The organism is Pseudomonas capeferrum (assembly GCF_013523055.1).
GTDB lineage: Bacteria > Pseudomonadota > Gammaproteobacteria > Pseudomonadales > Pseudomonadaceae > Aquipseudomonas > Aquipseudomonas capeferrum_A.
The window spans coordinates 1-55,930 of record NZ_JAAMQM010000001.1 but is presented as its reverse complement, the minus strand read 5'-3'; the positions used below and the strand labels follow the sequence as shown (position 1 = coordinate 55,930).

The following is a 55,930-nucleotide window of genomic DNA, read 5'->3' as shown; positions in this document are numbered from 1 at the left end:
ACTGCTGAATTTGCCCACAGCGGCGTCAACGCGAATACCTTGAACGCCAGTACCCAGGTGAGTAGCGGTTGACCCACCAACTTGATCGTGACCAGAGGCCAAGGATTGGCTTTCGTGTCCTTGGCGGCACTCGTCTTCCGGCCGAGGAAAAGACCGAGTGACACCAGAGCGCAAGGGGTTGTCGCCGCCGCGAGCATGTCCAGGAAATGTACGACAGGATCGGCGAGCCCACGGCCTGTAACGGCCCAGACTGCCCCCGCTATGGGAGCGATGACGAGCGGGTTTTTTGAGAGTGCTGTCACGACCACGGCAAAGGCTTTGCCCAGATGCTTTTCCGTCTGAAGTCCGATTTCGATAAAGACAACTGCAATGGCAAAAAGCAGACATACCACGATTAGCGTCGAAATGAGCGCGGGTTGCAGACCCTGGTGCCCAAAAATGATCGCGCACAGCGGGATGCCTATGTAGCCAGTATTCGCATAGCCTGCGCTCAGACCGTCAATGCTTGATGTCACCAGGCTGTGACCCGTGACAAGCCGCCAAACGACGGTGGCGGCGAAGATGAAAAGGGTGCCGGCGCCAAACGAGATGATAAATCCCGGTTGCCAGAGTTCAGCCCACGTCGCCGTAGCCGTCACTTTGAAGAGCAAAGCCGGAAGACAGAGCCATACCACCATCTTGTTGATTTCGGACGCAGCTTTCTCTCCGAGTCGATCGGTTTTCCGACAGATGTAGCCCACCAGAATCAAGGCAAATATAGGTAGAACAATAGCGAGTACGGTGTACATGGGTTCCACGTCAAGGAAGGGAATCAGGCGCCACCAGCTTAGTGTTGACTATCTATTCAGTCCAATGATTAATAAGTGCCGAATTGATGCGTTTGGTGAATTGATGATCGAGCTACGCCACCTCCGTCACTTCCTGACCTTGGCCGATCACCTGCACTACGGGCACGCTGCAGCGGCGGTCAATGTCACCCAGTTCCTTGAGTAGGCAAATCGCTGAAGTCAGCCTGCTGATGAACCAGCAAGGCGACCTGCCGATCCACGCCGGTGTCTATTACACCGCACCGAATACAAGCTGGACGGCAATTCGGAAGTGGCGGACAACACCAAGCTCAAGCGCGACGAGTATGGTTTCAAGGTAGGTCTGGCGTTCTGACCTGAGGTATTCGGCGGCAAGGCAGCTTCGACTCGGCCCCCTTGCAGAGCCGGATGACGAAGCGGTCGCTGTATCAGCCGGTCGTCAGGCTCAGGCGCTCATCGCCCGCGCCGACGCGAAACGCGTGCCTCGATATTCTTGCGTCCGATGAGCAGTGGTGGCTTCTCCACCACGGGCTCGTCGGCCAGCCATTTGTACATCACCAGGCAATCCACCAGGCCCAGTCGGGCGTGTCGATAGGCCTTTGGCAGTCGACCGACAATCTCGAAGCCCAGTTTCTGCCAGAGCGCCACGGCGGCTTCGTTACTGGCCACCACCGCGTTGAACTGCATGGCCAGGAAACCTTCCTGGCGCGCCAGCTTCTGCGAATGTTCGCACATGGCCCTGGCCACGCCTCGGCCGCGCGCAGCCTCGCAGACCATGTAGCCGCAATTGCTCACGTGTTTTCCCGGGCCGGCCGCATTGGCCTTGAGATAGTAGGCACCGAGCAGCTCGCCTCGGTCTTCCGCCACCAAACTGTGCAGTGGCAGTTCAAGCCAGAGCTGACGCCCCTGCTCGTAGGTCAGCGCAGGGTCGAGCGCATAGGTTTCGCGCGCCCCGACCACGGCGTGGAAGGTGGGCCAGAAGCGCTCGAAGTCTTCGACGGTCATGGAGCGAATAGTGATCATGAGCGGTTCTAGATATAGATGAAGACGAGCACCAGCGCGGCGACCACGGCCCATTTTTCCAAGTAGTAGCGAGTGCGGTTGCGCTTTTTCAGCGCCTTGCCGCGTTCGCGTACCTTGTAGATGCGCGTGAACAAGCGGTTGATGCCGCCGGTCTTGTCCTTGGCATCGTTCGGCGCGGCCGCCGCCGCCATGACGTGGCGGCTGAACCAGCGATTGAACGCGCTCGCCCAGCGGTACTTGAGCGGGCGCTCGACGTCGCAGAACAGGATGATCCGGTTGTGTTGCGTGGTATTGGCGGCGTAGTGGATATAGGTTTCATCGAAAATCACCGCCTCGCCATCGCGCCAGGAATATTTTTCGCCGTCGACATCGATGTAGCAGCCGTCATCGTTCGGTGTGTCCAGGCCCAGGTGGTAGCGATAGGAGCCCGCGTACGGATCGCGATGTCGGACCAGCTTCGCGCCAGGCGGCAAGGTGGCGAACATCGCTGCCTTGACCGAGCCGATTCCCTGCAGCAGTTCGGTGGTACGCGGGCACAGCGTCATCGCGGACGGATGGCTCTCGCCGTACCACTTCAGGTAGAAGCGCTTCCAGCCGGTCTTGAAGAACGAATTGAAACCCACATCGTCGTAATTGTCCGAGCGTTTGATTTCGCCGGCATGGAGCAGTTGCTGGGCTTCGGCGCGGATCTCCTGCCAATGCTCCTTGAGCGGCTGCAGGTCCGGGAATGCCTCGACCGGCAGGTACGGCTTGGACGGATGCCGAGAGAACAGGTAGAGGAAGGTGTTGATGGGGGCCAGGAAGCTGGAATGATCGCCCAACTGGCGACTCAGCTTGTGGCGCACCCGACCGCGCAGATGGACGTAGGCGATCGAGAAGACGAAAAGCAGGAGTAATGCGATTTTCATGGGCGAGATACTAGTCGATATGGCTATGCGCCAGGCACAAGCTTGCCAGCATAAACAATTGCGGCATGACTTTGTAGGGATTGTTGAAAGAGCAGGCTAGACCTTGGTTGCAACGTTCAAGTGCAGGCGAGGCGATAGGCCCAGGGTGAACTGCCCAGTTTTCATTCAACCTCAACGGACGGTCGTTGTCTGATAACGTTACCGAAAGCGCCTGTCTGGTTGCGCCAAGGCGCCTGACAATGACGATCGAACGAAGCAGGAGATGGCATGGTGAATGGCAGTCGAGCCGATAACGAGCCCTTCAAGCGGTTGTTCCTGGCACTCGAGTGCTCGGCGGCGCAGCGCCAGGCAATCGTGCAGTGGCGGCGTGCGCTGGGTCTGCGCAGTGGCAAGGCAGTGCCTGGCGAGAACCTGCACCTGACTCTGCTGTTTCTGGGGGACGTCAGCAGTGCCCAGGTGCCTTCCCTCTGCGCCGCCATCGACACCTTGCAGCGGCCTCGCGCGCCGGTGCGTCTGTGTCTCGATCGCCTGCAGGTGTGGCCTCGCAGCCGTGTACTGGTCCTCGAGCCGGAGCAATGTCCGCAGGTACTCAGTCGTCTCGTCTACGCTTTGCAACAGGCCTTGCTGCCGCTGGGCCTTGGCGAGCAGGCCCGTGAATACCGGCCTCACCTGACGCTCTCGCGTGATTTCAATGCCCAGGTGCCGGAAGCCTCTGTCGCACCGGAGTTCATCCTCGCTGCGCGGCACTTCACGTTGTTCGAGTCGCGCAAGGGGCGCTATTGGCCCCTGGCGCAGTGGCCATTGGTGGATCGAGAGGTCGACGAAAACAACTCGCCAGGGTCAACCGGCGGTCAGGCACTCTGGTAGGAGAGTTCTTCACCCGGGCTGCGGGCGAACGCTCGCTTGTACTCTCGACTGAATTGGGACGTGCTCTGATAGCCCACTCGGTGCGCTGCCTGGGCCACTCCCAGGCCCTCGCCGATCAACATCTGCTGGGCCTTGAGCAGGCGTAGCCGCTTGAGATACTGCATGGGCGCCAGGTCGGTGCAGCGTTTGAAATGCTCATGAAACGTCGACACGCTCATGTTCGCGCGGCTGGCCAGGTCGTCCACCGCCAAAGGCTCGGTATAGTGTTGACGCAAGTGGGCGAGGGCGGCGGCGATGCGCGCGAAGTGGCCCTGCTGCTCGACCAATGCGCGCAATACGCCTGCCTGTGGCCCGCGTAGCGCGGTGTAGAGGACTTCGCGCACTCGCGCCGGGCCAAGTACCCTGGCATCCAGCGGGTCCCGCAAGCAGCGAAGCAGACGCTCGACGCTCTCGCGCATGGCCGCGTCGAGCGCCGCCGAGGTCATCGACTGGGGTGTCTGGGCCTGTACCGCGGGGTCGGGCGGCAGGTTCATCTCCTTGACCAGCTCACCCAGCACGCCACGGTCGATGGCCACCGCCACGCCCAGCAACGGCGCCGCGGCCGTGGCGAAGGTCTCGCACATGAAGGGTACCGACAACGCTTGCACCAGGTAATGCCCGGCGCCGTATTCGAGGGTGCGTGGCCCCAGGCGGGCCAGCTTGCTGCCCTGGGCGAGGATCATCAGGCTCGGCTCGTAGATCTGCGGGCTGCTGGCGACATAATGGTCCCAGGTCAGCACCTCGACCTGCGGCAGATGGGTGGGCACGAAGCCCGGACGGCTGGCCAGGGACTTGATCAGCGCGCACAGGCTGGCATTGGCGTCGACGTGTTGGGTAATTTGCATAGTGGGCCAGGACGGAGAATCAGACACTGTCATCTTCGCAGATTACGGTCCGGATACCAGCAGAGCGGATGAATTCCAGAGAATCAGGCATGACTGCCGGAGGATTCCCGGTGGGCCCGGGAAGGGCGGTCGCACACACTGTGCGCCGTCAATCGTTTCACCCTTCATGAGGTCTTCAATGTATACCGCTATCGGCTACGCCGCCCAGACACCCACCAGCCCGTTGGCGCCAATGACCTTCGAGCGTCGCACTCCGCGCCCGGACGACGTGGCCATCGAGATTCTCTACTGCGGCGTCTGTCACTCCGATATCCACCAGGCGCGCAACGAATGGGGCATCGCCGTCTACCCCTTGATGCCGGGCCATGAAATCGTCGGTCGCGTCACGGCGGTAGGCGAGAAGGTGAGCCTGCACAAGGTGGGGGACCTGGTCGGCGTGGGCTGCATGGTCGACTCCTGCCGACACTGCGAGGCGTGCAGCGCCGACCTGGAGCAATATTGCCTGGAAGGTCCGACCCTGACCTATGCGACCCCGGATCGCGTCGATGGCAGCAACACCATGGGCGGCTATTCGAGCAGCATCGTCGTCAGCGAACACTTCGTCGTGCGCATTCCGCAGAGCCTTGATCCAGCGACCGCCGCACCGATCCTCTGTGCCGGTATCACGACCTATTCACCGCTCAAGCATCACGGTATCGGCCCTGGTCACAAGGTCGGCATCCTGGGCATGGGCGGCCTGGGCCACATGGGTATCAAGATCGCCAAGGCCCTTGGCGCCGAAGTGACTCTGTTCACCCGCTCCCAAGCCAAGGCCGACGAGGCACGTCGGCAGGGCGCCGATCATGTGATCGTCTCCACCGACGAGGCACAGATGCAGGCCGCGCTCGGTCGCTTCGATTTCCTGCTCGACACCATTCCGGTGCAGCACGATCTCAACCCGTACCTGGAAACCCTGAAGTTCGACGGCGTGCACATTCTCGTCGGCCTCATCGAGCCCGTGGCGCCACCAGTGCATGCCGCCAACCTGGTCACGAAGCGCCGCGTGCTCGCCGGCTCGCTGATCGGTGGCATCGCAGAAACCCAGGAGGTTCTTGATTTCTGCGCCGAGCACCGGATCAGCTGCGATATCGAGATGCTGGATATTCGCAACATCAACCAGGCCTACGAGCGGATGATCGCCGGCGACGTCAAGTACCGTTTCGTCATCGACATGGCCACGCTGCAGGCATGATGGAGGTGCCGCACGTCCAGCAAGCTGTTCAGCACCGGGCGGCGCGATCCGCCTGAACCTGCTGGATGTGCACCGTACGACCGCCCTCTACCAGGCCAGGGGGTGGTCGATGCCTTTCCAGAACAGCCAGCGTCGGTACTCGTGGTGCGCGCCGGTGCCGATCTGCCACTGCGGACGCTCGCTGTCCAACGTGATCAAGGAGATGAACCCGGCGTGGCTGGCGACCACCAGGGTCCGGCCATCCAGGCTGATGTCCATGGCCGTGATGGTCGAACCCAGGTAATGCTGCCAGTGCTCGGCCCCGTCTTCGCCGAAGGCCCGCAGGTAGCCGTGAGCGTCACCGACGATGTATTCGCCCTCCCGGGAAACCCCTGCGTAGATCCGTGCGCCATCCTGCAGTTGGGGTGTACGGCGGTCTTCGCTGTAGAAGTCGGTCTCCAAACCGGGCAGGTCCGCCACGCGCACGCCGAGGGTCGCGCCATGGTAGAAGTGGCAGGCGTTGAAGATCAGTTGATCGCCGCGGCGATTGAACAGGGCAAAGTGCGGGTACTCGCTCGCGGGGCCGATCTCGGCCAGGGTCCGCAGATGCTCGTCGAGCACCATGTGGTTGCTGCACTGCTCGCCGAGGGCGATCAGGCGACCGTCCGGGGACAGGGCCGCATGCTCCATGGTCAGGCCAAGGTTGATGTCGTCCGGATCGATGCCTTCGGCCAGCTCTTCGAGGATATCCGCCTCCCGGCGCAGCAGCCGGGTGGCGCCGTCCGGAGCAAGGACGAAGATGCCTTCGCCACTGACCAGCAGGGCTCGTCGACCATCGGGAAAGGGAATCAGCGCCGTGGGCGTGGGTGGCAGGTCGAACGGCTCGAACGGATAGCCGGGCGGCAGGCCTTCCAGCCCTTTGGGCCAGGCCAGGCGGGCGACCTGTGGCCCGCCCCAGCCATCGGTCAGGCGAACGCCTTCAGCGTTGGCCAGCGCAAAGTAGCGGCGCTGGGGACAACGGCCAAAATGCTCGACGCCAATCACCGGCGTCACGCTGTAATCGTCGATCTGGACCACCTGGCCCTTTTCGTGAGGCGTGCCGATGCGCGCCAGCAGACTGCCGTCCTCGAGCAACAGCACCTGCGCGATACCTTGGGCATGCTCGTCCAGGAGCGGCAGCAGGGGATGATGCGCTGGCGGCCAGGCCGCGCGAAAATCCTGCCGAGCCGCTTCGCTGGTGGTGGCCTGGTTGATTTCCCGCAGGGCAGCCTGCCAGGCCGGCAGCAGGTGTTCGGTCGGGTCGGGCGTGGGCTCTTCGAGGTGATCCCAGCCTTCCTCACGCCCTCGATCGACGTAGTGGTTGATGGCGTTTGCGTAAGCGATCACCGCCTGCTGCCACTGTTGCTGGGCGTGCTGTCTATCCATGAGCGGATCGGGCTCCTTGTTCCGCGGTGTATGGGGCTTCGGCTTCCATGGTACTCCTGTCCCGTGCCCGGTTGTGAGGCCCGGCCTTGGCGCGTACCATGCCACCATCCTTCCAATAATCAATCGCGCACCTGGGCGGCCTGTTCTAGAACATGGTCAATGTGTGCCCATTCCCTGTTTCCGGAGTCCATGATTTCCCCCATGAACAATTCCACCCCCGCAGCCACCGGCAGCTGGCTGAGCGTCATAGCCCTGGCCCTGGCGGCCTTCATTTTCAATACCACCGAGTTCGTGCCGGTGGCCCTGCTCAGCGACATCGGCCGCAGCTTCGACATGACCCCGGCCCAGGTCGGCCTGATGCTGACCATCTATGCCTGGGTCGTGGCCCTGGCCTCGCTACCGATGATGCTGCTGACTCGCAACATCGAGCGCCGCCGCCTGCTGCTGGTGGTGTTCCTGGTGTTCATTGTCAGCCACCTGCTGTCATGGGTGGCGCAGAGTTTCGCCATGCTGCTGGTCAGCCGGATCGGCATCGCTCTGGCCCACGCGGTGTTCTGGGCCATCACCGCGTCACTCGCCGTGCGCGTGGCGCCGCCGGGCCAGCAGGCCAAGGCATTGGGGCTGCTGGCCACCGGCACCACCCTGGCGATGGTCCTGGGGATTCCGTTGGGACGGGTGGTCGGCGAGGCATTGGGCTGGCGCGTCACCTTCCTGAGCATTTCCGGCGTGGCCCTGGTCACCTTACTGTGCCTGATGAAGTCGCTGCCGCTGCTGCCCAGCCAGAACTCCGGCTCGCTGCGCAGCCTGCCCATCCTGTTCAAGCGCCCGGCGCTGATGGTCGTCTACGTGCTGGTGACCCTGGTGATCACGGCGCAGTTCACCGCCTACAGCTACATCGAGCCGTTCGCCCTGCACGTGGCGCGGATCAGCGGCGAACAGACCACGCTGTTGCTGTTGCTGTTCGGCGGCGCTGGCGTGGTCGGATCGGTGCTGTTCAGCCGCTACAGCGAGCGCTTCCCGCAAGGGTTCCTGGTCGGCTCCATCGCCTTGCTGGCCACCTGCCTGTTGCTGCTCCTGCCGCTGTCCGGCCATTTCCCGGTCTTCGCCGCGCTGAGCATGCTCTGGGGCATCGCCATCCTCAGCTTCAGCCTGTCGCTGCAGTCCAAGACGCTCAAGCTGGCATCGGACGCCACCGACGTCGCCATGGCGCTGTTCTCCGGTATCTACAACATCGGCATCGGCGGTGGCGCCTTGCTGGGCAGTATCGTCAGCAGCCAGTCCGGGGTGGCGAACATCGGCCTGGTGGGCGGTAGCGTGGCCCTGGTGGGCCTGGTGCTGAGCGTTGTCGGCATCAGGCGTTTTGCCGACGCCGAAGCGACAGCGCCGGCGCTCAAGTAGAGCGCGATCGAGCCACGTCCCGACCGATGTCGGGGCATGGCTCGAAGTCGGTGAAGAGGGCCGCAGGGTAATGCTGGCCAGTCAAGGAAAGTCATCAAATTTCGTTGGCTGGCGTTCTTGGCTAGCTTCCGAATTCTCCAGTGACGCTGCTGGCCTATCGCGGGACAAGCCCGCTCGCCACGGAGGACACTTCACACCGGTGGCGAGCGGGCTTGTCCCGCGATAGGCCAGCAGCGTCACTGGAATTCCAGAAGCCGAAGGCAGAGCGTCAGCATGTGAACCGATGGCCGTCCCTCCCTATTGCGTGGACAGCTGCGCCGAGCGCCCCAGTGGCTCGGGCTCGTCGTCGTGCGCCTGCGATAGCGGCCGCGCCACGTGCTCCAGGGATTTGCGCTCCGAAGCCACGCCCCAGAGCGCCTGGACCAACCCGGCAATGATCATCAGCCCTGCGCCGATCAGATAGCCATACAGCACGTTGGTCCGGCTTCCCGTCTCGATCAGCGCGCCGAACAAGGTCGGACCTATCATCCCACCCAGCCCGGTACCGAAGGCATAGAACACGGCGATGGCCAATGCGCGGATTTCCAGCGGGAAGGTTTCGGCAACGGTCAGGTAGGCCGAGCTGGCGGCGGCCGAGGCAAAGAAGAAGATCACCATCCAGGCGATGGTCTGCTGGGTGACATCGATCAGTTCCTGCTGGAACAGGTAGCCGCTCAGGGTCAGCAGCACGCCCGAGATGAAATAGGTGGCGCTGATCATGATCTTGCGACCGACCACGTCGAACAACCGACCCAGCAACAGTGGACCGCAGAAATTGCCCAGCGCGAACGGCAGGATGTACCAGCCGATATGTTGCGAAGGCACGTCATAGAAGTCCGTCAGGACCAGCGCATAGGTGAAGAAGATCGCGTTGTAGAAAAACGCCTGCGCGGTCAACAACGTCATGCCGACCACCGCGCGGCGGCGATGAACGACGAACAGGCTGTGGAACACCTCCTTCAGAGGTGTGTGATCGCGGGCGTGCAGACGCAGGGGCTTGCCCTCGATAGGCGGCAGCGCGATACCTCGTTCGTGATAATGACGTTCGATATCGGCCACGATACGTTCGGCTTCCTCGGGCTGGTTGTGGATCATCAGCCAGCGCGGGCTCTCCGGCAGCCACAGGCGCATCAGCATGATCACCAGGCCCAGCGCCGCGCCGATGCCGAAGCACAGGCGCCACCCCAGCTCGCTACCCACCCATGCCGGGTCCAGCAGCACGATGGAGCCCACCGCCCCGAGGGCCGCGCCGATCCAGAAGGTCCCGTTGATGGTCAGATCGACCCAGCCGCGAAAACGCGCCGGGGTGAACTCCTGAATGGTCGAATTGATTGCCGTGTATTCACCGCCAATGCCGGCCCCGGTCAGGAAGCGGAACAACAGGAAGCTCCCGAGATTCCATGAGAACGCCGTCGCCGCCGTCGCTCCGATGTAGAGGAACAAGGTGATGAAGAACAGCTTGCGCCGGCCCAGACGGTCAGTCAGCCAGCCGAAGAACAGCGCACCGAGCACGGCACCGGCGATGTACACCGCTCCGGCCAGGCCGATGTCGGTATTGCTCATGTGCAACGCGGGACTGTCCTTCAAGGCGCCGGACACCGAGCCTGCGAGCGTCACCTCCAGGCCATCGAGCAGCCAGGTGATGCCTAGCGCGAACACCAGCAAGGTATGAAAGCGACTCCATGGCAGACGATCGAGGCGGGCGGGAATGTCTGTCTGGTAAAGACGCTCATTCGCGGATGAGGCGGCGGGTTCGCCGAGGGCTTTGGTCGTCATAGCAACTCCTGTTCGCTGACGGGATCGGTTAGGCGATGGAGCGATCGGAGGCGGCACTAGTTCAAAATTGCACTTTTAGGCATCGGCCGCGGTCAGTTTCGCTGGTAGCTTCGGAGGACAAAGAATGCACAACGGCGGGTCATGGATGAAAGCGGGCAGCGTGGCGGCAGCGATGACGTTGTCGGTGGGTGCCCAGGCACTTGAGTTTTCGGGTTATGGGCGTATCGGCATTGGCGAGAGCCTGGGAGGCGACGGCCGCCAGTCCTGTTTTCAGTTACCGGGGGCGCCGGCCAAGTACCGCTTGGGCAATGAGTGCGAGACGTACTGGGAGCTGGAACTGAAACAGGAAGTCTATCGCGGCGATGACGGCACAAAGGTGACCCTCAACGGGATGGCCAGCCTGGTGGAGCAGTACAACCACTTTCCCGATTTCGGCGGCGACACCGGCAGCATTCGAATGCCTCAAGTCTGGGCGGGGGTACAGTCGCCGGTGTTCAACGACGCCACCCTCTGGGTAGGTCGACGCTACTACAAGCGACACGATATCCACATCAACGACTTCTATTACTGGAACCCGAGCGGCACCGGCGCGGGCATCGACAACTACAAGTTGGGCCGCTACCTGGTGAGCTACGCCTTTACCCGCGAGGACACCATCGAGCAGAAGCACAAGGCCAATCGTCACGACTTCAACCTGGGCGGCATTCGCCCCAACCCCAATGGGGACCTGGAACTGGGCTTGAGCATCATCCAGAAGCCCGGCCATGTCGAAGGCGCCCACAGCGGCTGGTCCATGACGGCCGAACACGATCAGGATGGATTCCTGGGCGGCGAGAACCGTTTCGTCGTGCAATATGGCGAAGGCCCGGGCATCGGCCTGGGCCAGACCGGAGACCTCACCGCAGGGCGTCAGACGCGCAGCTGGCGGATCCTCGAATCCCCGCAGTGGCAAGTAACGCCCGAATTTGGCGGGGCCTTGCTGGCGCTGATACAGAAGACCAAGGCGCCGGATGACCAAGGCTATACCTGGTATTCCTTCGGGGTGCGTCCGAGCTATGCCTTCAGTGAGCATTTCAAGCTGGTGCTGGAAGTAGGCCACGACCAGATCGAGCCGGACAGAGGCGGCACGCGCAAGCTCGACAAGATCACCCTGGCGCCGACCCTCAGCATGGGCAAGGCCTTCATGGCGCGCCCGGAGCTGCGCTTCTACGTCACCTATGCGCGTTGGAACCGCGCCGCCCAGCAAGCCGCCGACAGCGGGACGGCGCTGGCGGCCGACGGACCTTATGGCGCCCAGCTGCATGGCGTCAACGCGGGTATCCAGATGGAGACCTGGTGGTGACGGCCGCGTGCCGCTTGCGACAGGCGAGCGGACCCTGCGATCACCATGGCGTCGAAGAAGTCGACCTGAGCGCCCGTGAAACTACCTCGAGCACCTGGTCCACTTCCACCTCCGTGGTATAGCGGCCCAGGCTCACGCGCACGCTGCTGCGCGCCTGCGCCTCATTCAGCCCGAGTGCCAGAAGCACATGCGAAGGGGCATTGGCGGCGGAGTTGCAGGCTGACGTGGAGGACAAGGCGATTTCACCCGCCACGGTCGCACTGTTGAACCCGAAACTGTCGATACGCAGGTTCAGCGTGTGCGGAACACGTTCGACCTTGCAGCCATTGAGGCTCACGCCGGGAAAACTCAACAGGCCATCGAGCAGGCGTTCGGACAGGCGCTCGATGCGTTGATGCTCGGCGTCACCGGGCTGGCCGGCGAGGGCGAAGGCACTGCCCATCCCGACGATCTGATGGGTGGCCAGCGTGCCTGAGCGCAGACCGCCCTCATGACCGCCGCCATGCATCTGCGCGCGCAACCCTGGGCGCGCCCGCGCGCCGACATAGAGCGCGCCGATGCCCTTGGGGCCGTAGACCTTGTGCGCCGAAAACGACATCAGGTCGATGGCCATCCGTTGCAGATCGATCGTCACCTTGCCGATCGCCTGGGCCGCGTCCACATGGAACAGCGCGCCGTGTTCACGCACCAGCGCGCCGATACTGGCGACATTGGTGAGCGTGCCCAGCTCGTTGTTCACGGCCATCAGTGAAACCAGCACGGTGTCCGGGCGCAGTGCCGCCCGGACCGCGTGTGGCTGGATCAACCCGCGCGCATCGGGTTTGAGATACGTGACCGAATGGCCCTGGCATTCGAGTTCGGCGACAGTGTCGAGGACAGCCTTGTGCTCCAGGGCACTGGTGATGATATGACGGAGCCCACCAGCGCCCTGGAGAATGCCCTTGATCGCCAGGTTGTTCGACTCCGTCGCGCCGGAGGTCCAGACGATGTCATCCGCCTCGGCGCCCACGCAGTGCGCGACCTGCGCTCGAGCCTGCTCCACCAGCGTGCGCGCGGCCTGGCCATGGGCATGGCCACTGGAGGCGGGGTTGCCGAAATGAGCGTGGCGGCCCAGGCAGGCGAGCATGGCTTCGATGACCCGCTTGTCGACGGGGGTGGTGGCGGCGTAGTCGAAGTAGAGTGGCATGGCGTGCATGGAGAGGGCGTCCGTCCGGGAAATATGATCAGGACACAAGGGTACTCAACCAAAGGCAGGGTTTTTTTATGTTATGGCGTGAGATTTAACGGTTCTGCAAGAAATTAATTCTAATTTCTTTAATTTTCATGGAAAAAAATTCCTGAGGGTTATGTCGGGGTCTGACGGCGTCACTGCGGATGTTCCGGTATTCCGGCACGTCGTAGTGTCGTTGAGGAAAGGGATGCGGTTGCAAGGAGAGATTTGCTGTGTAGCCGAAGGTCCTGTCGCGGGGCAAGCCCGCTCGCCACCGGTTCCAGGCAAGTCTTGAGGGTTGATGCGACTCCGCTGCCAGGTCCATGCTGGCACGCTGGCTTGAGCAGGCCCGGTGGCGAGCGGGCTTGCCCCGCGACAGGGCCTTCGGCTACGTCACAAATCTCAAACCCCAAGAACCAGAATCGCTCAATCGACGCACACTGCGTCATACCGGAATGCTCAACCGCCCCCATGAGACTTGTAAACGCTACACCACTTGCGCCTGACGCTCCTCCTGCGCCACCACCCCCTGGCACAACTCGATGATCTGCTCGCGCATCCAGCGATTGGCCGGATCCTGATCCGTGCTTTCATGCCAGTAGAGGTGCGTCTCGAGTTCGGGCACCTGCACCGGCAGCTCGAGATAGCGCAACTGATGCCGCCGAGCGAAGCGTTCCGGGACCGTCATGACCATGTCCGTCTGCTGCAGGACCTGGGACGCCATCAGGTAATGCTGCGAGCGCAGCGCGATCTTGCGTTGCATCCCCATCTTGCCGAGCGCCAGGTCGACATAGCCCAGGCCATTGCGACGGCTCGAGATATGGATGTGGGTCAGGGCCAGATAACCGTCCAGCGTCAACTTGCCCTGTGCCAGCGGATGCCCCTGGCGCAACGCGCAGACGTAGCGGTCCTGCATGAGCTTGACGTGGCGCACTTGCGGGTCGGTATTGAGCGGCGCATCGACCGCGAAATCCAGGCGACCCGCGGCAAGCTCCTTGGTGGTCTCGCGACGCTTGCACAGGAAACTGTCGATCACCAGCGCCGGGGCGAGGCGGCGCAAGCGCTGGAACAAAGGCGGCAGGATCACCGCCTCGGTGAGGTCGGTCATGCTGATGCGGAACGTCTTGTTGGCTTGCAACGGGTTGAAGATGCGGCTTTCCTGAACCGAGGTACGCAGCAGCGCCAGAGCATTGCGCACGGGACCGATGATGTTCTGGGCCATGGGCGTCGGCACCATGCCCTGGGCCGTGCGCACGAACAGCGGATCGTTGAAGGTCTCGCGCAGCCGGGCCAAGGCATTGGACACCGCCGGCTGCGTGATGCCGACGATCTGACCCGCCCGGGTCAGGTTGGCCTCGGTGTAGATGGCATCGAAGACGATGAACAGATTAAGGTCGACCTTGCTCAGGTTCATGGGCGCTGCTCTTGTAGGAATTATGGGGCAGATCTTATATCGGTTATGAATGCCAATACACGATGAAAATGGATTAGGTGGATAACGGTGCGCTGCTCTAGGCTCAATCCATGTTCTTGCCCTTGAGGTAACGTCTGATGGATTTCGCCTATTCACCCAAGGTCCAGGCGCTGCGTGAGCGCGTGACAGCGTTCATGGATGCGCATGTCTATCCTGCCGAACCGGTATTCGAACGCCAGGTTGCCGAGGGCGACCGCTGGCAGCCTACCGCGATCATGGAAGAGCTCAAGGTCAAGGCCCGCGCCGAGGGACTGTGGAACCTGTTCCTGCCCGATTCGGAGCATGGCGCCGGGCTGAACAATCTCGACTACGCGCCCCTGGCCGAGATCATGGGCCGCTCCCTGCTGGGACCGGAGCCGTTCAACTGCTCGGCACCCGATACCGGCAACATGGAAGTACTGGTGCGCTACGCCAGCGAAGAACAGAAGCGCCAGTGGCTGGAGCCGCTGTTGCGCGGCGAGATTCGTTCCGCCTTCGCCATGACCGAACCGGACGTGGCTTCCTCGGATGCCACCAACATGGCCGCCACCGCTATGCGGGATGGCGGCCATTGGCTCATCAATGGACGCAAGTGGTGGACGTCCGGCGCCTGCGATCCGCGCTGCAAGGTGTTGATTTTCATGGGCCTGAGCAACCCTGAAGGCCCACGTCATCAGCAGCACTCGATGATCCTCGTGCCGACGGATACGCCCGGGGTGAAGATCATCCGCCCGTTGCCGGTGTTCGGCTACGACGACGCCCCCCATGGCCACGCCGAAGTGCTGTTCGAGAACGTACGGGTGCCTTACGAGAACGTGCTGCTCGGCGAGGGCCGTGGCTTCGAGATCGCCCAGGGCCGTCTCGGTCCAGGCCGCATCCACCATTGCATGCGCTCGATCGGCATGGCCGAGCGCGCCCTCGAGCTGATGTGCAGGCGCGCCGTCGAGCGCACCGCCTTTGGCAAGCCCCTGGCGCGCCTGGGCGGCAATGTCGACAAGATCGCCGATTCGCGGATGGAGATCGACATGGCCCGCCTGCTGACCTTGAAAGCCGCCTACATGATGGACACCGTCGGCAACAAGGTCGCGCGCAGCGAAATCGCCCAGATCAAGGTCGTCGCGCCGAACGTGGCCCTGCGGGTCATCGACCGGGCCATCCAGATGCATGGCGGCGCCGGCGTCAGTGGCGACTTCCCGCTGGCGTACATGTATGCGATGCAACGCACGCTGCGTCTGGCCGACGGTCCTGACGAAGTGCACCGGGCGGCGGTCGGGAAGTATGAGATCGGCAAGTATGTGCCAAGGGAAATGCTGCGTAGCGGGGGTTAGGATTCCAGCGGCTGAAGTGAGAGAAGGCTGGGGCTCTAATGCCAGTCAGTTAAAGGAAGTCAAATTTTGATGCAGTAACTGAGGTTCGGCTTCCGAATTTCATTGATGCTGCGGGCCCCATCGCGGGACAAGCCCGCTCGCCACCGGATGCGTGGTCTTCCTACATCGCGCACCTGTGGCGAGCGGGCTTGTCCCGCGATGGGGCCCGCAGCGTCGCTGAAGATTCTAGAAGCCGAAGGCTAGGCATCAGCATTTGAACCGACTGCTTTCTTTAATTGACCGGCATTAGGGCAGGGGCCCAGGTTGACGACCTTGTCTCAAGCTTTTGGCGCCGCTCCCCGATAGCTTCTACACGGGGCCGTGCAAGCCCATTTAATGCAGAACCGAATCGAATAGGTTCGTGCAAGCCGAAAGGCCAGACTTGCCATCCGACATCAAACGGTTTTCCTTGTCTGACTGTCATTGGATTCGACCCTTTCGGAAGATGATCCGCCAGCCTGGGCAGTGTTCTCACCGCCATGCAGGGAAGGTACAGCCTCCGCTGTCCCTGATGTTGTCCCCGGCGCTGTCTCCCTCGAACTTTCACCCCGGGTTCTGAACAACGACACCACTACCCCACCTACCAACAGCCCCATCGTCACAAAGGAAGTCAAATTTTGATGCAGTAACTGAGGTTCGGCTTCCGAATTTCATTGATGCTGCGGGCCCCATCGCGGGACAAGCCCGCTCGCCACCGGATGCGTGGTCTTCCTACATCGCGCACCTGTGGCGAGCGGGCTTGTCCCGCGATGGGGCCCGCAGCGTCGCTGAAGATTCTAGAAGCCGAAGGCTAGGCATCAGCATTTGAACCGACTGCTTTCTTTAATTGACCGGCATTAGGGCAGGGGCCCAGGTTGACGACCTTGTCTCAAGCTTTTGGCGCCGCTCCCCGATAGCTTCTACACGGGGCCGTGCAAGCCCATTTAATGCAGAACCGAATCGAATAGGTTCGTGCAAGCCGAAAGGCCAGACTTGCCATCCGACATCAAACGGTTTTCCTTGTCTGACTGTCATTGGATTCGACCCTTTCGGAAGATGATCCGCCAGCCTGGGCAGTGTTCTCACCGCCATGCAGGGAAGGTACAGCCTCCGCTGTCCCTGATGTTGTCCCCGGCGCTGTCTCCCTCGAACTTTCACCCCGGGTTCTGAACAACGACACCACCACCCCACCTACCAACAGCCCCATCGTCACCCCCAGCGACAGCAGCGCGGGAACCTTGCCGATCAAGCCGTGATAGAAGATCTTGCAGCCGATGAAGATCAAGACCAGCGCCAAGGCGTACTTGAGGTAAACGAAGCGGTGCATCAGCGCGGCCAGGGCGAAGTACAGCGAGCGCAGGCCAAGGATGGCGAAGATGTTCGAGGTGTAGACGATGAAAGGGTCCTGGGTGATGGCGAAGATCGCCGGCACGCTGTCGACCGCGAACACCAGGTCGGCCAGTTCGATCAGTACCAGGGCGAGGAACAGCGGCGTCGCATAGCGCAGGGTCCGAGACTGGCCTGGCGGAGCGAGACGCACGAAGAAACGCGCGCCGTGCAGGCCGTCCGTGACGCGCAGGTGCCGGCACACGAAACGCAGCGCGGGGTTGCTGGCCAGGTCCGGATGGCTGTCTTCCCTGGACAGGGCCATCTTGACGCCGGTAAACAGCAGAAAAGCGCCGAACACGTAGAGGACCCACTCGAAATTCTGCACCAGCGCTGCGCCGACGCCGATCATGATCGCCCGCAGGACCACCACGCCGAGGATGCCCCAGAACAGCACGCGGTGCTGGTAGCGGCGGGGAATGGCGAAGAAGCCGAAGATCATCGCCATGACGAAGACATTGTCCATCGACAATGACTGTTCGACCAGAAACCCTGTGTAGAACTCCATGGCCGACTGTGCGCCCAGTTCATGCCAGACCCACACGCCGAACAGCACGCCGACGCTGAAATAGCCGGAATAGAGCAACAGGCTTTCACGCATCTCGATCTCGCGGTCCTGGCGGTGCAAAACGCCCAGGTCGAGGACCAGCAAGGCAATGACGATGGTGATGAATACCAGCCACAGCCAAGCGCTGGTCCCGAGAAACGGCGTGGTGAGAAACGTCTGTAGAGCTGTCATGAGCCCCTCCTTGATTGTCGATGTTGCGTTGGCAACAGTGATTCCGACATGGCGACTTGGCGGTCGTCAGAGGGGCCCGGCATCACTAGGCTTGAGCCTAGACCGACATGCGCGAGGTGCCGAACGGAGGCTTGTTACATTTCTTTGCCTGGTGGTGAGGCATGGCGGTGACTTCAGTAGACCCACACCTCGACTCGGCGATTGCGCAGGCGACCTTGCTCCAGGTCGTTGCCCGCGACCGGCATCTGGTCGCCCAGACCGATCAGGTCCTTCGGTTCGATGCCACCGCGTGCCAGCTCGCGGCGCACCGCCTGGGTTCGCAGGCGCGAGAGCAGGGCGGCGCGGCCGGGTGTCTGCTTGGGGTCGCCGAAGCCGACCAGCACGACCTGGTCGCGCAGCTTGCCGGTCCTGCGCAGGTAGTCGGTAACCCGTTGGACGTCACGCAAGGCCTTGTTGTCCAGGCTGGCGCTACCTTCCTGGAAACGAAAGTTCACCGACAGGCGCTTGGCGCCCTCCGCCAGCGCTCGGTAACGCGGCGGCATGCCCGCGCGGGCGGCCATGGGCGACGCCTCGACCTGCTGGGAGATGAACCCCTGCTCGGCAACGATGGCTTGCCCGGCCGAGCTTTGCGCGAAGTCGGCCAGGGCCCTGGCCAGTGGGTGTGCCGTGTTTTCGGGCAGGTAGAAAAACAACCGTCGCGACAAGGGATAGTCCTCGCTCGCCACCCGCGCCGGACTCGGCAGCAGGGCGGGAGCCTGACCTTCGGCGATCGCCAGTACCTTGGCCTCGTGCACGGCGGCCAGGCTACTGAAACCGATGGCCTGGCGGTCGGTGTTGACCCGATCGGCCAGCGTGTCGCTGGATTCGAAGCGCTGCGCCAGGGCACTCAACGTGGTCCGATGCGGATCGAGGACCAGCCCCTTGAACGTCTCGAAGGTCCCGGAACGGTCGTCGCGTGCATACAGGCGGATCGCTCCACCTGCGATGCCCAGTTGTTCCCAGCGCTGGATCTCGCCGGAGAAGACCTGCGCCAGTTGTCGCGTGGTCAGTTGCGACAGGGGATTTTCCGGGTGGACGATAATGGCCACGCCATCCAGGCCGATGATCTGCTCCGAGCGCGCGCTGCGCAGATCGCCCAGTGCCTGCAACCGGCTGGCCTCTTTCTCGCCGATCGGCCGTGAGGAAGCAGCCAGGTCGGCATCGCCGCTGCCCAGGGCGGCGAAACCCGTACTCGACCCATGGGCGGCGATATCGATACGGATGGGCTCTGCGGCGGCGCTGTATGCCGACAAGGTCTGTTCGTTGGCCACGGGCCCTGGACGTTGCCGTATATCACGGGCGCCCTCGGCCAGGAGCAGGCCGCGCACCAGCGCCGGGGCGAGCGTGGCGCCTATCGTGTTGGACCCCTGGATGCGCAAGTGCACAGGATCGGCCCACGCCAGGGAGGACAACAGGCAGAGCATGAAGCACAACGGACGCGGCATGCCGACGAACCTCTGGCACGGAGTTGGCGCGCAGATTACGACAGTTGCATGAACACTATGTGACGCTAACTCCTCACTACGCCGTTGGATGGACCTCCCATAAGCGGCATTTGCCTATGGCCGCGGTCGCCGAATCGGCCATTTCCTCGCTGGCAAACTGCACCAACCGAGATTCGCAGACCCCTGGCGGTAACAGTCTGCGACAGTTGGTGGGGCGACCGCGAAAGGTTCGGCGTTTACATGTTGAGGGGGCAGCGGACGATTGCGCTCAATGACAGCCGCCAGACCTTGTAGATACTTGAACAGGCATTGCCGATCAGCGTGACGCAAGTGATCCGCTATCTGCTCCTAGTCCGGGCGCTTGAGTGATACCCGGAAGCAATAGGGGCGTTGTTGCGCTTGCGTTCGACGGCTCTGCGGACCGGCTCCTGGCATTGCCGTAGCTGTTATTCAGTGAGACTGTCTCCAACTGACCGCGGTGATCCCATAGCGCTCTGCCAGCGGCTTGCTGACTTTCTTGATCTTCTCTCGCCCATAGCGCCCGATGCGTCCGATTCCGGCATCGCAGCTCGCCCAATGCCAGGCCTCGGCGTTGTCCATATGCGCGGCGCGAATGATGAAGGACTTGGGCTGTCCATGCAGGGCGTAGTCGATTATGTAGAGGTTGTCATCGCTCATCAGCTGTCCCATATCCCTTTCTATACAAGTGCGGCTGGACCTCGAGCCAGAAATGCCCGGATCTCAAGGTCAGAGCTTGCCGACGTGGAAAAGTTTGATCCGCGCGCTCGAGGTCAAGATGATGGCCAGCGGCAACCGCCTGTCGCTTGGCGGCGACATCTGATCGAACGCACGGAGCGGGCAAGGTTCATCCGCTAAGGTGCAAAGGGGTCGAGGGATGACGTTCATTGACCCAAACAATCGCCCCGGGATGGTGGTCATGCGCAATTTCAATTGGCACCTTCGCCCCGCCAGGCGTAATTCCAACACTTCATTCTCGGGAAGCGAGGTCGCCCCCATGTCCATGCCAGGCGTTTCATTGTTGGAAATGCGTCAGCTGATCGAGCAGGCGTGCTTGCCCGATCGCTGCGAGGTCAGCTGTCCGGACGGTATCAGTCTGAATATCCGTCTGGGTCGTGGGGAAAGCCTCGAGCAGTGCCTGATCCTGAACGGGATCCCACTGGCCAGCATCAATCACTCTCGCGACTTGCTCGCCTTGGTCAACCAGTTACGTACCCAGCAGCGCCCAGGGAACAATACCAGGAGCAGGGCGATCGCCTGACTTGCGTCGCGAGCCGTTCAGCCCAGGCTGGCCGACCGTACATATCCAGGCATCAGCACGTTGAACCAGAACAGGATCATCGATACGAGAATAGTTACCAACAGCAACAGGCCGACGCCCCAGATGCAGGTAGCGAACAGCAAGGCCTGTTCCTTGCGCAACCGTAGGAAGGTCTGCAGACCGCTGTACAGCAAAAAGGTCGCATAGGCCGAAGCGGCCATCAACGCGGTGACCGCGAGCCAGCGACTGGGCACCAGCCCGACCACGCCCGCGACGAACCACGGGGTTGCGCAGTAAGCCGCGAACCCGATGCAACGGTTCAAGCCGGGCGTGCTGTCGAAACCCCTCGACATCCAGCGGATCATCACGCCCATGAGCATGATGCCGACGACCGTCGTGACATAAAGCAATAGGCTCAATTGCGCTGCGCTGGCAAGGTTCAGGCGCACCCGCTCCTCGGCCGCCAGGCTCCAGCCCAGGGTAGTGGTGCCGACGAACAGGCAGAGCGCAGGCACGAGCGCCATGGCCAACAATCGCACAAGGTATTGCTGGGGGTGCGCTTCCTCGGCTCGGCGGATATCCATCCAGGCGTCCGTGGGTCGAGTGAAGAGCTTGAGCAGGGGACTGTTCATGATCACTTTTCCTCCAGGTCGGGCCGCGCAGGTCAGGCCGCGTAGGCGCGCAGTCATTTTCCAATGGAAAGCTTCGATTGGCCGCGGTTCAGCTTTTCTCGCCGCCATTGGTCACTGCAGTTCCAACACCAGCTTCAAGGCGCCGCTGCTACATTTCACATGGTCTCTCACCAGACCGTGGTAGCTACGGCCTTCCCAGACAAAGGCAACGCTGTGAGAACGCTCGAGTTTGTCGGGCAGCGGCGCGGACACGAGCAGCCGCATGCCCGGGCGTCCTTGCAGGTTCACCGCGGCGACCTGGACGTCGCATTCGACCCGGCTGGCCACCGGACCGAACAGGGTGTCGCGTACGTAATCGAGCTGTAGGCAAGTGCTCGGCGCGCGGCAGGGCATCTTCATGGCTTTCGCGCTCCATTGTCGTCGATCGGTAACGCTTTCTGCAGTTGCATGGCTGCCTCCAGATGGTGCTTGAGGACGGGGAGCGTCTGGTGCGCATACATACGCAAAGGCTCCGTGGCGGTGGCTGACTCTTCGTGAGCCTCGAACAGTCGTATCGCATGCTCATGCGCATCGACCTGATGGCGGACATAGGCCGCATCGAACGATGCACCGTCCTGCACCTGCAGCATCATCCTGTCGGCCTTGGCCGCCAGCGTGGCTTCATCCGGCACGTCGAAACCATTGTCCTTGGCCAGATCGAACAGTTCACGATTGGCTTTGTCATGATCGTCGATCATTCGCTGAGCGAAGGCCTTCACCTGAGGATTGCCGGATTTCTCCAGCGCAAGCTGGCTGCTCTGGATCTCGGCGATCGCGGCAGTGGCGGCCTCGTTGACGAAAGTACTGTCGGAGGTGGCGGCTTGGGTCGGGCCACTCATCATGAACGCCAGGATCAGGGCCAGGAGGCTGGGTTTGTAGGGGAGTGCGGGCATGGGCGGGCTCCTTGCTTAAAGTGACGCGCATCTACTGAGAAGCCAGGCTGGTTGCAGGGTTCAACTTTTTTTGCGTCGAACGGCATGATGCCTTTGGCTTCTCGTCGATCGGCAGCGACTCGTTCGCCGTATTCCCCAAGGGCAGGGCATAGTGGATCTAGAGAATGACTACCGACGCGGACGGCTGAGGGAGCCCATACCGCCTCTCAGCGCCGCGTATCCCGCAATCGAACGGCCTTAACGTCGGCGTCAATCGATCAACTGCGCTCCGAAGAGTATGTCGATCTGCTGTGTTCGGTATTTGAAGTCACCCGATCTTGCCAGTACGCGCACTGCCGAAAACGACGAACTCCTGACGTTGAGCAGCTATCGCGCCACAGCCAATGGCTTTGATCAGATCCCTTCGCGGGCAAGGTCCATCGCGAAGTAGGTCAGGATAAGGTCAGCACCGGCCCGCTTGATGGCGCCAATGCTCTCACGCATTACTCGCCCTTCATCGATCGCGCCAGCCAACCCGCCGAACTTGATCATCGCGTATTCACCGCTCACCTGATACGCCGCCAGCGGCAGGCGCGAAGCGGCGCGGATGTCGGCGATTACGTCAAGGTAAGCGCCCGCCGGTTTGACCATCAGTACGTCCGCCCCTTCCTGCTCGTCGAGCAACGACTCGCGTACAGCTTCGCGACGGTTCATCGGGTTCATCTGGTAGCTCTTGCGATCGCCCTTGAGAGAGGTACCACCAGCTTCGCGAAATGGGCCGTAGAGCGACGAAGCAAACTTGGTCGAGTAGGCCATGATTGCGGTGTCACGGAAGCCCGCAGCATCCAGTGCACCACGAATCGCCTGGACCTGACCGTCCATCGCCGCAGAAGGCGCGATGAAGTCGGCACCGGCCGCGGCAGCGACCACCGCTTGCTTGCCCAGGTTGGCCAGGGTGGCGTCATTGTCCACGCCGTGGTCGTGCACTACGCCGCAATGACCGTGGCTGGTGTATTCGCAGAAGCAGGTGTCGGACATCACTACCATTTCCGGCACAGTGTCCTTGCAGATCCGCGCCATGCGCGCCACCAGGCCGTTTTCGTTCCAGGTGTCACTGCCGACCTCATCCAGATGATGCGAGACACCAAAGGTCATGACCGACTTGATACCGGCGCGGGCGTAGCGCTCGATCTCTTGCGCGAGCAACTTTTCAGGGATGCGATTCACACCCGGCATGCTGTTGATCGGCACGAAATCATCAATGCCTTCCTCGACGAATATCGGCAGGATCAGGTCTTCGAGGCGGAACTCGGTTTCCTGGAAGATCGAGCGCAGGGCTTCGTTCTGACGCAGGCGACGGGGACGAACAGAAGGGAAACGGTTGAACATGGAAGCTCCTGGGAATTTTGCGGCCTACACCATATGCCTGTCAGGCGTTACTGAAAAGGTACCGAAGCGAGAGGGTGTGTTGCGCGAGGAGTAATAACAAATACTCGAGTTACCTGGATACGGGCACGGGTGGTTTTCGACCGACCGACAAAGAGGCCGGTGGTTTGAAGTGTGAGGAGACGGCCCGCCGCCACAACGCTGGCGGGCGTCTTGTAGGTGTCAGATCGTTTTACGAACCGTGTGCCGCTGGGCAATGGGGCGTTCGGATTTCCAGAATCGGCCGCGACCGTTTCGATCTCTGGATTCAATACCCACTTGCCCGGAATATGCTTATGCTGTCACAAAATATTTCTCAGCAAGACAGTAGGAGTACCAATGCCAGTCAAGGATCTGTTCCTGGCACTCGTGGTCATCATCGTCTGGGGGCTCAATTTCGTCGTGATCAAGGTCGGGCTCGACGGCGTCCCGCCCATGCTGCTCGGCGCCTTGCGCTTTCTGTTGGTGGCGTTTCCGGCGGTGCTGCTGATCAAGCGGCCGAAGCTGCCCTGGAAGTGGTTGATTGCCTATGGCGCAACCATCTCACTGGGCCAGTTCGCATTCCTTTTCCAATCCATGTATAGCGGCATGCCGCCGGGCCTGGCGTCGCTGGTGCTTCAGTCGCAGGCCTTCTTCACGCTGTTCTTCGCCGCCATTTTCCTGCGTGAGCGTCTTCGTCCGGCAAGCGTGGCCGGCTTGGTGGTGGCCGCTGGGGGGCTGGTGCTGATCGGCAGCGAGGACAGCAGCCATGTACCGTTGCTGGCGCTGTTGCTGACCCTGTGCGCGGGTGCCATGTGGGGCATAGGCAATATCATCACCCGGCGGTTCGGCTCGGTAGATCTGGTGGCCCTGGTGGTCTGGGGCGCGCTGGTGCCTCCGTTGCCGTTTCTGGCCTTGTCGTGGTGGCTCGAGGGGCCGGAGCTGATCAGCCATGCCTTGCTCAACCTCGGTTGGAGCTCCATCGGTGTGCTGGCCTATCTGGCCTTCATTGCCACCATGCTCGGCTACGGGCTGTGGAGCACGCTGCTGTCGCGCCACCCGGCAGGCAAGGTGGCTCCGTTCTCGCTGCTGGTGCCGGTGATCGGCCTCAGCACGTCTGCCTGGCTACTGGGCGAGCGGCTGAGCGTGCTGCAGGGCTGGGGCGCGATGCTGGTGATGCTTGGGCTGCTGATCAATGTATTCGGCGCTCGCCTGGGCCAGCGTCTGCGCGCGGCGGTTTGCTAAGATCGCTCCAGTGCCCGGGCCTTCGCCTGGGCCTGGCCCAGGAGCACGCATGATCATTACCACTACCCATCACATCGAAGGTCGCCAGATCACGGCATACCTCGATGTGGTCAGCGCCGAATCGGTCCAGGGTGTCAACTTCGTGCGCGATTTCTTCGCCCGATTCAGGGATGTCTTCGGGGGCCGCTCGCAGACGCTGGAAAGCGCGTTGAAGGAAGCGAGGGCGCAAGCTACCGAAGAGCTCAAGGCCCGTGCGCGACAGTTGCAGGCCGACGCGTTGGTTGGCGTCAACTTCGAAATCAGCATGCCTTCGGCACAAGGGGGCATGGTCGTAGTATTCGCGACGGGTACGGCGGTACGGTTGAGGTAGGTAGGATAGGGCGGCGCGAGCGTATGATGGCATGCATCCGGAAACCCTCGCGAACTCCAGAAACGGTGCTTCCCTGTCAATGAGCCAGCCGAAAAAGTAAGGCGATGTGCCACTGGTCGGACCGTGCTCTTTCGGACAGGTAGTCCGCAAATGACCGGCTAGTCTGATTTCAACGAGACGATGCTCCTTTAGGCAATCAATCTGCTTGCCGGCGTTGTCGCGATGGAGGGAGACAGGGCATGAATGCAGCGACTTTCGAAGATCTCAATGACGAGTTTCCAATCAACAACCAAGTGTGGTGTGGTCAGACAGCCTTCCGCCTGGGCTTCGCCCATATGACGCTGGATGATTCCCAGCAGCTCAAGCCTGTGCACTTGCAGCGCGCCAAGCTGGGCCGTTTCACGCCACGGTTGCCTGCTCGCAAGTAGGCGGCCATCTGGCTGGCGTTCTGCTCACCGCGACGCAACACCGTATCGCCTACGCCTGGCCTGTTCCGGACAAGAGCGATGTGATCTGTTTTGCGTTCGACGGTGACGCTTTCACTATCTTTATTGATCCTGCTCAAGGTATTGGCCAGTCCCAGTCGCGGACCAGGCGCGACTATGCCTTACTGGCGCAGGATTCGTATCATTAATGGAGTGAGAATCGTCATGCGTATCAGGGAAGCAACTTACTGGAAATGGGCCGATGCGCGCTTGCATAGCCGCGCACATGATGAGGAGCTCAGCGACGGCACCAGTATCGATGTGCAGGTTCGTCTGTCACGAGTGGGAGCGACGCAATTGTTCCTGGGCTTGTATTCGCGTCATGGAAAGGCGCTGCTCGAGGAGTTCTATCCGGCAAGGCCTGGAGAGACCATGACCCGTGCCCTTGTCTGGGGCGTCGAGCGGGCTCGAGCGCTCGCCATCGGAGCGCAACCATCTTCCGACCCTTGGGCCGAACGCTTGCAAGCCTGATTCGCGCAAGTAGCCGGTGGTTGTTGCGTTGGTTTGAAACAAACGGGCCCGGCCGCGTGACGGGACCGTTCACCTCGAATGGAAGCAGATGAACAGTCCCAAGGCTTGCAGGCCGGGCTCACGATTACGGGCGAATCAATTGAGCGGTTCGATCACCTTGACGACCTGCTGCTCGCAGGCGACAGGCCACTGCTGCTGCAGCGTCTGCAATACTCGCCCGACGAACTCGGTGTCGGCGGCAGCCTTCTTGCCGACATAGCCCTGGCCTCGACGGTAGACCTTGAAGCGAGCACGCATGCTTGGCATGTGCTCCTCGAATTCCGCCTCGGTGATGTGTGGTGGCACCCGATCCAGGCGCACTTGGCCCGAGTGGTTCACCCACAGCAGGTGGTCGTCGAGGCTGTCCTTGCGCGTGGCGAACAGCTGAGCCAGTTGATCGATCGTAGGTTGGTCGTTCAAGTTCATCATAAAGCCCCCTAGTACCCATTCGTTGGTCATTTCACGTTCCGGCGCCACTACATGTAGCGCATCGACAAGGCTGCTACAGCAGCATCGCAACAGGGGCTTTCTATACGCTGCCTTATGGACAGTTCCCGCTCCACGAACGGCCTGCGTTACCGCGCAGACCGTCTGGAATACCCATGCCACCGCTCCCGATCGGGGAGACGGGCCCATCATGCACAAGCGAGATAAACGTCGTCAACCGTTTTGTAGTGAAATATTTTAAGTACTACATAATGTCGGACAATCCTTCATGAGAGGCTTCTTCGAGATGATGGGCCCCTGTAGCGAGCACTGAGGTCGCCTTGGCAGAAGCAGGCGGCATGAGTGTCCGTTTGGCGACATCGCGGGTTATTCCGGCGTTAGCAAGACAGCGTACAACCCTCTATGGTGCTCTCTACACAATGACAAGCCGCGACGGAACCCTGCCATGAAGTACTTGCGAATGCTCTTCGACAAATTCACCCTGGCCTTGCTCGGCGTGGTACTGATCGCCACGCTGCTACCCTGCAGCGGCGACGGGGCGGTATGGTTCGGCTGGGCCACCAACCTGGCGATCGGCCTGTTGTTCTTCCTGCACGGTGCCAAGCTCTCTCGCGAGGCCATCATCGCGGGCGCGAGCCATTGGCGCCTGCACTTGCTGGTGTTCAGTTGCACCTTCGTGATGTTCCCGCTGCTGGGCCTGGCCCTCAAGCCGTTGTTCCTGCCGCTGGTGGGCAATGAGCTGTACCTGGGCGTGCTGTACCTTTGCGCGTTACCGGCCACCGTCCAGTCGGCGATCGCCTTCACCTCCCTGGCGCGCGGCAACATCCCGGCGGCGATCTGCAGTGCCGCGGCCTCCAGCCTCCTGGGCATCTTCCTGACGCCGGTACTGGTCATGTTGTTGATGGGGGCCGATGGTGAGACCGGCTCCGGCCTCGATGCCGTGCTGAAGATCACGCTGCAGCTGTTGGTGCCGTTCGTTGCCGGGCAGTTCGTCCGCCGTTGGATCGGCAACTGGGTCAAGCGCAATGCCCGCTGGTTGAAAGCGGTCGACCAGGGCTCGATCCTGCTCGTGGTCTATACCGCGTTCAGCGAGGCGGTGGTAACCGGTCTGTGGAGCACTGTCTCGCCGCAACATCTGGCGGGCCTCTTCGCGGTCTGTTTCATCCTCCTGGGGGTCGTGCTGCTGCTCATCCGGATGCTTGGGCGGTTGTTCGGTTTCAACCTGGAAGACCGCATCACCATCCTCTTCGCTGCCTCGAAGAAGAGCCTGGCGACGGGGGTGCCGATGGCCCAGGTCCTGTTCGTCGGCACCGGCATCGGCGCGATGATCCTGCCCTTGATGCTGTTCCACCAGATCCAGCTCATGGTCTGTGCAGTGCTGGCCCAGCGCTATGCGCGCCGCGAAGAGATGGTCGAGCAGACGCCGGTTGCCTCATGAAAGCATTGAGATCCGCCTGGACTTCATCTGTCAGGTCAGTCGCGCCATATCGGCTGCAGCCCCGCGTCCAGGGCCCAGTGCCCTTGGCCGGGTCGCAGTTGCACACCACCGACCCAGCGCTCGCATCCGATCAGGTCCAGGCCGTACGCCTGTCCGGCGAGCACCTGATGCCCCAGCGCGGTCAGGCTCAGCGTGCGACGGGTCCACTGCTGTTCCTGCTCGGTCTCGACGATCAGCGGGCGGGGTGAGTCGATAAGGGGACGTAGAAGCGCGTGGAACATCATGTCGCCGAGGAACGGTAGCGGCTCGCGCACGGCCATCAGTTCGGCGAACAACCTGCCGAAGGTTTGTGGACCCAAGTCTTGCAAGGACTGCAGGGCAAGACGCTCGGTCAGTGACAGTCCATCGGCAAGACCGGGCAGCTCCTGCAACTGGCGCAGCAATGCCGGGGCCAGCAGCGGCAATGCCGTATGCCGACCCTGGGCCAAGGCTGCCCAGGCCAGGGGGGAAGGGGCACGGTAGGCAGCCCAGGCTTCGCGCGCCAGGCTCAGCATGGCGGTATCGACCTTGCGCCGCTGTGGCCAGAGCCAGGCCAGCACTTCAGGGGCCAGCTGTCCGATACCGATGAAGCGCTGCACGCCCGGTACTCCATCGCTTTCGATCAGGCTCAGGTCGTCCGGAACTTCTGCCAGACTGGCCAGCACCCGGATCAGGAACAGCTGATCATAGGCATCGGCCTCGCACCACAACACGCCCGGCGCCTGGCGCTCGAGCAGTGCCAGGCTTGCATACTCGCCATCCAACCGCTGCCTGGCGTGTCGAAGGTCCATGCCGAAAGCCTGGCTGATGAAGCGGCTGCGCAGGGCGCAGTAGTCGTCCTCGCTCACGGCCGGTACCGGACCCATGCACAGCGGATCGCTGAGCATGTGGAACTGTCCCTTGAAACCCGCCAGTCGCAGGCTGTGCTGGATATCGTTGCCGCAGCGCCAGTGATGGGTCTGTGGCCTGTCGTCGGCAACGAATCCGGGGTTGCGGCTGGCGAAGGCAAGGGCATCGCAATGAGCCTTGAGCTGAGGCCAGTTGGTGAAGCCCAGATTGCGCGCGACCAGCCGCTGCGCGTCCGCCAGCTTCGGTGGTCGGTGCGGGTCGTCGGCAGCATGGATTTCTTCCGCGCGTAGACGCTGCAACAGTTCCTTGGCGCGCTTGCGTTGCTGATCGAGGTTCAGGCGGCCGTCCGTGATGGCGGCCGGGTGGGTAGCAGGCATGCGATCTCCTTGGCTAGCCTAGTCCGCTGTTCGGCTGGAGTCGTCATGAACGATAAGGGGTATACAGTCCTGGGCGCAGCCCTTTCCGCGGACGGGAGGCGTGGAACATGCCGGCTGTGACTATAAGCGGTCGATACGGCGGCTTCAAGCGCGCGCGAGCAGTCGCTCGATCTGCGCGCGTTCCCAGAGGCTGAGCAGGCTCACGGGGTCGGTGTCGTAGCGGTGCCAGTCCTCCAGACCGGCGCTGCGACCTTCGGGACTGACGGCGCCGAGGCAGTACGCCAGGCCTTCGCAATCCCAGGCCAGGCTCAGGTGCCAGTCATCGATGGCTACCTCGATCACGTCGGCCTGCCGTTGCCGCAGGATCAGCGGGCTGACACCGAGGGCGGCATCGCGCAGGCGCTGGTAGACATCGCGGCTGTTCAAGGACGACGCAGTGGCCGACGCAGCCCGCGACTCAGAAGTTGGCGGGGGTATTGGCACTGATGATCTCGGCCTCTTCGGGGCCGATATTCTTGAAGCTGTGCGCCAGGGTGGTAGGGATGTAATACCCATCGCCGGAGTTGAGAACGCTTACCTGGCCGTCGACCCACATTTCCACCGTGCCGCGGGTAACCAGACCGCACTCTTCGCCCTCGGCGTGCACGATCGGCTCGCCGGAATCGGCACCTGGAGCGTAGAGCTCACGCAGCAGGCGCATCTGTCGACCTTCGACGCTGGCACCGACCAGCAGCATGCGCAGGCCGTTGCGGCCCAGGTCCGGCTGCTCGCCGCCACGAAACACGAAACGTTCCTCACGCACCGGTGTATCGAAACTGAAGAACTCGGCAAGGCTCATTGGAATGCCTTCGAGCAACTTTTTCAGGGAACTGACCGAGGGACTGACGCGATTCTGTTCGATCTGCGAAATCGTCGAGTTGGTCAGACCGCTGCGGCGGGCCAGTTCCCGCTGGGAGAGGCCGTTGCGTTCGCGCACCAGTTTGAGTCGTGTCCCTGTGTCCATAGCCGCCTTGATGTAGAAATGAGTGGTGTAAAGAATAATGGCCGACGCATTTAAACACACTACGGGGATCGACGCGCTGTGCTTGTCAGCTTCGTGGGGCTACGGGTGCTGGCCACAGGCCGACCAGTAGCAGCAAGACGGCAATCGCCAGGTAGGGCAGGCGCGGATCGACGGCGTAGACCAGGGTTGCGGCGAGTGGACCGATCACCGCGCCCATGCCTTGCGCGGCTCCGATGGAACCCGCGGTCGCGCCCTGCTCGGAGGCATGCATGGCATTGGCCGCCAGGGCGGAAAAAGCAGGAAAGACAAAGCCCATGCCCGCCGCCGCGACGAAGAAACAGGCCCACAGCACAGGGGCGGTGCTGGCCAGTGCGGCGCAGGCGAAGCCCAGCGCCGATACACTTGCGCCCACGCGGATCATCTTCAGCGGCGGCCATTCAAGCTTGCGCATCATCACCTGGGCGAAAATCAACGCGACCCCCACGGTTGTCAGCGCGATGCCGGCTGCCTGAGCGGCTTCGCCCGCTGGCAGCTGCAATCGATCGAGGGCGAAGAAACCTACGGTAATCTGCGAAACGGTCACGCTGAGCATGGCGGCGAATGCCACCAATAGGGGCCGACGCAAGCGTGGATCGCTCAGGCGTACCGGGTTGGGCGCATGGGCGTGATGCAATGGCTGCGGCTTGAGCTTGAACAGCAGTATCAGAAAGGCGCTCGCCGGTAGCAACGACATGACATAGAACGGCAGGCTCAGGCTGTAACGTGCCAGCAGCGCCGCCACCGCCGGACCCAGGACCAGGCCGACGGCATTGGCCGCGCCCAGCGAGGCCATGGCGCGCGCGCGCGCCTGCGGTTCTACATGGTCGGCGATCAGGGCGGTACCCGCCACGGGCAGGGCGGCATAGAAACCACCGATCATGCCGCGCACCAGCATCATGCCGATGAAGGCGAGGGTAGCGCCAGGCAGCCAACGCAACGCACCGTCGATAAACAGGCACAGCAGCCAATAAGACAGGGTGAAGCCGGCGCTGCCCAAGAGCAGCACGCGGCGACGTCCGTAGCGGTCGGCGGCACGCCCCCAAGGCCTGGCGAGCAGCACCCAGACTACCCCGGCCACGGTCACGGCGGCCCCCGCTTGCCAGGTCGCCATGCCCAGCAAGCGGGAGATGGGGCCGATCAAGGCGACGAAAGCCATCATCGACATGGTGCAGGTCATGTTGACCAGCAACAGCGGGCGTATGTCCAAGGCGCGGGCGGTGTTCAACGAGGCAGGATCCTTTGCGACATTCATCGGGCAGTCCATAACAGTCAGCGGCAAGTACCTGTGATGTTAGTAATAATTTTTTGCATTTGTCGAACCGGACTGCCCGCAACGGATACATTCACCGGCGCAGCGGCCCTGGCCACATGCTCCGCATGACGCCATCACGTCGCACCAGGGCATGCATCAATGCCGCTCCCAGATGCACCAGCACCGTGGCGAACAGCAGGTAGCCAGCCCAGCCGTGGGCCTGGCGCAACAGGGCATAGAGGTGCAGATCGTGGGGCGCGATGGCCGGCAGTTGCAACGGTCGCGGATAACCGCCCGCCGAGAGCATCGCCCAACCCAACAGCGGCATCGCCAGCATCAAGGCGTAGAGCACCCAGTGCGAAATACCGGCCGCCAGACGTTGCACGCGGGGCAGATCATTCGGTATCGCAGGGTGCGCCAGGGCCAGACGCAGACCGATGCGCAGCAGGACCAATGCCAGCAGTGCCAGGCCGATCGCCTTGTGCCATTGAATGAACTGACCATGCCGGACCGACAGGTCGCCGATCATGCTCACGCCAATGAACAACTGCGCCAGGATCAGCGCGGCCATCAGCCAGTGGATCAGCCGATGCAGAGGATGAAAGGCGATGGATGGGGAAGTCATGGTCGGGCTCCGGAGGGTTGCGTTTCACGGCTGCGGCGGTTGAAGGACTCGGCATAGGCGGCCGAGCGGGCGGCCAGGATAGGATCGGCAGAAGCCTTGATGCCTTGGGGCAGGATCAGCGGGTCGAAATTGAGGTCACGGCAAGCGCCTTGCTCGGGCGGTTCGACGCTTTCGATTACCAGCATCCCGGCGTCGATGCTGCGACGATCGTCCGGCCAGGCTTGGCTGGGGTCGTCGACTGGGTCGCCTGGCTCCGCCAAGGTCAGGCGCAGGCTCCAGCGCAGCGGACCCTGTGCCAGCCGCTGGCGCAAGTCATGCTGCAGATAGTCGACATCCCGCACGTCGCTTGGCAGCGCGTTGAAGGCTGTCTCCGGTACCAATTGCCAACGAACGGGCTGGACATGGCCAGCGGCGTCGATCAAACGAAAGGCATTGATGCTGTTGTACCCGGTGTTGGCGAAACTGTCGCTCGCCTTGTAGCTGGACGCCCAGGCACGGAACGCGGCGCTTTCCGGATGCGCCGCGAAGAACGCCTGCATCCGTGCAGGGTCGGGTTTGCCTGTCGCCGGATCCGGGGTCATCGCCAGCACCTGCTGATAGAAGGCTTGCGGCGTGCCCACCGCCAGGACCGGGGGGTTGTTCATCCCGCTGCGCCAGACCTGGCCGTCGTCCGTGGCGAATTGTACCGCGAGGCTGCGCGTGGGCACTTTGGTGTCCGGGGTCGAAGGGTTGGCGCCACCGATGGCGAAGCGGCCGATCACCGGCACACGGGGCTGGCTGAATACCCGCGCGGTGGACAGCGATCGAGCCAGGCCGCTACTGGCGAAATGGCCTGTCACGCAGATGCCCTTGGCGTGGTTCTTGCGATAGCCCGGATGATGACCGGCCTGGGCCTCGAAGGTGTCAATGATCCGTTGCGGGGTGAGGCCGGGCGTGCCGATCCAACCGGCGGCATAGGCGAATGAGCAGGCCAGTGCCGTGAGGCCCGCACCGATGGCAATCAGGCGCACGTACTTGGCGGGGCCGTGTAACGGGGTCTTCATGAACGCGTTCCGAGGTAGGTGAATGAGCCGGTACGACGGTACGGACGACCTTTTATTCCCTTGGGCCTGGAATAAGTTTCGAAGGAAGGCGTCTGCTCCGTACACTGAACGTCCTGGAGGCACCGACCCTGGCCATGCATGATCTTGACGAGCAACAATGGCGCGAGCTGCTGCAGCGCTTGCGCCGCTTCGCGCTGTGGCTGAGTCGCGAGCCCGGCGGTGCCGACGATCTGGTCCAGGCGACGGTCGAACGGGCCCTGACCCGTCGTGACCAGCAGCGCGACGCCGAGGGGTTGCGACCCTGGTTGTTCGCCATCCTTTATCGGCTCTTTCTCGACGGCAAGCGGCGTGAGCGGCTGCATGCGCGCTGGCTGTCCTGGTTCGGCCATGCACCTGACGAGGCTACGGGCAACGAGACCGAGAGCATTATCCTGGCCCAGGCTGACCTGGAGGCCTTTGCTCGCTTACCGGACGAACAGCGTGCACTGCTGTTGTTGGTCAGCGTCGAAGGCCTGAGCTACAGGGAAGTGTCCCAGGCGCTGGACATCCCCATGGGCACGGTAATGTCACGCTTGTCGCGTGCCCGTGCTGCCTTCCGAGTATTGGCCGAGGGCAAGCCTGCGCCCCCGGCGTTGCGGAGATTGAAATGACGACCCTGATTCCTACCGAGCAAGAGCTGCACGCCTATGTCGATGACCGTCTGACGGCTACGCGCCGCGCCGAGGTCGAGTCCTGGCTGGCGGCCAACCCGCAGCAGGCGCAGCGGATAGACGCCTGGCGCAGCGACGCTCGACGCTTGCGCACGGCCCTGGCGGGCCTCCATGAACTGCCTGCTACAGCGCCGCTGGACCTTTCCCGCCTGGATCGACAGCTGCGTCATCGTCGCCGACGCAGGTTCGCCAGCGCTGCGGTGCTAGTGCTTGCGTTGGGGCTTGGTGGTTTTGCTGGTTGGCAGGCGAAGGAAGCCACCTTGCAGGTCGATGTCTTGCCGATGGCGGATGCCCTGCAGGCACATCGGTTGTTCGCGGACACGCCTGCTTTGGATATTCGCGCGAGTGCGCCGGCTGCCTTGCAGGCGTGGCTGGGGCGTCATTTCAGTCGGGTAGGGGAGTTGCCTGACCTGGCAGCGTACGGGTTCGAGCCGGTAGGGGCGCGCTTGCTGAGCAATGAACAAGGGCCGGCGGCGTTGTTGGTATTCGAGGATGGCGGGGGGCAGCGAGTCAGCCTGTTCCTGCGGTCGCCTGGGGAACGGTTCGAGCGGATGCCCAGTGGGGAAAGGACGGAAGGGGCCTTGCAGGCGCGGTATTGGTCGCATGGGGCGTACAACTTTGCGCTGGTGGGGGCGGCGGATGATGCGCGTGGGGAGCGGTTGCGGGAGGTGTTGGGGGTTAGCCTTTGACGAAAGGCGCTAATATCACAATCTTGTATGCTGCCAGGCAGGGACTGTCACTGGGGCACTTATACAGGGTGAATATCCATTTACGTTAGTGGCCCATACTCACCTTTCCGCCCTTACGGCGGGTCCCTTTCTGCGTTGTTCAAGGTAGTTGTCGCGTCGACCATGCAACTATGCCGCTTCTTTCGCGTACTGCTGCTCCCGGTCAGGATTCAGAAGTACAGTGCCTATCGGTGCCCAGTTGCGTGTTGACCCGGTAGAGAACTTCATTTCCACCGACCAGGATTCGGCTGAGTGATGGGGATCGGCCACTTCACATCCTTTGGCTCTGGCTTGTTTACGCCAGTTGGACAGCGACATTTCGATGACTCCCTCGCGCCGGGCTACCTCGGCCATCGTCAGGCTCAGCGGGGGGAGCAGCATCTTGAGCGGTTCAGTTTTACGCTCAGAGGAATCGTACGGCACTTCGACTCGCTTTCCGCCCCCGGGGTTGATTTTCAGGTGAATCGGGAGAGGCGACAACTATCCTGACACCAGGGGTTCTCGACCAGCCGGATGCTGTTTGGCTTGGCGCAGGAAGGCGTTGCACCGCAGCGCTTCACTACACTGTCGAAACGCTCGGTGCCGTCCAGCGGGTTGATCTTCTCCTGCACCTGCTTGCTGGCAGGCGTTTGCTGGTGCATCTGATCCCAAACCTGATGCAAGCATTCACCCTGATCACTACGATCTCCGCAATCCTTTTCATGTTTGTCTGGTCGATCATTCTGCTGTCTTACCTGGCCTACCGGAAAAATCGGCCAGCGCTGCATACAGCGTCGAAGTACAAATGCCTGGCGGCGTGATCATGGCCTGGGCGTGCCTGGCTTTCTTCGCATTTATCATCGCGCTGCTGACGTTGGAGACCGATACGCGCCAAGCCTTGAGCTTCGCTCCAGCAGGTTTTGTGCTGCTGGGCATCTCGTATCAGTTCGTACGAAAAAGCAAACCCCGGGCAACACCACTCCACTTGGAAACAACACCCGACAACCAAGCGCTTTGAATGAGGCCGCTCGATTGGCCGTGAGACCGACCTGACGTGCGTCGAGCGCTCTGTGGTCTACGTGTCCGGTAAGTCGTACCTCAGAAGGTTCGACTTACCGCTTGTCGGTCATTCGCCGGAGGCGTAAAAGCCGAGAAAGCATCTTTATTACGGTGCTGGGGCGGGTCAGGCAGGTCGTTTTTTGTCCGTTCGGATTGTTCTTGGAATGTACGACAGAGAGCTTATATCCTTTCCGCTCGGATTCTGGAAAATAACAAGATCGAAATAGTTGGCAACTGCGAAGATGTACTCAAATATCGATGATTGCGCCTCCTCATAATCAACCCAATTAGTGCTCTTGCTAAAGCAGTAAATTTCGATCGGTAAGCCATCGGCAGTCGGGGAGAGCTGGCGCACCACGAGGTACATTTCCTGGTTGATGTCTTTCCTCGACTTAAGATGAGCGACGATGTGCTTTCTGAATAGTCCGAGATTGGTAAGGCCATCAAATATGACTTGCTTGGTGTTCTCGGAGAGGATCATTTCCTCCATGGCGTAATGAAGCTTGTCCTTTGCGTACAGCACTGACTCGATTGACTGCAAAAGTTCGCGGCTGGCAAAAGCAATGCTGGACTGGTCAACATAAAAGCTACGCTTTATGCGGCGGCCTCCCGAGTCGAACATAGGTTGCCAGTTGGTATAGCTGTCGGTAATAAAGTTTTTGGTGGGAACACGGGAGATCGTATTGTCCCAATTCCTGATGGTTATGGTGTGCAAGGCGATATCGATAACCTCGCCACTGATGTTGAGTTGGGGGATCTCGATCCAGTCATCAATCTGAATGACACTGGATGAAGAGACTTGTATATTGGCAACCAACGAAATAAGCGTATGCTGGAAAACCAACATCAGCACAGCGGCGGCAGCCCCCAGGCTAGACAGGATGATGACGGGTGACTTGTTGGAAAGCGTGGCAACTATCAGTATGATTGCCACGCCCGAAACCACCAACTTGGCGATTTGGATATAGCCTTTTATGGACCTGTGCTTATGAAGCAGGTGCTTTTCGCTTCCCGCATCCAGCGCATCATTGATGACAATCGCTATATTAATGACACCCAGTGCACCGCATATTGTCTGGATGGCTGATATGACTGCATCGTCAAGGGCTAAACCGGATTTGCTCAAGATAAAGAAAACTAAAATAGGGGCGATTTTCGATAAGCGTTTGACAATGCGAATTTCGCGATCTGTGTATTTTTTGTAGTGATTGCGCCCTGAATGAAAAAGCAGCTTGACCGTAAGGCGCAGAATAATAAAGCGGACGATAAAATAAGACGCCAGGCTCAGGAGTGTCGCAATCCCTAGCAGGACTAATACATAAACAGCATAGCTTTTTTCGGAGAGTTCAATAAGCCACATGGAGAGACCTCAATATATAGTTTACCGCTGGCTTTCCGTTTGACAAGCGCCAAGCTATCCAGTAGACAAGATCCGCGGTTGTGGCTAGCGGCGCTCTCGCGCCAAGGCCTTTTGGTAACACAGAAAATCCGACGATCGCTGCCGTTTCTGGTATGCGGCCTGATAGGACTCCGCACTGTTCGAGCAGGCGTCCGGTGTTCCGTTACTCATTTCGCGTTCCAACGCTTTTTCGTAGCAGATGAAATCGCCAGCGCGCTTATTGTGCTCATAGCGCTCTTGATAGGTCTGCGGGCGCTCCGAGCAACGGTCATCAGGCGTATCGGCACATCCGGTCGTAGAAGCGGCCAGCACTGCGCAACTGATCCAAATAGTTACCAACGCCTTCATTGGGGTCTCCTTGAGTGGCAAGAATTGCCTGATGCCGGTGAATCCGGCGCCCAGCCCAGTTCCTGGAGCTCGTCATAACGGGCCTGCAACTCTTGGCGCCTTTGCTTGCGCAACAGGCCCTTGGCGTAACGGCGACATTCGGTCGGCGTGTCGGGGACCAGTGCGCGCACCGGGCAAGGTCTGCCGTTGGCGTCGATGGCGACCATGGTGAAGTAGCAACTGTTGGTGTGGCGCACGGTGCGCTCATGGATATTCTCGGTCATCACCTTCACGCCAACTTCCATCGACGTACGGCCGGTGTAGTTGACCGAGGCAAGGAAGGTGACCAATTCACCCACATGGATCGGCTCCTTGAATGTCACTTGATCCACTGAAAGCGTAACCACATAACTGCCTGCATAACGTTTGGCGCAGGCGAAGGCGACCTCGTCGAGCATCTTGAGTAACGCCCCTCCATGCACATTGCCGGAAAAATTGGCTTTATCTGGCGTCATGAGCAGGCTCATGCTCAGTTGGTAGCTGCCGGGTTCCATAGTTTCCTCATTTCAGTAGGCATTTGCGCCTCTTGCTGCCCTGTAGGTCTGGCGCTTGGAGGCTTGATGTAGAGTGCTTGCGCTTTTTCTTCGATACCGAAGCCGCCTTCTTGGCGGCCGTTGGAAAGTCCTGAGGGGTCAAAATCGGCAGGGTTACGGCGCACGCCGTTTTTTCAGCAGCTGCCAGAGCAGCGGCCAGCAAAAAATGAGCGGGTAGCGGCGCAAGCGGTCGGCGTGCTCGATTGGCTTGCCCCAGTGCCGCTCCAGTTTCCAGATGGCGTAATCCACGCCGCCCTTGACCGTGAACAGTGACCTGGTCAAGCGCAGTACATTCAATGCCTGGCCCTGTATGCGCCTGACCCGCCAAGTCATTGCCTGGCGTCGCTGTTGTTCCGGGCTGGTATGGTTGATGTACAGCTTCTCGTCCTGAGCGCCGACATAGCCAGCGCCAAGTACCCTGCAAGACGCTTCCAGCAGACCGGAGAAGTAATCGTGGTTCTGGCGTGCGATCAAGGCCGGACGTTCGCTGTTCTCGGGGCGCAGTTCAGTGCCATAGGTAAACGTCAACGCACGGGTCCAGAAGGTTTCGTTATTGAACATTGCCGGCTGTAGAGCGATGGTTTCGGATATGAGGCGCCGTACTGCGTGGCAAACCGCGTCTTCAATCCGTAATCCGGTCATGGGGGTGCGGCTGAACACCAGCCGACTGGGTTGGGCGAAGCGCGCCCACAGGTAGCTTTGAAACCAGCTCCGGTTGCCGCGCTCAAAGTCGTCAAGGGACAGGATCGCGCATTTCGCGCGTATCTCGTTGCCAGTCGCATTGATAGCCTTGAACAGAAAGACGGTGGGTGGGAGCAACGCACTGGCCCACTGGCTGACCTTGGACGGATGGATGTCACGGTACTGATCGACAAGGATATACAGGTCGACTAGCCCTTCCCCGGTGTTGCGGGTACGAAGGCACGAACCGTAGAACAGGATGGCCGAGATAGCGCTGCCGAACTCTGCCAGCAAGGCGTGTTTCAACGTATGCAGGTCTTTGTTGATCGGGCGGGCAAGCTCCCGGATAACCTGTTTCTTCAGTTCAACCAACGCCAGGTCGGATTCAGTCTGGGTCATGGGACTTTGCCTCACAGGGTAAGGAAGCACACGGGTGTGCTGGCCTTGAGTTCCACATTTCCGGTCACCTCGAATATCTCGCCGTCGAGCAGGTATTCGCTCAAGCGCTCGATACCAGCGGTGTGCACGTTGTGGCTCAGATAGCCTGGGTCCTCGCGCATGGCGGCGCTCGGTCGGCCGCGTAGCACGGCAGGCAACGCGCGACACAGCCGGGCAGGGGATTTGGAGATCGCGGTAAAGCGCATTGGCGCATGTTCTGTCCCCCAGAAGGGCGTGCTGCCCAGCAGCAGTCTGTCCAGCGTGGTGCCCATTACCAGCAACCACGGGGCTTCGCGCGTGGTGCGATCAACCGTGATGCTGGCGTCCACGGTCGGCAGCAGGCGTTGTGCATTGCGCGAAAACAGTGCAAGCAGCATGCGCACGAATGCAGTCAGCGGGCCCATTACACCCTTCAGGCCAGTTGGCCGGATCCGCTCGTGGAAGTAGCGGACCCCCGCGACGATAGAGCCTGCCCCAAAGAACATTCCGCATTGAACGCGCTGGTCGTTCGAGTTCAGGACTTGCAGCACCGCCGTCGGACGCAGGCGCGGTTCAGGGCCTTCAAGGTTCAGCCAGCGGGCCAGTGCCTTGATGATTTTGAACGGGCTGCCGCGCAGGCCGAGGGCGCTGGCGCTCATGTTGGTAGTGCCGGCAGGCACCACCAACACCCTGGGCACACCCATGCCTGGGGTGCGCAGCAGGCTCGTCAGCGCGGCCTGCAAGGTACCATCGCCGCCGACCACCACCAACAGATCAGTCTCTGTCAGCGCCCAGCTGGTGAGTGCCTCCTCAATCTCGACCGGGTTGTGGACGTGCGCGACGCGGGTGGCGGGAAGTCGGCAGACCAGCAGCCGAAAGCGCGCCAGATCACGACGTACCCGGCCGCTATGCGGGTTGAGCAATATGCCAATGCGCTGTGGGTGTCGGTGAAGAATTTTCATAGGGGCGGTTTCATGTTCATTGCCGATGTCAGGCACGCCGATCAAAGCGATAGACCAGCGCCAGGGCCACGCTAAGTATCATTAGCGGCGGCAATAACGAGGTTATTCCGGGGTCAAGTGTGAACAGCAAACCGAGGTTGACGATGATCTGGTTGCCCACGTAGGTCAGCAGCCCGACGATGGCGCCTACGGCCAGACGGCTGCCCAGTCCGGGGGACCGTTGCTGCACGAACGTGAAAGGAACCGCCAGCAGAATCATCGCCAGGGTCAGGATCGGTCGGCCGAACTTCTGCCAGAGCGCGATCCTGTACTGCTCGGCGGGCTGGTCGGTATCCTTGAGAAAAAGGATATAGCGACTCAACTGCTTGACTGAAAAGCTGTCGCTGGGCAGGGTGAGTTCCTTGAGGTAGATGCTGGAAAAGATGGACGCCCACTGCAGGGTGTTCAGGTTCTGCACCGTTTCCTCGCCATTGCTCCATTGCTTGAAGTTCACATGCTTGAGCATCCAGCTGCCTGCCTGGAGGACTGTGGCCTCGTCGGCGTGGATATAGCTGGCCAGCGAAAGGTCTTGGTTGTAGCGAAATATCTCGATGCCCTTGGGTCGGTTGTGCGCAGCCAGCGCGTCGATTCTGGCAACCTCGTTGCCGCGCCTGGCCCAAAGGGTGCCCCTGGCATTGGCCGCTTCATCAGAGCTGTTGATGGCCACGTCCCGCATCTGCAAGGCGCGCTGCTGAAGCGGGGATGCCACCCATTCATCCAGCGCCGCGAGGCTCACCGTGAGCATCGTACCGGCGGCGACGGCGACCAGGGCGATGTTGATGACCGACACACCGGCCGCGCGCATGGCGGTGAGCTCCTGGCTGATGGCCAGTTGCCCAAGCCCGACGATCCCGCCTAGCAAGGCAATGAAGGGCCCGAGGTCGATCAGGCGACGAGGCAGCGTCAGCAGCACCACCGCGACGGCTTGGGTCCAGCGGTAACCGCCAGCGCTCACATCATCGAGTTCGTTGATCAGGTCGAAGGTCGTGAACAGCGGTATCAACAGCGCTGCGGCGGCGAGGAAACCTACGAACACATTCTTGACCAGGTAGCGCTTCCAGATATTCATCGTGAGCGCTTCGGCAGCAGGCGCAGGTCACGGGCAATCAACCCACCCAAGCCAACTAGCATCAGCATCGGGACCAGCCACAAGCCTGGGGTCACGGGCAACACGCCATTAGCCACCAGCGTGCGGCACAGGTTGCCGCCGTAGAAGACCACCGTGAACAGCACCGCGATCGGCAGCAGGGTAGAAAAACGCCCCTTGCGCGGCGCCGTGCGACTGAGCGGCACCGCCAGCAAGCCCAGCAGGACGGCAATCAGCCCACGGCTTTCGCGCCATTGCAGTTCGGCCTTATTCTGCGGTAATGCCGAGACCGCCAGCGCTGCGCTTGGGGTGGACTTGCGTCTTGACTCAGCCGTTTGCTCGATGGGCTTGAGTCGCAGCATTAGCTGCTTGTAGGTCAGCACGGTGTCTTTGCTGCCATGGTGATCAAGCGTGTAGGTGCTGCCCTGCTGCAGCGTCAATGCCGGTGCAGCAGGATCAGGATCGGTAACGGTCGCCACTTTGGCGCGGAAGATACGGCTCTTGCCTTCACCTGGGTCAAAGATCAGCGCATCGGTGAGCCGGTTGGCGCCCTGGTCGATGCGCTGCGCCAGGATCATGCGGCCGTTGTCGTCGTTGAGGTTGAATCGTTGTGCCTGCAGGTGGCTGACATCCAGGTCGGATCGGGAGAGTTGCTCCAGCCGATAGGCTTGAGCATAGGCCCACGGGCGACCATAAAAAGACAACACTGTCACCGCCAGTGCCAGGGGCGTGGCGATGATCAAGACTGCACGGTAAATGCGCAGCGGGCTGACGCCCGAGGCCAGCAGCGCGGTGATTTCGGAATCGTTGTACAGCCTGCCCAGCGCGATCGCGACCGCAGCATAAAGCCCGACTGGCAGGAGCATTTCCAGCGCGATCAGGACTTTGTAGAAGACAATGTCCACTACCACGCTCAGGGCCAAAGTGCCGTTGGCTGCCTCGGTCAGGTAGCGCTCGGCCGAGTAGCTGGCGAACACGAAGGTCAGGAAGCCGACCATCATCGTCACTGGACGACGCACTTCTGCAATGATGTAGCGCTCAATCGTTAACATGTACCGCGAGCCTTCAATGCGGCGTGAGCCGTGCAGTGGGGGAGGGGTGGGCAGCGCCAGCGGATCAGGTGGCAGGCGCGGTGTGGTTCTCGGCCATCTCGCGCAGCGTGCGCTCCACCAGTGCGAAGTCGTTGGTCGAATCCACATCGACCGCAGCCTCTGGAAACGGCATGACCACGGCGCCAATTCTGATGCCCAAGGCCTTCGACAGCTGGGCCAGGGCATGGTCAAGCGACAGTTGGCCTAGCAGATACCGGGCTGTGGCCCATGTACCCAGCGCCCGCGCCACGACTTGCCGTGGGTGTTTGCGCGCTTGTTCCATGCCTTTCCAGTACTGCGCCACCTTGGCGCCTTCTGGTGTAAGGAAGGCGAACAGGTTGCTCCCGCAATAGGGCCCGCCCTTGAGCCGAATCGCCGTCCTGGCGGTTCCCGGGAATCGCTCGAGGACGGCCGCCAACGGTGTGACCGCAACGGTTACATCGCAATCGAGCCTGGCTGATTGCGTCAGGAAATAATCGACGATGTCAGCGCGCAGCAGTGCGTGGTCGGCGGTCGTCACCAGCACCGGCCAGCGCGTGCGCCGGGCAAGCGCCCGGCTGACGCTCGCCGCAGGCGTCGCCAAGGGGGGCAGAAAGCCGGCCCGCCCGGTGCTGACCAGCGAGCGGAAATGAGCATCCTTTTCCAGAAGCGCAGATGACGGTCCTACCAAAGTGATCTGGTCAACCAGCGCGCTATCGGTCAACGCGCCCAGCACGCGGTGTAACATCGGTACGCCTGCGATCGGCGTCAGTGCCTTGCAGCCCGCTGCGCCCAGTGCTGCGATGGGGTCGTTGCCGTGGCGATCGGCGCCCAGCACTATCGCGTCGAAGCGCCGCCGCTCAGATGGATTTTTCATACAGGCGGTACCGCTTGTAGGGATCGGCACCGATGCGTTGCAGGATGGTCTGCATACCGGAGTTGGATTCAAGGATCCAGGACATTTCCAGTGCCACGATATCGCGTGCCTGGAAAGGCGCCTTCAATGCTTCGATAAGCAGCAACGCGATTATCGGCCCCAAACGGCTGAACTGGAGCTCTTGACGCACACCCATCAAGGGCACGCGTGCGGTCCGCACGCCACTGACTTTCAGGCGCCACAGCAACTTGGCCCAGCCCAGGGGCAGCAAGCGCCCACCCAGATCGGCCATCGCTTCGTTGATATTAGGCAACGCAACAATGAAGGCGCACGGCTGGCCGTCGAACTCGGCAATGTAGATCATGTCGTCGGGCACCAGGAATTTCAGTTGCGCGCCCATCTCATCGAACTCGCGCTCGGTGAACGGTACGTACCCCCAATTGTTCTGCCAGGCGTCGTTGAACACCTCGCGCAGCACCTGCATCTCTTGCGCGAAGCGCGTGCGATCCAGTTGCCGGATGCGTACGCGGCTGCGCATGCGGTCCATCATGGAGGCAAGGGCAGGGGTGAAGTTCAGATCGTCCCGGCGCATCCAGTACGCCAGCAGGTCCATCCCCTTGCTATAACCTTGCTGTTCCAGGCGTTGCGCGTAGTAGGGCTTGCCATGGTTCATCAACGCCGACGGCGGGGTGTCGAAGCCATCGACCAGCAAGCCGCTTTCCTGATTGATGTTCAGCCCGAAGGGGCCGGTAATGATGCGCGTCCCTTGCTGCTTCAGCCAGGTCTCGGCGGTGTGCGTCAACGCGCGAAAAACCTCTTCATCGTCGATCGCATCGAGCATGCCGAAATGGCCGGTATCTGAACCGTGCAACTCACGATGCAGCGAATCAACCTGGGCGGTGATACGACCCACCACGGTGTCCCCCCGCCGTGCAACCCACGCCTGCCAGCGGATGTGGTCCGAGGCAGGGTTCTTCGCGGAGAGATGCTCCAGGCGCTCGATGTGCAGAGGTTCAATCCAGTTAGGGTCCCCGGCATATAAGTGGGAGGGCAATGAGATGAAGTCTTTCAGTCCAGCCTTATCGCTGACCTGTTCTATGAAAATCATGACTGACCTAAACTCGAAAAGCTGGGGGATTTCAGAACGCACGGCGGTTGCAACAATACGGTGGCGTAAATGAAACCGTTATTTTCGGAGTTTGTACATCCCCCGCGCCATCGCCATTTCAGATGCCCGGTATCTTATAAATGAATAATTATCCAGGAACGGGCAGCTGTTAATCTTCGCGCCGTATCGAGTTCAAGCGAAACGCCAGCGCCGCGTCTGCTGCAATCGTTTGCCGGCTGCGGAGGCGTTCCGCGGTTTCATCTCTATCGCCGCCTGATAACCGCATCTGCCGAATAACCTCTGCCGATGGGGCTGCTGCGTTTGCGATAGGCAGAAGGTTCAACTTTATGGCTGTGCTGTATATGTCAGAAACAAGCTCACTAAGTTCCATTCGCATGCGGCATGCCGACTTCAGTAGTCTGGTCGACGCATTGGATTATGCTGCCACCGGCAAGGCGGGGATGAACTTCTATGATCGGCGCAGTCAGCTGGTTAGTTCATTCGAGTATCGTATGCTGAAAAGGCGCGCGCTCATGATCGCCCGTCGCCTGCTCGGTCTGGGGCTGGTCAAAGGCGACCGTGTGGCGCTGATTGCCGACACCTGCGCGACGTTCGTCGAAGTGTTCTTTGCCTGCCAGTATGCCGGGCTGATTCCGGTACCTCTGCCGATTCCGATGGGGTTGGGCCAGCACGCTTCCTATGTGGAAAAGCTGCGGGGCCTATTGACCAGCTGCAGCCCCGGTGCCGTCTGCGGTAACGAGCAATGGCTGCCATTGGTCCATGAGGCCGCCGTCCTGTTGCCGCCGATGCCCATCCTGAGCGGCGCCGACATCGATGCCTTGCCCGAGGCAGACGTGGAGCTGCGTCGTCCGTCTGCCGATGACATTGCCTACCTTCAGTACACCTCGGGCAGTACGCGCTTTCCTCGTGGGGTGGTCATCACACAGCGCGCGGTGATGGCCAATTTGCAGGTCATCAGTCGCGACGGCATCAAGCTGCGCGAAGGTGATCGCTGTATTTCCTGGTTGCCTTTCTATCACGACATGGGCCTGGTGGGCTTTGTGCTGACGCCGGTGGCCACGCAGTTGTCGGTCGACTACCTGCGCACCCAAGACTTCGCCATGCGCCCTTTGCAGTGGTTGAAACTGATCAGCCGCAACCGCGGCACCGTTTCAGTGGCGCCTCCGTTCGGCTACAACCTGTGCCTGCGCCGTTGCAGTGACAAGGATCTGGCCGAACTTGACCTGTCCAGCTGGCGTGTCGCCGGTGTTGGCGCAGAGCCGGTGCCGTTCGGTGCGCTGACGCAATTCGCCGAGCGTTTCGCGGCGGCCAACTTCAAGCCTGGCACCTTCATGCCCTGCTACGGTCTGGCCGAGAACACCTTGGCAGTCAGCTTCGCAGATGCAGTCAAGGGATTGCAGGCTGACAAAGTCGACCGTGAGGTACTCGAACAGAGTGGCAAAGCCATCCCGCCTACGGCGCGCACCCGTGCGGTAAGCACGTTCGTCAATTGTGGCCGGGCGTTGCCTGGCCACAAAATCGAAATCCGCAATGCCCACGGCAGCGTATTGGCTGAAAGGGAAGTGGGGCAGATATTCATTGCCGGCCCAAGTCTGATGAGCGGCTACTTCCGCGACCCGGAATCACAGGCCCAGTTGCAAGCCAAGCAGTGGCTGGACACCGGCGACCTGGGTTACCTGCTCGACGGCAACCTGTATGTGACCGGCCGCACGAAAGACCTGATCATCATCCGGGGCCGCAACATCTGGCCCCAGGACATCGAGCATGTGGCCGAAGGCGAGCCGGACGTTCGCCCTGGCGATGCGATTGCATTCGTGACGGCGCAGGGCGACGAAGCCGTGGTGGTCATGCAGATCCAGTGCCGCATAAGCTCGCAGGCATCGCGCGAGCTCATGGTCCGCTCACTGTCGGGACGTATCCAGAGCGAGTTCGGGGTCAGCGTCGACATCCAGTTGGTGCCGCCGCAGAGCATTCCGCGAACGTCGTCCGGCAAGCCTGCGCGAGCTGAGGCAAAGCGGCGCTACCTGAGCGTGCTCGATAACATCTTGTTGCAGCCGACAGTAGCCATCGCCGGATGAGCAGGACAGTGGCGATAACCGGGGCGAGTGGCTTCATCGGCCAGCACATCATTGCCGCCCTGCTGGGTCGAGGCGTCACGGTGAGAGCGCTGACACGCCGCCCTGTAGAGGGTCTCGATAGCGTGACGTGGGTGGAGGGATCGTTGGAAGACGAGCAGTCTCTGGCCATGCTTGTGCGCGGTGCGGCGGCGGTTATTCACTGCGCTGGCCAGGTACGAGGGCGCAGCCGAGCGGTTTTCCAGGCGTGCAACGTCGATGGCACGCTGCGATTGGTGCGCGCGGCCAAGGCGGCGGGCAGCGAGCGATTCCTGTTGTTCTCTTCGCTGGCCGCCCGGCACCCCGAGTTGTCCTGGTACGCCGAATCGAAGTTCGCGGCAGAGCACGCCGCGATCGAGGTAGCCGGCGACATGCGGCTTAGTGTCTTCCGCCCCACGGCCGTATACGGGCCAGGCGATCGCGAACTGCAGCCGTTATTCGCCAGCCTGTTGCGTGGCTGGTTGCCCCGGCTGGGCCGGGCGGATGCGCAACTGTCTTTCCTGCACGTACATGACCTCGCCCAAGCAACCCTGCGCTGGCTGGAGGTGGATGCCATCCATGCCGCGCGCTATGAACTCAACGACGGCGCCCGCACGGGTTATGGCTGGCAGCGACTGGCGGCCATCGGTGCAGCGACGCGAGGCGCGCCCGTGCGCGTGATCAGTGTGTCCGCGCCACTGCTGAGGCTGCTTTCACAGCTGAATCTGGCCTGGCATCGCCTGGCGGGCGGCGAACCGATGTTGACGCCCAGCAAGGTCAATGAGCTTGTCCATCCCGACTGGTCGTCCAGCAATCGCAAGATCTCGCAGGACTTGGGCTGGAGCCCGGGAATCGTCCTTGAGCGGGCGCTGAGTGAGCGATTGTTTTGATCCCATTTCATAAAGACATCAGGCCACTTTTATGTTGAAACGCGACGTTGTCATCGACTACATCCTGGAATGCCTGCGTGGCTTGACCGCCGAAAATCAGCGGCCGGTCGGCCCGCAGAGCAACCTGATCGAAGATCTGGGTCTCGAATCGATCAAGATCATGGACCTGCTGATGATGCTCGAAGACCAGTTCGACCTGTCCATCCCCATCAATATCCTGATCGACGTCAGCACGCCGGCCGAGCTCGCCGATGCGTTGATGAGTCATCTGGAGGGCCATCATGGGGCTGTATGACGGATTTTCCCGCCTGGCCGATGAGCGCGAGGCGTTTCAGACGGCCGGATTGAACCCGTTTGGCACCTGCATCGACCGTATCCATTCAGCGACCGAGGGTTATATCGGCGAGCAACGGGTCATCCTGGCTGGCACCAACAACTACCTGGGACTGACTTTCAACGCCGATGCGATTGCTGCGGCGCAGGCGGCCTTGGCCGAGCAGGGGACTGGCACCACCGGTTCGCGAATGGCCAACGGCAGCTACGGCGCGCATGTGGCACTGGAGCAAGAGCTTGCCGAATTTTTTGGGCGTGCTTCGGCCATTGTCTTTTCCACCGGCTATGTGGCGAACCTGGGCATCATCAGTGCATTGGCCAACCCCAAGGCGGTCGTGTTGCTCGATGCCGATTGCCACGCCAGCATCTACGATGCCTGCGCGTTGGGCGGTGCCCAGATCATCCGCTTCCGTCACAACGATGCCCTGGACCTGGAGCGGCGGATGCTGCGCCTGGGCGAGCGCGCCAAGGATGCGCTGATCATCGTCGAGGGTATCTACAGCATGCTCGGCGATGTCGCGCCGCTGCAAGAGATCGTCGATATCAAGCGGCGTCTGGGCGGTTACCTGCTGGTGGACGAAGCGCACTCGTTTGGCGTTCTGGGTGAGACCGGACGGGGCTTGGCCCAGGCGCTGGGTGTCGAGTCGGATGTCGATATCATCCTGGGGACGTTCAGCAAAAGTCTGGCCTCCATCGGAGGCTTCGCGGTAGGCAATGACCGCAGCATGGAAGTGCTGCGCTATGCCAGCCGCCCCTACATCTTCACTGCATCGCCGTCGCCTTCAGCCATCGCGTCGGTGCGCTCGGCCTTGCGGACCATCGGCCAGCATCCAGAACTGCGTGATCAACTCTGGCAAAACGCCTATCGGCTCTATAACGGGCTGGCCTTGCTCGGTTATCGGGTCGGGTCGCACGTAAGCCCGGTGATACCGGTGATGATCGGCACCAAGGAGCAGGGCATGCTTTTCTGGCGGGCGCTGATCGAGGAAGGGGTGTATGTGAACCTGGTACTGCCGCCTGCCGCGCCATCAGGCATCACGCTGGTGCGCTGCAGCGTCAGTGCAGCCCATTCGGAGCAGGAGATCGTTGCCATAGTGCGGGCCTTCGCCGCGCTGCGCGACAGGATCACCCTGGAGCCGATGGCATGAGAATTATCCTGGCATTCGGCAAGTCGTACCCGGCTCGCACGATATTGATGCTGCTCAGCCTGGTGATCGCAGGCGTGGTGGAAGGCATCAGCTTGACCACCATGCTGCCGCTGGTTTCGGTGATGCTCGGCGACAGCGGCCACTCAGGTGCGGTCGTCGACCAAGTGGCCAGCGTGTTACACAGCGTCGGGTTGGAACCAAGCATCACGGTACTGCTGATCATCATTGTCGCTGGCATGTCGCTGACGAGCCTGTTGATCCTGCTCGCCAACCGCCAGGTCGGTTACACAGTGGCCCACGTGGCGACCGACCTGCGTATCGACCTGATCAACGCTACTCTGGGCAGCCGCTGGGAACACTATCTGCGCCAGCCGGGCGGAGCCCTGGCAAACGCGGTGGCCACCGAAGCCTTCCGGGCTTCGACTGCCTACGAGCACGCTGCCAACATGGTTGCCCTGACCATCCAGGCCATTGCCTACGCGATCATCGCGTTCGTGGTCTCCTGGCAGGCTGCACTGGTGTGCATCGCCCTAGGCATGGCCATTCTCCTGGCCCTGCGCGGCTTGGTGAAAACCTCGCGCAAGGCTGGCAAAAGCCAGACCGGGCTGATGCGCGAATTGCTGATCAACCTGAGCGACACGCTGGGTTCGGTAAAGCCGCTGAAGGCCATGGCCCGCGAAGACATCGCCGATTCGCTGTTGCGCAGCCAGGCGACTGAGCTCAACGCGGCAATGGAGAAAGAGGTTACCAGCCGGGAGACGCTCCGCGCGCTTCAGGAGCCCCTGTTGGCATTGCTGGCCGCGGGAGGGCTGTACGCTGGCCTGGTGATCTGGAAGCTGCCCATGTCGTCGGTGATGGTGCTGATCTTCATGGTGGTCCGGGTTCTGGGTCTCATGCACAAGGCGCAGCAGCGCTACCATCGCATGGCTGCGCAGGAAAGCGCGTTCTGGGCGCTGCGCGAGGCGGTCGAGGCTGCCAAGGCACAGCGTGAGCCACAAGGTGGCAGCCACCAGCCAACGCTGGCCAGACAGATCATCTTCGATCAGGTTTCGTTCACCTACGGCGGTCGACGCATTCTCGATGAAGCCAGTGTGGCCTTCGAGGTGGGAGCGATGACGACCCTCGTCGGCCCGTCCGGTACCGGCAAGACGACCGTACTCGATCTGATCTGCGCAATGCTGGTGGCGCAGGAAGGCCGTATCAGCGTGGATGGCGTGGCGTTGGCCGATCTGCAACGGCGCAGCTGGCGTCGGATGATCGGCTATGTGACTCAGGAAACGTTGCTGCTGCACGACAGCGTATTGGCGAACGTCACGCTGGGCGAGCCGTCCCTTACAGAAGCCGATGCCGAACATGCCCTGCGCCAGGCCGGTGCCTGGGAATTCGTCCAGGCTCTGGAACAGGGTATGCATACCAGAGTGGGTGAGCGCGGAGGGCAGCTGTCCGGTGGTCAACGCCAGCGCATCGTCATCGCCCGGGCTCTTGCCCATCGCCCCAGCCTGCTGATCCTGGATGAGGCGACCAGCGCCCTGGATGCGGAATCCGAAGCCGACATCTGCCGCACGCTCAAGGCACTGACTCCGCAGATCACCATCATCGCCGTCTCGCACCGCCCGCGTTTGATCGAAGTGGCAGATCAGGTGTTCGAGCTGGTCAACGGCAAATTCAACACCGTGAAGCGCGAGCACCTCGATGCATCGCACCCGGTGCGCATGCATTCCACAACAAGGCGCTGAGATGAAGACCCTACAGTCAATTGATCTGGGGCCCGTCATCGCCTTCGTGGGATGCGATGGCGCAGGCAAGACAACTGTGTCCGAGGCCATCCAGGCCTGGATGCGCGAGTCACGGGAGACCGAAAGCTGTCACCTGGGCATCCAGTCCAAGGCGCTCGGCGAGAAGCTGGTGAGCCTGCCCCTGGTGGGTGGCTTGCTCAAGCGCCTGATCGCGAGCAACACGCCTGAGAAAGTCCCGCAGGCCGAGGCCGCCAGCCGCCCGGTCGAGGCGCCCACAACCCTGGCGGCGCTGGCGATGTTCATTCTGTCGATCAGGCGCTTGCGGCGGTATCAGAGGATGATGACGCTCCGGCGCAAGGGCGTGGCCATCATTGCCGATCGTTTTCCGCAAATCGCCGTACCAGGGATGAAAATCGATGGCCCAGGCCTGAGCCACGTACCCCATCGCAATGTGCTGGTGCGTTGCCTGGCACGTTGCGAACGCCTTCTGTACTGCTACATGGTGAGCTACCGCCCAGACGTGGTTATTCGGCTGAACGTGGATCTGGAAACGGCATACAAGCGCAAGCCTGATCACCGGTACGCCTCGCTGGCAAGCAAGATCGCCTTGGTGCCTGAGCTTGAGTATCAAGGCAGTCCCATCGTCGATCTGGACAGCACCCAGCCGTTGGCCGAGGTCATCGCCCAGGCCAAGCGCGAAATCAGCTTGCGCCTCGCCCAGAGGCAAACGGCGTGACGCCCCGCGACCGCGCCCCGGCTCGCCTGGCGCCGCTGGTAGCCATCGTCGGGCCGGATGGCGCCGGCAAGACCACCACGGCGCATTACCTGTGTTCGGTCATTGCCAACAGCCAGTATGCCTACCTGGGGCTAGGCTCCGGTGCGTTGGGAGCGAAGATAAGGCAGCTACCCCTGCTTGGGCCGATCATGGAGCGGCATCTGTCGGCCAAAGCGCGTCGAGCGCGTACGCCGGGTGAGCGCATTCCAGGCCCGGTCACGGCTTTGGTCATCTATCTCTTCAGCAGGGGGCGCCGAAGTCGCTTCCTGCGCATGTTGCAGGCTCGCGAGGGGGGGCAGATGGTGATCTGTGACCGCTATCCGCAAGTGCAGTTTGCCGGGATAAACGATGGTCCGGGGTTATCGGCGGCAACCGCTAGAGGATGGTTGACCACCTGGTTAGCTCGGTTGGAGCGGGACCTGTACACCGAAATGTCTCTCTTTGCGCCCACTCTCGTCATTCGTCTCAACGTGGACGCCCAGACGGCCTGGTCGCGCAAACCCGATCATGATCTGGCCCTGATTGAAAGGAAGGTGGCCACCATTGCATCGCTTACGTTCTCCGGCACCCGGGTGGTCGAGGTCGACGCCAGGCTGCCGCAGGCCGAGGTGCATGCCATTTGCCGACGTCTTATCGAGCGGCTCGTAAGCCAGGATCCGAGACATACCTCAACTCTGAAGTCGCAGGTCGCACACGTTGGTTAAGTCAATGTCCAGTTCAGACGTACACGCATCATGAGCACACCGGCTCCTCCCGTTCAGCGCCGCTCCAGCGTTCGCTCGTTAGCCTGGATGTACCTGTTTTTCTGGTACTTTTCCGGCCCTTTGCAGATATTGATCTTCCACGCAGGTGTCGCCAGTCTCAAGGGCTTCTGGCATGCCAGCGCCGCGAGCCTGCTGTGGCTGATTCCGCCGTTGCTGTTCCCGCGCTGGACGCGGCCCATCGCCGGGATCACCGGCCTTGTGCTATGGATGTGCTCGCTGACCGCGCTGGCGTATTTCCTGATCTACGGGCAGGAATTTTCGCAAAGCGCCATCTTCATCATGTTCGAGTCAAACGTGAGCGAGTCGAGCGAGTACCTTTCGCAATACTTCTCGTGGTCCAAGCTCGCTGCACTGATTGCCTACAGCCTGGTTGCGTTCGGCCTGTGGCTCAAGGTGCGGCCTGCGCCGTTCCCCGGACGTGCCAAGGGCGCTCTTTGTCTGCTGATCGCCTTCGCCTCGGTGGGTTACTCGGGCATCCATGAGTATCGCAAGCGCGGCGACCTGGACATGCGGATTGGCAAGTTCCAACAAAAGCTGCAATCGGCGGCGCCCTGGCAGCTGGTCATCGGCTACGCGCAGTACCGCCAGCAACTCAGCGACATGGCGAGCATGTTCGATAACTGGGCAGTGATCGCGCCTCTGCAAAACCTGCTTGACACCCATGCTGGCCAGCCGGCGACGCTGGTGCTGGTGATCGGCGAATCGACTGACCGACAGCGCATGAGCCTCTACGGTTATCCTCGTCAGACCACACCTGAGCTCGACGCTTTGCGCCCAGAACTGGATGTCTTCGACAAGGTGGTGTCGCCACGGCCCTATACCATCGAGGTGCTGCAGCAAGTCCTGACCTTCGCCGACCAGGAAAACCCAGAGCTGTATCTGACCACGCCCTCTTTGATCAGCGTGATGAAGCAGGCGGGCTACAAGACTTACTGGATCACCAACCAGCAGACCATGACCCAGCGCAACACGATGCTGACCACGTTTTCAAAACAGGCGGACGAGCAGGTCTACCTCAATAACAACAGGGATCAGAACTCCACCAGTCAATACGATGAAGATGTGCTGGAGCCATTTGGCCAGATACTCAACGACAAGGCACCGCGCAAGCTGATCGTCGTGCATCTGCTGGGCACGCATATGGATTACCGCTATCGGTTTCCCGAGCAGTATGCACGCTTCCAGGACAGCACCCTGGTACCCGACTATGTCGTGGGCAAGAAGCTGCGAAAGTACAACGACTATGACAATGCGGTGCTTTACAACGATCACGTGGTGAGTTCGTTGATCAGCCGCTTCAAGCACTCCGACCCACATGGCTTCCTGCTCTACTTGTCTGACCACGGCGAATCGGTCTATGACCCGACGGCGCCGCACATGCTGGGGCGTAGCGAAGCAGCACCCTCGCGGCCAATGTACAGGGTTCCTTTTCTGCTATGGCGCTCGCCCAGTTGGAAGGAGGGAAGCCCCCTTGACCTTCAAGGCGCTTTGCACCGGGAGTACACCACGTCGCACTTCATGCATACCTGGGCAGACTTGGCGGGGCTGCGCTTCGATACCTTCCAACCGTGGAAGAGCCTCGTCAATCCAGAGTACCGACGCGGCAAGCTGTTGATAGGTGATCCACATCAGTCCGCTAAACTGCGTGACTTCAACACGTTGGGCAGTGCGCCTTGAAGCTCACACCAAAGGGTCGGGAGCGGGATTCAGGTTGCCCATATGCTGTTCCAGCCGGTTGCGCAACCAGCGCTCGGCCGGGTCATTGTCGGTCAGGCTCAACCACACCATCGATAACTCATGGACCGGGACCTCGAACGGGCAGGGCTCGTCACGCAGGTCACCCCAGTCCAGCAGCGCTTTTGCCGCATAGTCGGGGCAGCTTGCAAGCAGATTGGTGCCCTTCAGCGCCGCCGGCAGGGAGCTGAATTGCGGTATGGACAGCACGACCTTGCGCTCGCGCCCAATTTTCGCCAGGCATTTATCGACAATCCCGTGGACGTTTGCCGTGTGGGAAACTTGAACATGTGGCCGCGAACAGAACTCATCCAAGGTCAGTGGTGCGGGAGATTGGTCTGCACGCAAGATGCGCGCTTCGATGCGTCGCAGCAGCTTGCGCTTGGCATTGGCGGGCAGTTCACGTGTCTGGGTAATCCCCACGGTGATCTCTCCAGAGGCCAGCAAGTCAGGAATTCTCCAGTAGTCTACATGCTGAATGATCACGACTACATTGGGCGCCTCATCCCGCAGGGCTTGCAGAAAAGGCGGCAGCAGCCCGAATTCTACGTCGTCGGAAAGCCCGATTTTGAAGGTCAGCTGGCTTTCCTGCGGATCGAACCCATGGGTAAAGCTCAGCGCCGTGGCCATCGCATCCAAGGCAGGCGACAAGTGCCGGATAATCTCCTCGGCGCGGCGTGTGGGCTCCATTCGGTGGCCGATCCGGACAAACAATGGGTCGTTGAATAAAGTGCGCAGTCGTCCCAGCGCAGTACTCACCGTGGGTTGGCCAAGGTGCAGCTTTTCAGCGACCCGGGTCACGTTCTGCTCCTGCATGAGCGCTTCGAATATGACCATCAGATTGATGTCGGATTTTCGTAATTCGTTTCGGTTCATGAAGGCCTTGTGAATATCCACTGCGACGTGCTGGACAAGAGTGCGGGGTGGCTAACGGAGTGTCGTCGGCAGGTCGACCGCATCATGTGCGGCTGGGCACAGAGTACTGTAAACGCGGCCATGCGCGTCCGGAAAGGGGAGGCGCGGAACTTAGCACGGTCGTATTCGATGACGCCATCGCGACCCGTGAAATACTCAGTTACATTTTCCGCAACAGTGACATCGCAGGCTAGCAGGCTGTCAAATCCGTCTCTGGCGATATCAAATTGCCGGCCATAAGGGGCCGTAGCGAAAGGACCTCGCCGGCTCGTCCGCCAGAGCGGTGCTGGCCATTTCGTGTAGCGCTCCGATGCCCCCTCCCGCCGCGGGGTTTCTGCCAGAGGGAGGAGCGACAGACCGCTATCTATACGTCCTGCTGCTAGCCCGTGAGTGCGCTTAGGTAGGTCAGGCCAGACCCCGTCAGTACCGCGAGACCCGAGCCAGCTCACCGAACTCGAATGGCTTGTGTACCGGCACCCTGCGCTGGGTGAAGGCTGGTGCATGGAGAAAGACGGAGAACGTCATGTCGTCAAGCGCCGCGGACGGTTGAGCAGCGATATCTGGAATTGCTGCTGGAGGCTTGCCTGGCGGGCCAAGGGGTCATGCCGTGCCCCTACTGGAGCGTGTTGCCCTACCTGAACAAGGGATGGCTGCAGGTGGTTCTGGGCGATTACCATTTTGACCAGCGCGCGCTGGGGTCGCGGTTGCTGACGGTTTACCCCAGCACCCGGCGAGCGACCAGAAAGATCAATGCCTTCATCGAACATCTGCGCAATTACTTGCAACTGGCCCATGCAGGCCTCAGTGCGCCACGCACGCACGCTCAAGCAAATGATGCACAGCCTGCGGACAACGGAACTGGTAACTGAGCTCGGGCGTGATCACGGGACTTCTGTTCGTCCAGCGCAATGGCGCTGAAGCGTGCCAACATCCGCTGCACCACGATCCCGCTAACCGGGGGCTCCGCCGACTATGGGCTAAAGCCCTCCGTACGGCGCTCCAGCTTCGCCAGAGGGGCTGCGCCCGGCCCCCTCCATGACACCTCCGTTCGGCCTGCTGGAATGGGGCGGTAGATCAAAAGCAAAAGCCAAGGCAACGGCAAAGATCGCCAGCAGATCAACGGCAACGGCAGATCAAAAGAAGATCAAGAGCTGGTTCATTCCAGCTCCATCCAGATCGGAGCATGATCCGAAGGCTTCTCCATCCCCCTAAGATCATAATCAACCCCCGCCCCCTTGACC

The 55,930-nt window shown here is 61.4% G+C and carries 54 protein-coding genes and 3 pseudogenes (1 of these 57 cut by a window edge); 23 read left to right on the top strand and 34 right to left on the bottom strand.

Annotated features, from left to right (window positions below):
• The 3 genes from G7009_RS00285 to lpxO all read right to left on the bottom strand — a co-directional run.
• Positions 1–788: the 5' portion of an AEC family transporter gene (locus G7009_RS00285; protein WP_181127985.1), read on the bottom strand. The gene continues 166 nt to the left of window position 1, outside the view; 788 of the gene's 954 nt are visible here — the first part of the coding sequence; its start codon is at positions 786–788; its stop codon lies off the left edge, out of view.
• 471 nt (positions 789–1,259) lie between these two features.
• The gene (locus G7009_RS00280) at positions 1,260–1,829 is read right to left on the bottom strand and encodes a GNAT family N-acetyltransferase (RefSeq protein ID WP_181127984.1); all 570 of its coding nucleotides are present in this window, start codon (positions 1,827–1,829) and stop codon (positions 1,260–1,262) included.
• A gap of 8 nt (positions 1,830–1,837) precedes the next feature.
• Positions 1,838–2,737 (bottom strand): lipid A hydroxylase LpxO, encoded by a 900-nt coding sequence (gene lpxO / locus G7009_RS00275; RefSeq protein WP_181127983.1) that lies wholly within the window; start codon positions 2,735–2,737, stop codon positions 1,838–1,840.
• 267 nt (positions 2,738–3,004) lie between these two features.
• Here lpxO and thpR point away from each other — a divergent pair, with 267 nt between their 5' ends.
• Positions 3,005–3,604: an RNA 2',3'-cyclic phosphodiesterase gene (gene thpR, locus G7009_RS00270; RefSeq protein ID WP_181127982.1), complete on the top strand. Its 600-nt coding sequence runs from the start codon at positions 3,005–3,007 to the stop codon at positions 3,602–3,604.
• On the opposite strand, the gene G7009_RS00265 is transcribed toward thpR, so the two are convergent.
• Positions 3,589–4,488 carry an AraC family transcriptional regulator gene (locus G7009_RS00265; RefSeq protein ID WP_181127981.1) on the bottom strand — a complete coding sequence of 300 codons (900 nt, stop codon included), beginning with the start codon at positions 4,486–4,488 and terminating at the stop codon, positions 3,589–3,591. The genes thpR and G7009_RS00265 overlap by 16 nt on opposite strands.
• A 178-nt stretch (positions 4,489–4,666) precedes the next feature.
• On the opposite strand from G7009_RS00265, the gene G7009_RS00260 reads away from it, so the two are divergent.
• Positions 4,667–5,719, top strand: coding sequence for an NAD(P)-dependent alcohol dehydrogenase (locus G7009_RS00260; protein WP_181127980.1), 1,053 nt, complete (start codon positions 4,667–4,669; stop codon positions 5,717–5,719).
• An 87-nt stretch (positions 5,720–5,806) separates the two neighbouring features.
• On the opposite strand, the gene G7009_RS00255 is transcribed toward G7009_RS00260, so the two are convergent.
• A complete protein-coding gene (locus tag G7009_RS00255; protein WP_181127979.1) occupies positions 5,807–7,123 on the bottom strand; it encodes a hypothetical protein in 1,317 nt (438 codons plus the stop codon).
• A 201-nt stretch (positions 7,124–7,324) separates the two neighbouring features.
• Between G7009_RS00255 and G7009_RS00250 the strand changes: the two genes are divergently transcribed.
• Complete coding sequence (locus G7009_RS00250; protein WP_181127978.1) at positions 7,325–8,521, top strand: sugar transporter; 1,197 nt, start codon at positions 7,325–7,327, stop codon at positions 8,519–8,521.
• Positions 8,522–8,818: 297 nt separating this feature from the next.
• On the opposite strand, the gene G7009_RS00245 is transcribed toward G7009_RS00250, so the two are convergent.
• Positions 8,819–10,336, bottom strand: coding sequence for an MFS transporter (locus G7009_RS00245; RefSeq protein ID WP_181127977.1), 1,518 nt, complete (start codon positions 10,334–10,336; stop codon positions 8,819–8,821).
• 145 nt (positions 10,337–10,481) lie between these two features.
• On the opposite strand from G7009_RS00245, the gene G7009_RS00240 reads away from it, so the two are divergent.
• Positions 10,482–11,678, top strand: coding sequence for a maltoporin (locus tag G7009_RS00240; RefSeq protein ID WP_181127976.1), 1,197 nt, complete (start codon positions 10,482–10,484; stop codon positions 11,676–11,678).
• Positions 11,679–11,718: 40 nt separating this feature from the next.
• Here the strand turns inward: G7009_RS00240 and G7009_RS00235 are convergent, their stop codons facing one another.
• Positions 11,719–12,873 carry a cysteine desulfurase family protein gene (locus G7009_RS00235; RefSeq protein WP_181127975.1) on the bottom strand — a complete coding sequence of 385 codons (1,155 nt, stop codon included), beginning with the start codon at positions 12,871–12,873 and terminating at the stop codon, positions 11,719–11,721.
• A gap of 502 nt (positions 12,874–13,375) precedes the next feature.
• A complete protein-coding gene (locus G7009_RS00230; RefSeq protein ID WP_181127974.1) occupies positions 13,376–14,302 on the bottom strand; it encodes a LysR family transcriptional regulator in 927 nt (308 codons plus the stop codon).
• 137 nt (positions 14,303–14,439) lie between these two features.
• On the opposite strand from G7009_RS00230, the gene G7009_RS00225 reads away from it, so the two are divergent.
• Positions 14,440–15,669: an acyl-CoA dehydrogenase gene (locus tag G7009_RS00225; RefSeq protein WP_181127973.1), complete on the top strand. Its 1,230-nt coding sequence runs from the start codon at positions 14,440–14,442 to the stop codon at positions 15,667–15,669.
• A 1,024-nt stretch (positions 15,670–16,693) separates the two neighbouring features.
• On the opposite strand, the gene G7009_RS00220 is transcribed toward G7009_RS00225, so the two are convergent.
• The 3 genes from G7009_RS00220 to G7009_RS00210 all read right to left on the bottom strand — a co-directional run bounded on the left by G7009_RS00220 (position 16,694) and on the right by G7009_RS00210 (position 19,974).
• Positions 16,694–17,812: a TerC family protein gene (locus tag G7009_RS00220; RefSeq protein WP_258197813.1), complete on the bottom strand. Its 1,119-nt coding sequence runs from the start codon at positions 17,810–17,812 to the stop codon at positions 16,694–16,696.
• A 173-nt stretch (positions 17,813–17,985) separates the two neighbouring features.
• On the bottom strand, positions 17,986–19,296 hold the full coding sequence (locus G7009_RS00215; protein ID WP_181127972.1) for a substrate-binding domain-containing protein: 1,311 nt from the start codon (positions 19,294–19,296) through the stop codon (positions 17,986–17,988).
• A gap of 450 nt (positions 19,297–19,746) precedes the next feature.
• Positions 19,747–19,974, bottom strand: coding sequence for a DUF6555 family protein (locus G7009_RS00210; protein ID WP_181127971.1), 228 nt, complete (start codon positions 19,972–19,974; stop codon positions 19,747–19,749).
• Between the two features lie 337 nt (positions 19,975–20,311).
• On the opposite strand from G7009_RS00210, the gene G7009_RS00205 reads away from it, so the two are divergent.
• Entirely contained in the window at positions 20,312–20,575 is a 264-nt protein-coding gene (locus tag G7009_RS00205) for a DUF1652 domain-containing protein (RefSeq protein WP_181127970.1), read from the top strand.
• Between the two features lie 17 nt (positions 20,576–20,592).
• Here the strand turns inward: G7009_RS00205 and G7009_RS00200 are convergent, their stop codons facing one another.
• From G7009_RS00200 to hemB, 4 genes are all read right to left on the bottom strand, one after another.
• Complete coding sequence (locus tag G7009_RS00200; RefSeq protein ID WP_181127969.1) at positions 20,593–21,207, bottom strand: Yip1 family protein; 615 nt, start codon at positions 21,205–21,207, stop codon at positions 20,593–20,595.
• Between the two features lie 111 nt (positions 21,208–21,318).
• Positions 21,319–21,606, bottom strand: a complete 288-nt coding sequence (locus tag G7009_RS00195; protein ID WP_181127968.1) for a hypothetical protein — start codon at positions 21,604–21,606, stop codon at positions 21,319–21,321.
• Entirely contained in the window at positions 21,603–22,139 is a 537-nt protein-coding gene (locus G7009_RS00190) for a DUF4142 domain-containing protein (RefSeq protein WP_181127967.1), read from the bottom strand. The genes G7009_RS00195 and G7009_RS00190 overlap by 4 nt, the downstream gene beginning before the upstream one ends.
• A gap of 393 nt (positions 22,140–22,532) precedes the next feature.
• Complete coding sequence (hemB, locus tag G7009_RS00185) at positions 22,533–23,507, bottom strand: porphobilinogen synthase (RefSeq protein WP_181127966.1); 975 nt, start codon at positions 23,505–23,507, stop codon at positions 22,533–22,535.
• 375 nt (positions 23,508–23,882) lie between these two features.
• Between hemB and G7009_RS00180 the strand changes: the two genes are divergently transcribed.
• From G7009_RS00180 to G7009_RS00165, 4 genes are all read left to right on the top strand, one after another.
• A complete protein-coding gene (locus G7009_RS00180; protein ID WP_181127965.1) occupies positions 23,883–24,767 on the top strand; it encodes an EamA family transporter in 885 nt (294 codons plus the stop codon).
• Between the two features lie 49 nt (positions 24,768–24,816).
• On the top strand, positions 24,817–25,137 hold the full coding sequence (locus G7009_RS00175) for a YbjQ family protein (RefSeq protein WP_181127964.1): 321 nt from the start codon (positions 24,817–24,819) through the stop codon (positions 25,135–25,137).
• Between the two features lie 239 nt (positions 25,138–25,376).
• Positions 25,377–25,565, top strand: coding sequence for a hypothetical protein (locus G7009_RS00170; RefSeq protein ID WP_181127963.1), 189 nt, complete (start codon positions 25,377–25,379; stop codon positions 25,563–25,565).
• 222 nt (positions 25,566–25,787) lie between these two features.
• Positions 25,788–26,093 carry a hypothetical protein gene (locus G7009_RS00165; RefSeq protein WP_181127962.1) on the top strand — a complete coding sequence of 102 codons (306 nt, stop codon included), beginning with the start codon at positions 25,788–25,790 and terminating at the stop codon, positions 26,091–26,093.
• A gap of 135 nt (positions 26,094–26,228) precedes the next feature.
• Here the strand turns inward: G7009_RS00165 and G7009_RS00160 are convergent, their stop codons facing one another.
• Positions 26,229–26,561 carry a hypothetical protein gene (locus tag G7009_RS00160; RefSeq protein ID WP_181127961.1) on the bottom strand — a complete coding sequence of 111 codons (333 nt, stop codon included), beginning with the start codon at positions 26,559–26,561 and terminating at the stop codon, positions 26,229–26,231.
• Positions 26,562–27,024: 463 nt separating this feature from the next.
• On the opposite strand from G7009_RS00160, the gene G7009_RS00155 reads away from it, so the two are divergent.
• A complete protein-coding gene (locus tag G7009_RS00155; protein WP_181127960.1) occupies positions 27,025–28,017 on the top strand; it encodes a bile acid:sodium symporter family protein in 993 nt (330 codons plus the stop codon).
• A 35-nt stretch (positions 28,018–28,052) separates the two neighbouring features.
• On the opposite strand, the gene G7009_RS00150 is transcribed toward G7009_RS00155, so the two are convergent.
• From G7009_RS00150 to G7009_RS00125, 6 genes are all read right to left on the bottom strand, one after another.
• Positions 28,053–29,282, bottom strand: a complete 1,230-nt coding sequence (locus G7009_RS00150; RefSeq protein ID WP_181127959.1) for a DUF1835 domain-containing protein — start codon at positions 29,280–29,282, stop codon at positions 28,053–28,055.
• A gap of 144 nt (positions 29,283–29,426) precedes the next feature.
• Positions 29,427–29,708 (bottom strand): DUF7693 family protein, encoded by a 282-nt coding sequence (locus tag G7009_RS00145; RefSeq protein WP_219856380.1) that lies wholly within the window; start codon positions 29,706–29,708, stop codon positions 29,427–29,429.
• 31 nt (positions 29,709–29,739) lie between these two features.
• Positions 29,740–30,285: a cupin domain-containing protein gene (locus tag G7009_RS00140; RefSeq protein ID WP_181127958.1), complete on the bottom strand. Its 546-nt coding sequence runs from the start codon at positions 30,283–30,285 to the stop codon at positions 29,740–29,742.
• A gap of 85 nt (positions 30,286–30,370) precedes the next feature.
• Positions 30,371–31,576, bottom strand: a complete 1,206-nt coding sequence (locus G7009_RS00135) for an MFS transporter (RefSeq protein WP_181127957.1) — start codon at positions 31,574–31,576, stop codon at positions 30,371–30,373.
• A 91-nt stretch (positions 31,577–31,667) separates the two neighbouring features.
• Positions 31,668–32,201, bottom strand: coding sequence for a cytochrome b (locus G7009_RS00130; RefSeq protein WP_181127956.1), 534 nt, complete (start codon positions 32,199–32,201; stop codon positions 31,668–31,670).
• Positions 32,198–33,244: a catalase family peroxidase gene (locus G7009_RS00125; RefSeq protein WP_181127955.1), complete on the bottom strand. Its 1,047-nt coding sequence runs from the start codon at positions 33,242–33,244 to the stop codon at positions 32,198–32,200. The genes G7009_RS00130 and G7009_RS00125 overlap by 4 nt, the downstream gene beginning before the upstream one ends.
• Positions 33,245–33,378: 134 nt before the next feature.
• On the opposite strand from G7009_RS00125, the gene G7009_RS00120 reads away from it, so the two are divergent.
• Both G7009_RS00120 and G7009_RS00115 read left to right on the top strand, forming a co-directional pair.
• Positions 33,379–33,894: a sigma-70 family RNA polymerase sigma factor gene (locus tag G7009_RS00120; protein ID WP_181127954.1), complete on the top strand. Its 516-nt coding sequence runs from the start codon at positions 33,379–33,381 to the stop codon at positions 33,892–33,894.
• Positions 33,891–34,643 (top strand): anti-sigma factor family protein, encoded by a 753-nt coding sequence (locus G7009_RS00115; protein WP_181127953.1) that lies wholly within the window; start codon positions 33,891–33,893, stop codon positions 34,641–34,643. Before G7009_RS00120 ends, G7009_RS00115 begins: the two co-directional genes overlap by 4 nt.
• A 255-nt stretch (positions 34,644–34,898) precedes the next feature.
• On the opposite strand, the pseudogene G7009_RS27555 reads toward G7009_RS00115, so the two are convergent.
• A pseudogene (locus G7009_RS27555) lies at positions 34,899–35,063 on the bottom strand (transposase); the annotation flags it as partial.
• Positions 35,064–35,180: 117 nt separating this feature from the next.
• On the opposite strand from G7009_RS27555, the pseudogene G7009_RS00105 reads away from it, so the two are divergent.
• Positions 35,181–35,679: pseudogene (locus G7009_RS00105) on the top strand (amino acid permease); the annotation flags it as partial.
• 165 nt (positions 35,680–35,844) lie between these two features.
• On the opposite strand, the gene G7009_RS00100 reads toward G7009_RS00105, so the two are convergent.
• From G7009_RS00100 to G7009_RS00060, 9 genes are all read right to left on the bottom strand, one after another.
• Positions 35,845–37,080, bottom strand: coding sequence for a mechanosensitive ion channel family protein (locus G7009_RS00100; RefSeq protein WP_181127951.1), 1,236 nt, complete (start codon positions 37,078–37,080; stop codon positions 35,845–35,847).
• A gap of 84 nt (positions 37,081–37,164) precedes the next feature.
• Positions 37,165–37,467 carry a hypothetical protein gene (locus G7009_RS00095; protein WP_181127950.1) on the bottom strand — a complete coding sequence of 101 codons (303 nt, stop codon included), beginning with the start codon at positions 37,465–37,467 and terminating at the stop codon, positions 37,165–37,167.
• Entirely contained in the window at positions 37,464–38,000 is a 537-nt protein-coding gene (locus tag G7009_RS00090) for a hotdog domain-containing protein (protein ID WP_181127949.1), read from the bottom strand. Before G7009_RS00090 ends, G7009_RS00095 begins: the two co-directional genes overlap by 4 nt.
• A 153-nt stretch (positions 38,001–38,153) precedes the next feature.
• Complete coding sequence (locus G7009_RS00085) at positions 38,154–39,119, bottom strand: hypothetical protein (RefSeq protein ID WP_181127948.1); 966 nt, start codon at positions 39,117–39,119, stop codon at positions 38,154–38,156.
• Positions 39,120–39,130: 11 nt separating this feature from the next.
• On the bottom strand, positions 39,131–40,099 hold the full coding sequence (locus G7009_RS00080; RefSeq protein ID WP_181127947.1) for a diacylglycerol/lipid kinase family protein: 969 nt from the start codon (positions 40,097–40,099) through the stop codon (positions 39,131–39,133).
• A 28-nt stretch (positions 40,100–40,127) separates the two neighbouring features.
• Entirely contained in the window at positions 40,128–41,207 is a 1,080-nt protein-coding gene (gene lptG / locus G7009_RS00075; RefSeq protein WP_181127946.1) for an LPS export ABC transporter permease LptG, read from the bottom strand.
• The gene (gene lptF, locus G7009_RS00070) at positions 41,204–42,277 is read right to left on the bottom strand and encodes an LPS export ABC transporter permease LptF (RefSeq protein WP_181127945.1); all 1,074 of its coding nucleotides are present in this window, start codon (positions 42,275–42,277) and stop codon (positions 41,204–41,206) included. Before lptF ends, lptG begins: the two co-directional genes overlap by 4 nt.
• Before the next feature lie 64 nt (positions 42,278–42,341).
• On the bottom strand, positions 42,342–43,172 hold the full coding sequence (locus G7009_RS00065) for a nucleotidyltransferase family protein (protein ID WP_181127944.1): 831 nt from the start codon (positions 43,170–43,172) through the stop codon (positions 42,342–42,344).
• A complete protein-coding gene (locus G7009_RS00060; protein WP_181127943.1) occupies positions 43,156–44,280 on the bottom strand; it encodes an N-acetyltransferase in 1,125 nt (374 codons plus the stop codon). The genes G7009_RS00065 and G7009_RS00060 overlap by 17 nt, the downstream gene beginning before the upstream one ends.
• A 362-nt stretch (positions 44,281–44,642) precedes the next feature.
• Between G7009_RS00060 and G7009_RS00055 the strand changes: the two genes are divergently transcribed.
• The 8 genes from G7009_RS00055 to cptA are packed head-to-tail and all read left to right on the top strand — an operon-like array spanning position 44,643 to position 53,717.
• Complete coding sequence (locus G7009_RS00055; RefSeq protein ID WP_445676827.1) at positions 44,643–46,379, top strand: fatty acyl-AMP ligase; 1,737 nt, start codon at positions 44,643–44,645, stop codon at positions 46,377–46,379.
• Entirely contained in the window at positions 46,376–47,284 is a 909-nt protein-coding gene (locus tag G7009_RS00050) for an NAD-dependent epimerase/dehydratase family protein (RefSeq protein WP_181127941.1), read from the top strand. Before G7009_RS00055 ends, G7009_RS00050 begins: the two co-directional genes overlap by 4 nt.
• Positions 47,285–47,315: 31 nt before the next feature.
• Entirely contained in the window at positions 47,316–47,579 is a 264-nt protein-coding gene (locus G7009_RS00045) for an acyl carrier protein (protein WP_181127940.1), read from the top strand.
• A complete protein-coding gene (gene spt, locus G7009_RS00040) occupies positions 47,566–48,765 on the top strand; it encodes a serine palmitoyltransferase (protein WP_181127939.1) in 1,200 nt (399 codons plus the stop codon). Before G7009_RS00045 ends, spt begins: the two co-directional genes overlap by 14 nt.
• Entirely contained in the window at positions 48,762–50,501 is a 1,740-nt protein-coding gene (locus G7009_RS00035) for an ABC transporter ATP-binding protein (protein WP_258197812.1), read from the top strand. The genes spt and G7009_RS00035 overlap by 4 nt, the downstream gene beginning before the upstream one ends.
• Before the next feature lies 1 nt (position 50,502).
• Positions 50,503–51,237: a nucleoside triphosphate hydrolase gene (locus G7009_RS27550; RefSeq protein WP_258197811.1), complete on the top strand. Its 735-nt coding sequence runs from the start codon at positions 50,503–50,505 to the stop codon at positions 51,235–51,237.
• A complete protein-coding gene (locus G7009_RS00025; protein ID WP_181127938.1) occupies positions 51,234–51,980 on the top strand; it encodes a hypothetical protein in 747 nt (248 codons plus the stop codon). Before G7009_RS27550 ends, G7009_RS00025 begins: the two co-directional genes overlap by 4 nt.
• A 30-nt stretch (positions 51,981–52,010) precedes the next feature.
• A complete protein-coding gene (gene cptA, locus G7009_RS00020; RefSeq protein WP_181127937.1) occupies positions 52,011–53,717 on the top strand; it encodes a phosphoethanolamine transferase CptA in 1,707 nt (568 codons plus the stop codon).
• A gap of 3 nt (positions 53,718–53,720) precedes the next feature.
• Here the strand turns inward: cptA and G7009_RS00015 are convergent, their stop codons facing one another.
• Entirely contained in the window at positions 53,721–54,650 is a 930-nt protein-coding gene (locus tag G7009_RS00015; RefSeq protein WP_181127936.1) for a LysR family transcriptional regulator, read from the bottom strand.
• A 641-nt stretch (positions 54,651–55,291) separates the two neighbouring features.
• Between G7009_RS00015 and G7009_RS00010 the strand changes: the two genes are divergently transcribed.
• Positions 55,292–55,558 carry a hypothetical protein gene (locus G7009_RS00010; RefSeq protein ID WP_375139518.1) on the top strand — a complete coding sequence of 89 codons (267 nt, stop codon included), beginning with the start codon at positions 55,292–55,294 and terminating at the stop codon, positions 55,556–55,558.
• Between the two features lie 287 nt (positions 55,559–55,845).
• Here the strand turns inward: G7009_RS00010 and G7009_RS00005 are convergent.
• Positions 55,846–55,930, bottom strand: a pseudogene (locus tag G7009_RS00005) (exodeoxyribonuclease III); the annotation flags it as partial.

Coding starts and splice junctions, on each gene's coding strand:
- G7009_RS00280 (WP_181127984.1), bottom strand. CDS start 1,829: ATGATCACTATTCGCTCCATGACCGTCGAAGACTTCGAGCGCTTCTGG.
- lpxO (WP_181127983.1), bottom strand. CDS start 2,737: ATGAAAATCGCATTACTCCTGCTTTTCGTCTTCTCGATCGCCTACGTC.
- thpR (WP_181127982.1), top strand. CDS start 3,005: ATGGTGAATGGCAGTCGAGCCGATAACGAGCCCTTCAAGCGGTTGTTC.
- G7009_RS00265 (WP_181127981.1), bottom strand. CDS start 4,488: ATGCAAATTACCCAACACGTCGACGCCAATGCCAGCCTGTGCGCGCTG.
- G7009_RS00260 (WP_181127980.1), top strand. CDS start 4,667: ATGTATACCGCTATCGGCTACGCCGCCCAGACACCCACCAGCCCGTTG.
- G7009_RS00255 (WP_181127979.1), bottom strand. CDS start 7,123: ATGGATAGACAGCACGCCCAGCAACAGTGGCAGCAGGCGGTGATCGCT.
- G7009_RS00250 (WP_181127978.1), top strand. CDS start 7,325: ATGAACAATTCCACCCCCGCAGCCACCGGCAGCTGGCTGAGCGTCATA.
- G7009_RS00245 (WP_181127977.1), bottom strand. CDS start 10,336: ATGACGACCAAAGCCCTCGGCGAACCCGCCGCCTCATCCGCGAATGAG.
- G7009_RS00240 (WP_181127976.1), top strand. CDS start 10,482: ATGAAAGCGGGCAGCGTGGCGGCAGCGATGACGTTGTCGGTGGGTGCC.
- G7009_RS00235 (WP_181127975.1), bottom strand. CDS start 12,873: ATGCACGCCATGCCACTCTACTTCGACTACGCCGCCACCACCCCCGTC.
- G7009_RS00230 (WP_181127974.1), bottom strand. CDS start 14,302: ATGAACCTGAGCAAGGTCGACCTTAATCTGTTCATCGTCTTCGATGCC.
- G7009_RS00225 (WP_181127973.1), top strand. CDS start 14,440: ATGGATTTCGCCTATTCACCCAAGGTCCAGGCGCTGCGTGAGCGCGTG.
- G7009_RS00220 (WP_258197813.1), bottom strand. CDS start 17,812: ATGACAGCTCTACAGACGTTTCTCACCACGCCGTTTCTCGGGACCAGC.
- G7009_RS00215 (WP_181127972.1), bottom strand. CDS start 19,296: ATGCCGCGTCCGTTGTGCTTCATGCTCTGCCTGTTGTCCTCCCTGGCG.
- G7009_RS00210 (WP_181127971.1), bottom strand. CDS start 19,974: ATGAGCGATGACAACCTCTACATAATCGACTACGCCCTGCATGGACAG.
- G7009_RS00205 (WP_181127970.1), top strand. CDS start 20,312: ATGTCCATGCCAGGCGTTTCATTGTTGGAAATGCGTCAGCTGATCGAG.
- G7009_RS00200 (WP_181127969.1), bottom strand. CDS start 21,207: ATGAACAGTCCCCTGCTCAAGCTCTTCACTCGACCCACGGACGCCTGG.
- G7009_RS00195 (WP_181127968.1), bottom strand. CDS start 21,606: ATGAAGATGCCCTGCCGCGCGCCGAGCACTTGCCTACAGCTCGATTAC.
- G7009_RS00190 (WP_181127967.1), bottom strand. CDS start 22,139: ATGCCCGCACTCCCCTACAAACCCAGCCTCCTGGCCCTGATCCTGGCG.
- hemB (WP_181127966.1), bottom strand. CDS start 23,507: ATGTTCAACCGTTTCCCTTCTGTTCGTCCCCGTCGCCTGCGTCAGAAC.
- G7009_RS00180 (WP_181127965.1), top strand. CDS start 23,883: ATGCCAGTCAAGGATCTGTTCCTGGCACTCGTGGTCATCATCGTCTGG.
- G7009_RS00175 (WP_181127964.1), top strand. CDS start 24,817: ATGATCATTACCACTACCCATCACATCGAAGGTCGCCAGATCACGGCA.
- G7009_RS00170 (WP_181127963.1), top strand. CDS start 25,377: ATGAATGCAGCGACTTTCGAAGATCTCAATGACGAGTTTCCAATCAAC.
- G7009_RS00165 (WP_181127962.1), top strand. CDS start 25,788: ATGCGTATCAGGGAAGCAACTTACTGGAAATGGGCCGATGCGCGCTTG.
- G7009_RS00160 (WP_181127961.1), bottom strand. CDS start 26,561: ATGATGAACTTGAACGACCAACCTACGATCGATCAACTGGCTCAGCTG.
- G7009_RS00155 (WP_181127960.1), top strand. CDS start 27,025: ATGAAGTACTTGCGAATGCTCTTCGACAAATTCACCCTGGCCTTGCTC.
- G7009_RS00150 (WP_181127959.1), bottom strand. CDS start 29,282: ATGCCTGCTACCCACCCGGCCGCCATCACGGACGGCCGCCTGAACCTC.
- G7009_RS00140 (WP_181127958.1), bottom strand. CDS start 30,285: ATGGACACAGGGACACGACTCAAACTGGTGCGCGAACGCAACGGCCTC.
- G7009_RS00135 (WP_181127957.1), bottom strand. CDS start 31,576: ATGAATGTCGCAAAGGATCCTGCCTCGTTGAACACCGCCCGCGCCTTG.
- G7009_RS00130 (WP_181127956.1), bottom strand. CDS start 32,201: ATGACTTCCCCATCCATCGCCTTTCATCCTCTGCATCGGCTGATCCAC.
- G7009_RS00125 (WP_181127955.1), bottom strand. CDS start 33,244: ATGAAGACCCCGTTACACGGCCCCGCCAAGTACGTGCGCCTGATTGCC.
- G7009_RS00120 (WP_181127954.1), top strand. CDS start 33,379: ATGCATGATCTTGACGAGCAACAATGGCGCGAGCTGCTGCAGCGCTTG.
- G7009_RS00115 (WP_181127953.1), top strand. CDS start 33,891: ATGACGACCCTGATTCCTACCGAGCAAGAGCTGCACGCCTATGTCGAT.
- G7009_RS00100 (WP_181127951.1), bottom strand. CDS start 37,080: ATGTGGCTTATTGAACTCTCCGAAAAAAGCTATGCTGTTTATGTATTA.
- G7009_RS00095 (WP_181127950.1), bottom strand. CDS start 37,467: ATGAAGGCGTTGGTAACTATTTGGATCAGTTGCGCAGTGCTGGCCGCT.
- G7009_RS00090 (WP_181127949.1), bottom strand. CDS start 38,000: ATGGAACCCGGCAGCTACCAACTGAGCATGAGCCTGCTCATGACGCCA.
- G7009_RS00085 (WP_181127948.1), bottom strand. CDS start 39,119: ATGACCCAGACTGAATCCGACCTGGCGTTGGTTGAACTGAAGAAACAG.
- G7009_RS00080 (WP_181127947.1), bottom strand. CDS start 40,099: ATGAAAATTCTTCACCGACACCCACAGCGCATTGGCATATTGCTCAAC.
- lptG (WP_181127946.1), bottom strand. CDS start 41,207: ATGAATATCTGGAAGCGCTACCTGGTCAAGAATGTGTTCGTAGGTTTC.
- lptF (WP_181127945.1), bottom strand. CDS start 42,277: ATGTTAACGATTGAGCGCTACATCATTGCAGAAGTGCGTCGTCCAGTG.
- G7009_RS00065 (WP_181127944.1), bottom strand. CDS start 43,172: ATGAAAAATCCATCTGAGCGGCGGCGCTTCGACGCGATAGTGCTGGGC.
- G7009_RS00060 (WP_181127943.1), bottom strand. CDS start 44,280: ATGATTTTCATAGAACAGGTCAGCGATAAGGCTGGACTGAAAGACTTC.
- G7009_RS00055 (WP_445676827.1), top strand. CDS start 44,643: ATGTCAGAAACAAGCTCACTAAGTTCCATTCGCATGCGGCATGCCGAC.
- G7009_RS00050 (WP_181127941.1), top strand. CDS start 46,376: ATGAGCAGGACAGTGGCGATAACCGGGGCGAGTGGCTTCATCGGCCAG.
- G7009_RS00045 (WP_181127940.1), top strand. CDS start 47,316: ATGTTGAAACGCGACGTTGTCATCGACTACATCCTGGAATGCCTGCGT.
- spt (WP_181127939.1), top strand. CDS start 47,566: ATGGGGCTGTATGACGGATTTTCCCGCCTGGCCGATGAGCGCGAGGCG.
- G7009_RS00035 (WP_258197812.1), top strand. CDS start 48,762: ATGAGAATTATCCTGGCATTCGGCAAGTCGTACCCGGCTCGCACGATA.
- G7009_RS27550 (WP_258197811.1), top strand. CDS start 50,503: ATGAAGACCCTACAGTCAATTGATCTGGGGCCCGTCATCGCCTTCGTG.
- cptA (WP_181127937.1), top strand. CDS start 52,011: ATGAGCACACCGGCTCCTCCCGTTCAGCGCCGCTCCAGCGTTCGCTCG.
- G7009_RS00015 (WP_181127936.1), bottom strand. CDS start 54,650: ATGAACCGAAACGAATTACGAAAATCCGACATCAATCTGATGGTCATA.
- G7009_RS00010 (WP_375139518.1), top strand. CDS start 55,292: ATGCCGTGCCCCTACTGGAGCGTGTTGCCCTACCTGAACAAGGGATGG.